The organism is Halalkalibacter sp. APA_J-10(15) (assembly GCF_023017105.1).
Taxonomy (GTDB): Bacteria; Bacillota; Bacilli; order Bacillales; family Bacillaceae_D; genus Halalkalibacter.
This window is the reverse complement of the sequence record NZ_JALKEV010000012.1, coordinates 1-57,671: the sequence shown is the minus strand read 5'-3', so window position 1 is coordinate 57,671 and position 57,671 is coordinate 1. Positions and strand designations below refer to the sequence as shown.

Here is a 57,671-nt window from a genome sequence, read left to right as displayed (position 1 = left end):
ATGGATGTAAGTCGCTTCGAGGGCCTCGTTTTCGTACGACACGTTAATTTGAAAGAAGGGGATTTTCAGATCAACGTAAGCCTTAGTAACGACTGCGCATGACGCAACTAAGAAAAGACTGCTTCGCAGTTTTTCTTAGTGTACTTGTTCTTTAAATAGCATTTGTAACTTCTTGGTGATTGAGCCAATAGGTAACGTTACGTTCATTTCTCCTTCTATTTCCGTAATAGGCATGACCTCTACCATTGTACTAGTAAGGAATGCTTCATCGGCATGTTCTAACACTTCATAAGGGAATGGCTCTTCTATAACGTCTAATCCATGTTCTTTTGCTAAGCGAATGATAATTTGACGGGTTATGCCATTTAGGATTAGGTTTGTAGCTGGGTGTGTATAAAGCACTTGATCTTTTACTAAGAAAACATTTGAAGAAGACCCCTCTGTTAAAACCGTGTCACGATGGAGAATCGCCTCATCACAACCGTGGTCAGCAGCTTTACGTTTTGCTAGTACATTTCCTAATAAATTAATTGATTTAATGTCACAACGTAACCAGCGAATGTCGGGCTCTAACCAAACGCTCGCCTCAGATTTAGTTTTAGATGGAAGAGGCTGAATGAAACCTAGAACAGTAGGTTTGGTTTCACGAGAATACAGGTGATTTCGCGGTTCACTTCCACGGGTTATTTGTATATAAATGCTGCCGTCAATCGGTTTGTTTTTTTCAATAAGTGTTAAAATGGTTTGTTTAATTGAGTCACGTTGCTGAATAGGTAAATCAAGCTTTTCGGCACTTTCTATTAGTCGTGTCAAGTGATCGTCAAGGGCAAATGGTTTTCCATTATACAATCGAATAACTTCATAAATACCATCTCCAAAGTAATAGCCCCGATCGTCAAAAGGGATACTCAGTTCTTCTTTTTTTATCATGGTCTGATTGAATGCTATATACTCCATTGGACACCTCCATAAAAATGATGAATTGGTTAGAAATAGATTACTAGTGATCTTCATTTAATGAGAACAAAAAAAATTTTTTTTGTCAATTTAAAAATGATGATGAATGAAGAGAGTGACAGGACTGGAGTTGCGCAAATTTGAAATCTTGCAACAAATAAATCGGGGCGAATTTCGTCAAATTTCTTTAGTAATTACTTGAATTCTTCCTTGTTCTCTTTCTAATTAGCAATTTTGAAGTTGACAAATAATTTTAAAAATGATCCTTGTAACTATATATGGTGTATAAGTTAGATTTATGAACACAATATATTGATAAAAGTAGGTAACATGTGGTAAGCTAACCGAAGAATAAAAATTGGAATCTATTTTTTAGAATGTGAAGGAGAGGAAAAGCGAATGGCTATGACAATGTCGAATGTAATGCGTCTTAATATTGAGCGCTTAAATGAGGATATTGAGTTGTTCCCGCAAGTACATCCGATTACGAAAGATATGACGATGACGAAGAAGGGTGTTTCTCGTCTCGTTATGCTCGATCGATATACATTTAAGGATACAGAAAAAAAGACATTAAAAGATGGGGACTTTGTTGTCTTAACGATAAAAGATGATCCGAAATTTCCTGCTAGAGGATATGGCTTTATCCTTGAGTTAGACCGTGTGAATAATCAAGCAAAGGTGTTAGTTGATGAAGAGTTTCGTGGTGTATTAGAAGGAGAAGAAGCGGAATCAGGTATCGTATATCGCTCACTTGATACAGTTGAAAAGCCACTTGAAATTTATTATGAGCAAATTGCTAAGCGTAATGCGACAGGCTTAGCTTCTGTTGAGGTGACAGAAGAGAAGCAGCAACAGTCATTTAATCGTTTCTACGAGCAGCTTGTTGATCTTAATTTTATCCCTGCTGGACGTGTGTTGTACGGTGCTGGTGCTGAAACAGATGTCACATATTTCAATTGTTATGTGATGCCGTATGTGAAGGATTCTCGTGAAGGGATTTCTGAGCATCGTAAGCAAGTGATGGAAATAATGAGTCGTGGTGGTGGAGTTGGAACAAATGGTTCAACATTACGCCCTCGTAACACGTTAGCTCGTGGTGTGAATGGGAAATCATCAGGATCTGTATCTTGGTTAGATGATATTGCGAAATTAACTCATTTAGTCGAGCAAGGTGGATCTCGTCGTGGAGCACAAATGATTATGCTATCTGACTGGCACCCAGACATTATGGAATTTATTATTTCTAAAATGCAAAACCCACGTATTCTACGTTTTTTACTTGAGAACTCAGAAGATCTGTTTATTCAAAAGCTAGTTAAGGATAAACTGAAGTTCACTCCTTTATCGGAAGTAGAAGAAGCGATGTATCAAGGTATTGTTAATTACAAAGCGATTGATGGACAAGGTGGCTTTGATCCAAAGGTGATTAAAGAAGCGGAAGAAAAACTCCATACAGGTGGGACATATAGTGTTAATAATTCTGAGTTTTTAACAGGGGCTAATATTTCGATTTGTTTAACGAAAGAATTTATGTCAGCTGTTGAGAACGATGAAGAATATGCTTTGAGGTTCCCTGATGTGGAAAATTATTCAGAAGCTGAAATGGCGGACTATAATGAGAAGTGGCATGATATTGGAGATGTAAGAGAGTGGGAAGCGCTTGGTTATGCTGTGCGTACATATCGTGTCATTCGCGCCAAGGAGCTTTGGAAGCTAATTAATATTTGTGCAACGTATAGTGCTGAACCTGGTATCTTCTTCATTGATAATGCCAACGATAAAACAAATGCGAAGGCATATGGCCAAAAGGTCGTAGCAACGAATCCGTGCGGTGAGCAGCCTTTAGCTCCGTTTTCTGTTTGTAATTTAGCTGCGATTAACTTAGCTGAAATGGCCAATAGAGAGACTAAAATAGTTGATTTTACAAAGCTGAAAGAAACGGTACAAGTTGGTGTTCGGATGCAGGATAACGTCATTGATGCGACACCTTATTTCTTAGAGGAGAATACGAAGCAAGCGAAAGGCGAACGTCGTGTTGGTCTTGGTGTAATGGGGCTTCATGATCTTCTTATTTATTGTGAAACTGTATATGGATCACAAGAAGGGAATGAGCTAGTTGATCAAATCTTTGAAACGATTGCGACGACGGCTTATCGTACAAGTATCGAGCTAGCAAAAGAAAAAGGAAGCTTCCCATTTTTAGTTGGAGAAACGGATGAGGAAACGAAGCAGCTTCGACAAGCATTTATTGAAACTGGATACATGAAGGAAATGCCTGAGGATATTCGCCAAGGTGTAGTAGAGCATGGCATTCGAAACTCACACTTATTAACAGTTGCCCCTACAGGAAGTACAGGTACGATGGTTGGAGTGTCAACAGGACTTGAACCGTATTTCTCTTTCTCCTATTTCCGTAGTGGACGACTTGGGAAATTTATCGAAGTGAAGGCTGAGATTGTTGAAGAATATTTACGCGCTAACCCTGAAGCGGATCCGAATAAGCTACCTGATTGGTTCGTCTCGACGATGGAATTATCACCTGAAGCACATGCAGATGTCCAATGTATCATTCAGCGTTGGGTCGATAGCTCCTTATCGAAAACCGTGAACGCACCTCGTGGTTATTCAGTCGAGCAAGTTCAAGGTGTTTATGAGCGCTTATATAGTGGAGGGGCAAAAGGTGGAACGGTTTATGTCGATGGTAGCCGTGATACACAAGTTCTTTCGTTAAAGGCTGAGGAAAATACATTTGATGATGTAACCGAAGAAGCAGAAGAAAAAAGAGAAAATAAAGTCGTACTAGTAAACACGATAAGTGAAGTTCGTTCAACGAATGTCACATATGGGTCTGAAGTAGGTAATACATGTCCTGTTTGTCGTGAAGGACAGGTTGAGGATATCGGTGGTTGTAATACGTGTACAAGCTGCGGTGCTCAATTGAAGTGTGGCTTGTAGGTTAAGAATAAGTCGTTAATTGTAGCTTTGAATTAAAGTTTGCTAATTCGAAACAAAGTCTGATAAAAACAACCACTTTCGTATTCTTTACGAAAGTGGTTGTTTTTTCAGAAAATGGAGGAAGAATGAACTGAGATAGCTAGCTTCTTCTTGGTATCAGAGTCTTTAGGTTTTTTTATTGGTCTTGGTTTACGTTTAAATTCAGTTTCCCCCAATCATTGCGCTTATCAATTAAACGAATAGCCAGAAAAATCAGCAACCCTTATTGATATAAAAGTATTTTAAAAATAAAGAAATGCTTATGGTTTAGCCCATATCAGATATAAATAACCTCCCAAGTGACGTTCTTCCCGAGTGATTTTTAAATTAGATTTTTTAACGATGTCAGTAATGTTTCTGTCCTGGTGACACCCTGTAAGCTTGAGCATTAGTGGATTCAAGAGTTTTTGTAACCATCCCACAGTTTTGTTTGTGCAAATTCCATGCTCTAACATAAGAATTTTCCCTTCTGGCTTACACCACTTTTGAAAATTATTTAGAACATGTATAGGGTCTTGATAAGCACATAAACTTGCAGATGATATGATAGTATCAAAGCTGTTTGTGCTTAGCTCAACAGATTCAACATCTTCTTGTATAAATGTTGTTTTAAAAGGATAATTTTTTGCAGCATTTCGTGCTGTTTTTAGCATTTCATGGCTAAAGTCGATTCCTGTCAATTGAATATTTCTATTATAGAAGGGGAAATTAAGTCCAGAACCAATTGAAACTTCTAATACTTTTCCTTCAGCTTCCTGAAAAATTTGTTGACGAAACTTATAACCATGATTATTTTTTCGTCTTTTATTATACTTCATTGCTTGCTTATCGAATTTTTGAATTAATGATTGACGAGCCATATCATCCCTCTATTCCGCCATTTAGATCAATTTTAAGACCTAGATGATCCATCATAATTCTCTATTCAGATGTACATTCTTCATGTGTATTAATTTAATTAAATGCCTGATCGCTTCGACCAGCTCATCTGGACAGTCAGTATGAATCGTGGTATGTCCAGCATTGTTAAGGATACGATGTTCTCCACGCGGAACAGAATTTGCTAATTTTGTGTAAACAGTATGTTTAATATTGTTGAATGGAGCAAGTGTATCACGCAGAAATGATTCACTCGTGATCGGAGTCATGAATGGGTCAATTCCCATCGCTGTAAATACAATCAATGGGATATCCGGCAAGTTTCCTCCTTTACGTATCTCTTCATAGAGTTCACTGTTTAAGTTTTTTCTTTCTGTCAACGTTTTTGAGAGCGTTTTGAGATGATAGTCAATTAGTGATTCACGGATTTCATCAGGCCAAGATGCAAACATTTGATTAAACAAAATACGAAAGGATTTCTTGTAAGTTAAAAGTGCCCGAAGGATAGTAAAACACTGCTGGAGAAGGTAACGCTTTTTAAATTTTGGTGTATTCGTGAGAAAGTCCTCGTGAGGCGGTTCTAACAAAATCATCCCCGCTACCTCATCTGGAAATCGTTGTGCATACTGCTGTGCGTAAATCCCACCTAACGAGTGACCAACGAACAGATAGGGGGCCGGAACACCAGCAGTGTTCAATACATTCCGCAATTCATCGGTAACCTCAAGGGCACTTCGAGGGAGCTTAACGTAATCGCTCCAACCTGTCCCTGACCGATCATAGATCACGGACGTCGCATACTGACTAATTTTCTGGTGAATATTTAGGTAATCAAGTCCGATCATCCCAGCAGCTGGCATGAATATGACTGTTGGACTTTCAGACCCCAAACGATCGAGTAACACACGACGTCCTTCAACATTGTAACAGCTTCCCATTGGTGGTTCACTGTCTAAAGAACCAGGCTTATCAACTTGTTGCTTTTTTGTATGAATGATCATTGGAAACCCCCTATTATTTCTAATTTTCATGTATCCGTAGATGCTAATTCAAAAGAGTCTGTTACCATTACTTAGCTAACATAGAGAAAGTTTAAGTTCTTATTTTATGGGAAGACATAGTCACTTCTTTCCCGATTAGTAGTTAAGTAGCAGGGATACATTCATTTATAAAAGATTTCCTTGAGTTCATTAAGATAACCATCTAGATCTGCAAGCACTTTGTCATAATCTAATTCAGTCATTTCTGAGTTGCGAATATCTTCTAGTATCTGATTTGTAAAACCAACATTCGTCCAAAAAATAAGCTGTTTGCACCTTTCAAGGTTCAGTCCTTCTCTGAATTTAGTTTCATCAACAATTTCAAACATTTCCTTATGGCATCGTGATAGCTTTTCATTCTCTCTTTCTTCTAGCTTTTTATTGATTTCATCGGAATTCGTCATGTTAGTAATTTTAATAAAGTCAAATATCCAAGGATACTGTTGTAGTAACTCAATCTGGAGTATATATGATTGTCGAAGCCTTTCAAAAATATCTTTTTCATTAAAGTTCATTACATCAATATATTTTTTATTAATCTTGTCAGTGCAGTAATCATAAAGGAATAGAAAAAGATCCTTTTTACTATTTATATAGTGGAACAGTAGCCCTTTTGAAATACTAGCCTCTTTTGCAATAACATTTGTCGAGGCATCATCAAATCCCTTCATAGAAAATTCCTTTAGCGCAGCATTTAAAATGTTGTCCCTCCTTTTAGGTTCTAGACTCAAGATTTTTAATTGCATGATAACCACCTCTGTGTTTTCACTTACCTAATAGGTCAATTTTATTATATCATCGTTTATCTAACAGGTAAACACGGGGATGATGCGGAAGAAGAATTGGATAATCTTTATCAAAAACTAAAAGAAGGCGACTTATGTCTTTAAACGATTATGGTTTCAGTTAAAAAGTCGGAGTTAAATGACCTTTAGGTGATACTTAAAGAGGGAATTGGCGTGCATATGTTGAAATAATAAGAGAGATCTCTAAATAAGAAAGGAAGATTAGAATGAAAATAAGATTCAATAAATTATAACTTCCATATAACAGATTAGGCTTACATCATTCACGAGCCCCTCCATTGTGAACCAACTTTCTATAAAAAAATTCATTATGACATACGGAGGGATATTGAATGAGAAATGAACAAGAAATGATGGACTTAATAATAAATACTGCTACGGAAGATGAACATATTCGGGCAGTATATATGAACGGTTCGAGAACCAATCCGAATGTTCCAAACGATATCTTTCAGGATTACGATATCGTTTATGTGGTAACAGAAACTTCTATCTTCATAGAGGATGAGAATTGGATAAATGTATTTGGAGATTTGCTGATGGTTCAAGAACCAGATAAGCTTGATCGAGGTATTGGATTAAATATGAATTTCGAACGTAGATATGCATATTTAATGTTATTTACGGATGGCAACCGGATTGACCTAACACTTCAAGCAAAAGAAACAATGCTTGAAGAGTATGGAAAAGATAAACTTACGATTCCGTTAGTAGATAAAGATAAAACGGGCTGATTGTTGAAACATAGGTAGAAAATGATCAAACTTAATTTCAAAAGCTACATTAATCATATGGTGAGTGAGAATCTCATCATATGATTTTTTTGTTTGTTGCACATTTATTCAATGCTGGACTTTGCTTTACCATTATTTAATACGGTTGAAAGATGAGTGAACGTCTACACTATGAATAAAAAGGAAAGGTGTAGGTTCCAACAATGAAACCATTTCAGCCACAGCTTGTTTATATTGAACCTCAAGCACTTGACTACCCACTCGGAAGACAACTCAAAGAAAAGTTTGAAAAGCAAGGTGTTGAAATACGTGAAACGACTTCACATAATCAAGTCCGGAACATTCCAGGTAATAATGAGCTTCAACAATACCGTAATGCTAAATCAACGTTAGTCATAGGAATTCGAAAAACGTTGAAGTTTGATACATCTAAGCCGTCAGCTGAATATGCGATTCCACTAGCCACCGGCTGTATGGGACATTGTCATTATTGCTATTTACAAACGACTCTAGGCAGTAAACCGTATATTCGTACGTATGTAAATGTTGATGAAATTTTTGAAGCAGCTGATCAATATATTAAAGAACGAGCACCAGAGATAACGCGTTTTGAAGCAGCGTGTACATCAGACATCGTAGGTATTGATCATTTAACTCATACGTTAAAGAAAACGATTGAACATATTGGTCAAACGGATCATGGCTTGCTTCGTTTTGTCACTAAGTATCACCATGTTGATCACTTATTAGATGCTAATCATAATGGGAAAACACGCTTTCGGTTTAGTGTGAATTCTGATCATGTGATTAAAAAATTTGAACCGGGTACGTCTTCCTTTTTAGAGCGTATTGAAGCAGCTGGAAAGGTCGCAAAAGCAGATTATCCGTTAGGTTTTATTGTGGCTCCTCTAATTTTGCATGAGCAGTGGAAGGAAGGCTATTTAGATTTGTTTGAACGACTTGAAGCGATTTTGCCACCTTATGCTACAAAGGATTTGACGTTTGAGCTCATACAGCATCGATTTACGAAAACGGCTAAAAATGTGATTAAAAAACGTTATCCTAAAACAAAATTGGAGATGAATGAAGAGGAACGTAAATATAAATGGGGTAGGTACGGACGAGGTAAGTATGTATACAAGAACGAAGATGCTAGTGCGTTAAAAGAAACACTTGAATCATTTGTCCAGCGATTTTTTCCGAAAGCGAAAGTAGAGTATTTTACTTAATTCCCTCCTTTGCATTGTCCTTGTTCACTTAATTGTGTAAAATAAGAGAGGTATACTTTTATGTAATAACGCAATGATGAGACACAATAAACAGTTCATTTGAGTTGCATGATAACGACTATGATGCACGTGCTAACGGTGTGAACATTGCATGAAGAAAATTGGAGGGGACACAATGCCAACACCTAGTATGGAAGATTATTTAGAGAGAATATATATTTTAATAGAAGATAAAGGATATGCACGAGTATCTGATATTGCAGAGGCATTAGAGGTTCACCCTTCATCAGTAACAAAAATGGTTCAGAAACTAGACAAAAATGACTATTTAATTTATGAACGTTATCGAGGGCTAGTTTTGACGAACAAAGGGAAAAAAGTCGGGAAGCGTCTCGTGTATCGTCATGAACTATTGGAAAATTTTTTAAGAATTATCGGTGTCGATGATGAGTTTATTTATCAAGATGTCGAAGGTATTGAGCACCATCTAAGTTGGGATGCGATTGATCGAATTGGTGATTTAGTGCAATTTTTTGAGGAAGATAAAAAGCGATTAGACCAACTAAAAGAAATTCAACGACAAAACCAATAAGAATATGAATTTTCTATACGAAAAGAGCACCATTTATCAGAAATCTGACATAGTCTTTAATAGGAGGCGATGTGAAGATGAAGGTAGATGGTGTTTTTGCTGGTGGAGGCGTTAAAGCCTTTTCGTTCATTGGAGCCGTGCAAGTAATGGAGGAAAAGGGGTTTGAGTTTGATCATGTTGCGGGTACAAGTGCCGGCTCATTAGTAGCAGCCCTAATTAAATCAGGATATACAAGTGAAGAATTATATTCTTTGCTAGATGAATTAGATGTAGAAACCTTCAAAGACGAAAGAATGTCTTTACTTCCGTTTCCAATAGCGAAATGGATTCATCTGTATTTTAAATTTGGCCTCTATCGTGGTGATGCATTAGAAAAGTGGTTAAAAGAGGCGTTAGCTAAAAAAGGTGTTAGGACGTTTGCAGACTTACCTAATGGATCATTGAAATTGATTGCATCTGATTTAACACGCGGTCGATTGGTAGTCTTGCCAGATGATCTAAAGCGATATGGTGTCATAGCAGAAAAATTTTCGGTTGCAAGAGCAGTTCGAATGAGTTGCAGCATTCCGTTTTTCTTTGAACCGGTGAAAATATATAGTCGTGGTAGTAGTAGGAAACCATCTTATGTTGTTGATGGTGGGATATTAAGTAACTTTCCAATGTTTTTATTTCGCAATGGCAAAATTAAAAAGTACCGTAAGCCAGTCATAGGTTTTCAGCTCACACCTGAAATTAATCTATTACCGAAAAATAAGATGAATAATGCAATTGATATGTATCGTGCATTGTTTGAAACGATGAGTAATGCGCATGACCTCCGTTATATTGATGATCAGCATGCTAAAAATGTTGTTTTTATTCCGGTTATAGATGTAAAAGCAACAGATTTTGAACTAACAGATGGGCAAAAAAAAGAATTAGTTCATTTAGGGAGAGATGAAACAGAGCAGTTTTTACGGAGTTGGGCTTACTAAGATGAGGGACACATAAATGAATGTGGGATAAAGGGAAGAGATTGAAATTTGACAAGCAATGGTTTTGTTCATTATAAGAATGTCTGAAAGTAGAACATTTTCAGACATTCTTAAATCGTTGTAGGTGTTCAACACGACATTAGCTAAAATTGGAGCTGCCGCGTTTTATTTATTTAAAATAAAGCGCGATTTTTTTTCTTGTTTTTCTTACCTTCTATGACTTTAAAATTATGATCCGGTCTTTTTTTGCGAATCAGTGGTTCCGGTTTCTTTTTTGACCGGATTGGTTGAACATTTGCTTGTCGTTTAGATGGATGTTGTTTGTTGTGATGCTGGCTTGTTTTCTTTGCCTTGCGAATTTGGGCTCTAGTTGGGCCGGAACGTGATGGGAATAGTGGTGTTCCATAACGTCTAGACATGACCAATCGATAGATGAAGAAGATAAGTCCAGCGATTACAATAACCCAAAGCAGCTGTCTTAATAAAGCAAGAGGGTTAAAAAGTGAGATGACCAGTCCAACAATAGAAAGTCCGATAATGATCGGCAAAATAAACTTCATTATGGAATTCATTTAATCCACCTCCAAACGTTAATAAACGTATCTACGATGTGTCCAAGCCTATTATTTTATAATCTGTATTCTACATCTTACATCGAATTCCCTCTATTTTTCAACTAGGACTTCCTTTCACACTATACCCGTTATGATGGAACTTTAATCATTTCGAATGGGACTACTCATTAATGGGACATACTATTTGTGGAGGTGTTGAATATGGAGAAACAAACAATGGAACAACAGATGTCATTTGCAGCAAAAGTCGCTGTAATTGGCTTTTTTGGTGGGTTGATTTGGTCATTAGTTGGTTATTTTGCTTTTTATTTTAAGTTTATTCGTGTAGGTCCAGCTTTAGCACTAATGCCTTTTGTTTTAGGTGAGTGGAAAGATACATATATCGGCCAATTAGTTGGAATTGGTTTGATATCAGTATTGTCGATTGGGATTGCTTTTTTATACAAGTTGCTCTTACAAAAGGTTAATAGTATGTGGGCAGGGGTTGTATACGGGCTAGTATTATGGGTGAGTGTTTTCTTTTTGTTAAATCCGATTTTTCCAGGATTGAAGTCTGTTCAAAACCTTGATTTTAATACGATTATTACATCTGTATGCCTATACGTCTTATATGGAACATTTATAGGCTATTCAATTTCTTTTCAGTATGCAGAAGAAAGGCAAAAATAACAAGCACTGAAAAAGTGGATTTGTATTTTTTCAGTGGCTTCTGTTTTTAAATTTTTTCAATGTCCATTATAAGGAAGGACCTCACTCAAATATGGTACAATGATAAGAAATGATTGTATGAGGGGAGAGAGACCTTTTGAAGCGTATTTATGTCATTAATGGCCCGAATTTAAATCGTTTAGGCTTACGAGAGCCAGATGTATACGGGCATAAAACGTTAGCAGACTTAGAAGAGTTTATTGAAAAGAAGGGGAAGCAGCATTCATGTGAGGTTCTTTGCTTTCAATCGAATAGTGAAGGGCAAATCATTGATAGGATTCATGAAGCTGGTGATAAGAACATAAGTATGATTATAAATCCAGGTGCCTATACACATTATAGTTATGCGATTCGTGATGCAATTGCGAGTGTGTCTGTTCCTGTGATGGAAGTGCACATTTCAAATGTTCATGCAAGAGAATCCTTTCGTCAGCACTCCGTAACAGCAGCTGTAGCGAAAGGGCAAATCGTTGGTCTAGGATTTAAAGGGTATGAGCTAGCGTTATTAGCATTGTTGGAAGGAGAGGTCGAATGAGTAGACTTGAAGCGTTACGTGAACAATTTAGCGAGCATGACATTGAGGCGCTCCTCATTACAAGCTCGTATAATCGGCGATATATGGCCAACTTCACAGGAACAGCAGGTGTTGCTCTTATTACAAATAAGGAAGCAATCTTTATAACTGATTTTCGTTATGTGGAACAGGCGAAGGAGCAGGCAAAAGGGTTTGAGATTGTTGAACATACTGGTCCAATATTTGCTGAAGTGGCAAAACAATGTCAGAAATATAAGGTGAAGAAGCTTGGATTTGAGCAATCACATATTACATATGAATACTACCAGCTATATCATCAAGCACTCGTTGATGCAACGCTTGTACCAGTTAGTGGACTTGTAGAAGAGCTTCGCTTAACGAAAGATGCAACTGAAATTCAAAGAGTACAAGTAGCAGCGAATATTGCTGATGCAGCCTTTGAACATATCATTTCTTACATTCGTCCAGGTTTAAAAGAAGTCGAGGTAGCGAATGAATTAGAGTTCTTTATGCGTAAAGAGGGGGCGACGAGCTCATCATTTGATATGATTGTTGCTTCAGGTTATCGTTCAGCATTGCCTCATGGGGTGGCAAGTGAGAAAGTAATAGAATTAGGAGAGCTCGTGACTCTCGATTTTGGGGCATTGTTAAATGGTTATTGCTCTGATATGACACGTACTGTTGCTGTAGGATCGATTAATGATCAATTAAAAGAAATTTATGATACGGTATTGCAAGCACAATTAAAAGGAATGGAAGGTATTAAGCCAGGATTGACTGGTAAAGAGGCTGATGCCCTAACACGTGATTACATTGAGGAAAAAGGGTATGGCGCTTACTTTGGACATTCAACAGGTCATGGTCTTGGGATGGAAGTACATGAAGGACCACGCTTATCAAAAATGTCGAAAACAGTTTTAAAGCCAGGAATGATTGTGACCGTTGAGCCTGGGATCTATATAGCTGGTGTAGGTGGAACGCGAATTGAGGATGATACGTTAATTACAGCAGACGGAAATCGTTCATTTACTCATTCAACGAAAGAACTCATTTATGTCGGTAAGTAAATAAAATGACAGAGAAAGTTTTTCCAAGCTGTGGTATAGTAGATAACGTGATGTCATGTCAAAGCTCGGAATATGGAGGAATAAAGAATGATTTCAGTTAATGATTTTAAAACAGGTTTAACGATTGAAGTGGATGGTGGAATTTGGCAAGTGATGGAATTCCAACATGTCAAACCGGGAAAAGGGGCGGCATTTGTTCGTTCAAAGCTACGTAATTTACGTACTGGATCGGTTCAAGAGAAGACTTTTCGTGCAGGAGAGAAAGTATCGAAGGCACATATTGAAAATCGTCGTATGCAATATTTATATGCGAATGGTGACATGCATGCGTTTATGGATAATGAAACGTATGATCAAATTGAGCTGGCAACAGCGCAGATTGAGCACGAGCTTCAATTCCTAAAGGAAAACATGGAAGTTCAAATTATAAGCTATGAAGGTGAGACGTTAGGCGTAGAGGTTCCTAATACGGTTGAATTAGAAGTGACAGAAACAGAACCAGGTATTAAAGGGGACACCGCGTCAGGAGGAACGAAGCCTGCAACTGTTGAAACGGGCTTAACCGTCCAAGTTCCTTTCTTTGTCAACCAAGGTGATGTTCTCATTATTGATACACGTAGCAGTGCATATGTTTCACGTGCGTAGTTGTGATAGAAGAGTTTCAAAAGGTGTTCTAAACCCTTTTAAAACTCTTTTTTTATAAGAATTGATGAAATTCGATATATTTAATCTTGGAAGAAAAGCGCTGTGCGTTTTTTTCTTATCGTTTTTAGGGGTTTATCAAAAGGTAAAAAAGACCTTTTGATAAATCCCTTTTTCTTAGGTTCTGAATTTATGATTTAGCTCATAGGTTGTACAAAGTGAGTGTGAGGGGTGAAGTGGTGAAAACGTGGTTCTTTTCAATTGAAGTTGCACTGTTAATAATGGTTGGATTACGTCTTGTCTCAGGGCTGATTGAATTAGCAGCTGCCGCTCTTATGTTGCGCTTGAACAGTGTAGAAAAGGCAATAGCGGTTAATGCAGCTCTTGCCATTATTGGACCAACCATTCTAATTGTTTCGATCAGTATCGGTTTAATTGGAATGAAAGATCAACTCTCATTTATAAAGATTGCTTTCATTGCTTCGGGAGTTACGCTCATTTTGATTGGTTTAGCAAAATAATAAAGGAGGAGAAGACGATGATCCAAGAAATTAGTTCAGTCCTACCCCATTCCGTTAGACAATTATTGAAGCAAATGGATCGAACGGTTTTCTCAACAATAGAAGAAATACGCTTACGCATGAACAAGCCTCTTGAAGTCATATCAGCAGGTCTTCCCTATTATCCACGCCAACAAGATAAAGTATATGTTGTCTCAGCAGATGATGCGAAATTCGTTATGAATCAGCTTAGCCAATACTCGATTTATGCTTTTGAAGAAGAACTACGTCGAGGGTTTATCACAATAGCAGGAGGTCATCGTGTTGGACTAGCTGGTAAAGTCATTTTAGAAAAAGGTTCAGTGAAAACATTGCGTGATATTAGTTCCTTTAATATTCGAGTTGCCCGGCAAGCAATTGGATCAGCTGAACCACTACTATCCAAGCTTTATCAAGGAAGCTGGTGTAATACGATACTAATTGGACCACCGCAAACAGGTAAAACAACCCTGCTACGTGATTTAGCAAGAATCATTAGTCAAGGAATAAAAAAACGACACATTCCGGCGCTGAAAGTTGGAATTGTGGATGAACGTTCAGAAATTGCAGCGAGTCTAAGGGGCGTCCCGCAGCTTGAGTTAGGTGCTCGCGTAGACGTTTTAGATGGATGTCCGAAAGCAGAAGGAATGATGATGCTCATTCGTTCGATGAGCCCCGACGTTTTAATCGTTGATGAAATTGGAAGAGAAGAGGATGTCACAGCCGTCCAAGAGGCACTTCATGCAGGAGTAAAAGTGATGACGACCGCCCATGGATACTCATTGGAGGATGTTGAGAAGCGTCCAACCTTAAGGCCTTTATTTGAAATGAGTGCGTTTGAACGTTGTGTTGAATTAACTCGTACTCAAAAACCTGGTGAAATTAAGCGAATTCGAAATCAATATAAGAAAGATTTGGTGAGTGTGACGTGAGATGGATCGGTTCTCTCATGATAATCCTTGTCACTACGTGGATTGGTTTTGAGTATGCTAAGCGTTTAAGTGATAGGCCTAAACAATTAAGACAACTAAAAGTAGCTGTTCAGTCATTGGAAGCAGAGATGATGTACGGGTTAACACCGTTAGCTCAAGCTGCTGATCATATTGCTAAGCAGCTGCCTAAGCCAGTTAGTACAGTGTTTCAATCGTTTTCAGAAAAGCTACTAGAGCAAGAGCATAGCGCCTTTGAGGCGTGGCAAGCAAGTATTGATGTTGTTTGGCCTACGACGGCTCTTTTAGATAGTGAACGTGAAGTGATGCTACAATTTGGAGCGACACTCGGACAGCATGATCGTGATCAGCAACAAAAGCAAATTCATTTAACGTTAGCTCATCTGGCAAGAGAGGAGCAAGAAGCACGCGAGAGGCAACATCGTTATGAAAAGATGGTAAAAAGCTTAGGCTTTTTAGCAGGCTTACTAGTTGTCATCCTATTGGTGTAAGAAGGAGGAGAGGTTGTGATGTATGATGTGAACACCATCTTTCAAATTGCTGGAATTGGCATCGTCGTCGCGATGATTCACACGGTATTGAAGCAGATGGGGAAAGAAGATTGGGCACATTGGGTCACCCTAATTGGGTTTGTCGTCGTTCTATATATGGTTGCAACAATTGTTGATGATTTATTTCAGAAAATCAGAGGTGTGTTTTTGTTTCAAGGGTGAGGTGAGTGGCGATTGATATTATTCAAATTGTTGGGTTAGGGTTAATCGCAACTTTCCTAGCCCTAGTTGTGAAGGAACAAAAGCCGATGTTTGCCTTTATGCTGACAGTCTTTGTTGGTGTATTAATCTTTCTATTTCTCATTGATGAGATTGTCAAAATCATCGAGATGCTTGAAGGAATAGCAGAACGAGCTGATCTTAATATGATGTATTTGCAAACAATCCTAAAAATTATCGGTATTGCCTATATCGCAGAGTTTGGTTCTCAAATAGCTAAAGACGCTGGACAAGCTGCTATTGCTTCAAAAATTGAATTAGCGGGGAAAATTTTAATACTTGTGCTTGCTATTCCGATTTTAACAGCTGTCATTGAGATGGTGTTGTCATTATTACCAACCTAAAAAGAAGGTTGAGGTGTTCTTTGTTGAAGCGAGTTGGTTTCTTTCTCATTGTCCTTCTATTCGTTGTAACATGTTTCCCAGTTATGACCTTCGCTGAAGCAGAACCTTTTAATGAAGAAGGTTTCATTGAGCGTCAAGTAGAGAACTTACAACTAGATGAAGTAATCGAATATTGGGAGGAAATTTCAACGGAATATGGGGGATTTCTCCCCGAAAGTCAAAAGGGTTCCTTTATGGATTTTATTAAAGGGGACAAGCAATTCTCCTTTAAGGACTGGGGCATTGGCTTTGTGAAATATTTACTACATGAATTAGTCGTAAATGGAAAATTGTTAGGATCTCTTATTTTATTGACAGTCTTTTGCATGATTCTCCAATCTCTTCAAAATGCATTTGAGAAACAGACCGTTAGTAAGGTCGCTTATGCCATTACGTATATGGTTTTAATGATTATTGCATTAAATAGTTTCCGAGTAGCTATTACGTATGCCACAGACGCTGTTAATTCAATGATTCATTTTATGATAGCTCTGCTTCCACTCATGCTTGCGATGATGGCGGCAATTGGTAATATAACGACAGCAGCACTATTTCACCCTTTAATTATTTTTTTAGTAAACATGAGTGGGTTTTTCATTCAAAAAATCGTTCTACCACTTTTATTTTTGTCGGCCGTATTAAGTATTGTTAGTACGTTAACAGACCATTACAAAGTGTCCAAGCTTGCTACGTTCTTACGAAATATAGCGGTTGGTTCATTAGGTATCTTTCTAACCATTTTTCTTGGTGTCATTTCAGTTCAAGGAGCAGCTACAGCCGTTTCAGATGGTGTGACGGTAAGAACGGCTAAGTTTTTAGCAGGGAATTTAGTTCCAGTCGTTGGTCGGATGTTTACAGATGCTGCGGATACAGTCATGAGCGCCTCGCTATTATTGAAAAATACAATTGGACTAGCAGGATTAGGGATTTTACTCATGCTTTGTGCATTTCCGGCGATGAAGGTGCTTTCACTCGCAATTATCTTCAACTTATCAGCCGCTGTTTTACAGCCACTTGGTGGTGGGCCTATTATTGAATGTTTATCGATTATAGGAAAAGCGGTTATGTTTGTCTTTGCTGCACTTGCCGTTGTTTGTCTGATGTTCTTTTTAGCTATTACGATTATGATTGCGGCTGGAAATGTGTCGCTGATGATGAGGTGAGGGAGGTAACTGAAAAAGTACAAATTAAGAGGTCACCATAAAAAGTGAGGAGGGAGTGAAATGGAAAGTTTAACAGGCTGGTTAACGACCATTATTCTTATTATTTTGTTGGCAACGATATTGGAGCTGATGCTACCGAACTCTCATATTCAGCGTTATGTGAAGCTTGTTGTTGGGCTATTATTATTAGTCGCTATGCTACAGCCACTATTATCTATTTTCACAGAAGATGTGGATGAATGGCTCGTTTCATTGTCTGTTCAGACAGATGAAACAGAAAAAGTAGTCCAAGAAGCAATAAATTTGCAAAAAAAAGAGATAGAGTTGGGACAACGTGCATATATTTCTGAACAGATGGCTGTCCAATTGGAGAATCAAGTTAAAGATGAATTGCGAGAGGGATACGATTTGGAAATAGCGAGTATAGAGGTTGAACTACTGTGGGAGGGTGAGCCAGAAACGATTCAAGATGCCATTGACTCATTAGAAGTCATCCATACATTCGTTTATACAGAGCTAGAAGAGGAACAGTCTGAATCTGACGCTAGTGTTGAGACTGTTCAACCGATTCGCATTGATATTACCGAATCGAATCAAATCGATGATGACGAGCAACAAGAATTCGAATCATTAGCAGATGTTCAACAATTTCTTGCTCACAATTGGGATGTGCCAAAAGAAAAGATTCAAGTCGCGTGGGAAGGGGGGAAACAAGCAAAGTGAAGCAGAATGAAGAAAAGGATCAGAAGTGGCTCCAATCATTAATGAAAAAATCCAATAATGGAAAAAACCGACGTCTCCCTCTCCATTATCTAGTCCTTCTTGGCTGCTTAGGTGTTGCCCTAATGATTATGGGAAACCTTATGTCTGATCAAAATGAAACGGATGAAGCTTTGCCTGTTTATAACGAAAGTGAGGATGTAGACGAGGTTGAAGAAGCTTTTAAACGGGACAGGTCAGCAGAACCTAATTCGATGGAAGGCTATGAAATGCGTTATGAAAATCAATTAAAAGAGTTACTGGAACAAATGATTGGATTGTCTGATGTTTCGGTCATGGTGAATTTAGCTGAAACAGAACGATCTGTCTATGAAAGGGACAGTGTCACAAAAGAACAACTGACAGATGAAACGGATCGAGAAGGTGGAAAGAGAACGGTTGATGATCGCACGAGAGAAGAACAAGTTGTTATTATTCGAGAAGGTGATAAGGAAGTTCCAATCCTTATTCATAAAGAAAAACCAGAAGTAAGAGGGGTGCTCGTTGTTGCACAAGGTGTTGAAAATGCAAATTCGAAGAGTCAAGTGATTGAAGCAGTGAGTCGTGTATTAGATGTACCATCACATCGCATTTCGGTTATGCCGAAAAAAACTAAGGAGGGCTCTTAATGGTCTTGAAAAAACAAACAGTTTGGTTATTAACAATGCTTAGCTTAATTATTGTCTTATCCGTGTATTATGTCATCCCAACTGATCCAGGACAAAATGATTTCGCCTATTCTGATGAGGATCTCGAAGGGGATGAACTGCAAGACGGCGATGAGAATGAAATAAGTGATCAAGAAGATTTAGAGCTAGAAAGTGATGACGTGAATGCCGTCTTAGGCAATATCGCTGATGAGATAGATGTAGCAATAGAAGAAGGAGAATATGGAGAGATTTCAACAATTTCAACGAATGAAGCATTTACGACGATTCGAATGGAAGTACAGGCAAATCGAGATCGCTTAAAAGAAGAATACACAAAAATTCGTGCTTCAGAAGAGGCTACAGCAGAAGAAAAAGCTGATGCACATCAATTGGAAGCAGATCTACATCAGCTTCAAAATGATGAAGTCATTTTAGAACAACTCATTATGGCAAAAGGGTTTGATGATGCACTTGTTTTGGCTGATCAGGAGCAGGTTAGAGTTCTTGTACAATCAGAGGAACTTTCTCGTGAGCAAGCAAATGAATTACTACAATTAACGATTTCACAATTGAACCTTAATTTAGATGAAACGAGTATTGCGGTGGGACATACAGGCATGAATAAGTAATGATGAAATGTATAAAATGAAGAAGAGTTCTATCTATTAAGTAGTGAGATAGGACTCTTTTTCTTTGACTTTAACGATTGCACATGACGTAATTAAGAATTTATAAATGTTGCAGAAGAAAATTAGGGAAGAACTGAGGAAGAAGTAGGCGAATTCGAAAAGACGCTACCGTATTTTTCTTATCAAAAGGTGACTGATGGTGCGTTCTTTGATATAATACGCAAAGATCATATAATGAGGAGCGATTATGAAATGGAATGGAATGATTTAACTGAAGGAGCGAAAGCCGTACTTGAGCAAACGCGTAATATGAAAAATGATCACATCCAAATTGTTGAATTTGAAATTGGTTTTGAACAGCAAATTGAAGATGCGGATGAAGGTATATATAAAGTGTCCATTCAAGAGGACGATTATCAAAGCCTAAAGAAATATACGCAAGAAAATGAGTACGGAGATAAATATCACATGGCTCGAAATAAAAATATAGTCAAAATCATTTTACTTGAAGATGGTAAGATTCCTGAGAACTTATCAGAATTCCCTGTTTTCCGTCAATATAAAAAAGACTATACACCTCGTACAACAGAAGTAGAGGTTCATGAGGAAGAATAAAATAACAATTGATTTGATAGGCAGGTTTTTCTAACATGCTTGTCGAATGAATTGAAATATATAATTAAGTTGCGTACTGCATGGGAAGAAGAAGGAGTGTTTACAATGTTAACAGTAAATGAACTAAAAGATTTAATTAAAGCATTAGATGATTCAAATATCGATGAATTGAAGTTTGAACAAGAAGGCTCCAAGCTTGTGTTAAAAAAGCAAAAAGAGCTACAAGTAGTCGAACAAGCTCCAGTTGCTGTTCAGCAAACTCAGGCACCAATTGCACAATCAACACCTACACAGGCAACTTCAACTTCGCAAAGTGCTCGAGGAGAAGAAGCGCCAGTTCAAGCAACAAATGCTAACTTACATACGATCACTTCACCAATGGTAGGGACCTTTTATTCATCTCCATCACCTGACTCAGATCCTTATGTACAAACGGGAGATCAAGTGCAAGCAAACTCAGTTGTCTGTATCGTTGAAGCAATGAAATTAATGAACGAAATTGAAGCAGAAGTAAGTGGGAAGGTTGTTGAAATTTTAGCTGAAAATGGTGAACTTGTTGAATACGGCCAACCACTATTCGTAGTCGAGCCTGCTTAGTATAGGAGAGAGAACAGATGATTAGAAAAGTTTTAATTGCCAATCGAGGGGAGATTGCGGTCAGAATCATCCGCGCTTGTCGGGAAATGAATATTGAAACAGTCGCTGTTTATTCGGAAGCGGACAAAGATTCGTTACACGTACGCTTAGCAGATGAGGCTTATTGTATTGGTCCGACCGCAGCAAATCAAAGCTATTTAAATGTAACGAATATTATGAGTGTGGCGACGTTAACGGAAACAGATGCGATTCATCCAGGGTATGGATTTTTAGCTGAAAATGCTGATTTTGCTGAAATTTGTGCAGCGTGTAATATAACATTTATAGGTCCAAGTCCTAATGCGATTAGTCAAATGGGAACAAAAGATGTTGCACGTAAGACAATGGAAAAAGCTGGTGTTCCAATTGTTCCTGGTTCAAATGGAATTGTTGAAACTGTTGAAGACGGCTTGAAGGTGGCAAATGAGATCGGCTTTCCTGTTATTATTAAAGCAACCGCTGGTGGTGGCGGTAAAGGAATTCGCGTTGCACGTACACCAGAAGAATTGAAAAAAGGAATGAACATTACTCAGCAGGAAGCAGCTACTAACTTTGGAAATCCAGGTATTTATATAGAAAAATACATCGAGGATTTCCGTCATGTTGAAATTCAAGTATTAGCTGATTTACATGGTAATACAATCCATTTAGGAGAGCGTGATTGTAGTATTCAACGTAGACTACAGAAGTTACTTGAAGAAACACCGTCGCCGGCTATTTCCGAAAGTAAAAGGAGAGAAATGGGAGAAGCTGCAGTGAACGCAGCTAAAGCTGTTCAATATGCGGGGGCAGGAACGGTTGAATTTATTTATGACCATAATAGTGGCGATTTTTATTTTATGGAAATGAATACACGTATTCAAGTTGAGCACCCGGTGACAGAGATGGTAACAGGAATTGATTTAATTAAGGAGCAAATCCGGGTTGCGAGTGGCGAACAATTAACGTATAAGCAAGAGGATGTTACATTCCAAGGCTGGTCGATTGAATGTCGGATTAATGCCGAAAACCCGGCAAAGAACTTCATGCCTGCACCTGGTCGAATTAACCAATATTTAGCTCCAGGTGGACTTGGGGTACGTGTTGATTCTGCCGCTTACCCTGATTACATGATTACTCCTTATTATGATTCAATGATTGCGAAAGTCATTACACATGGTGCGACGAGAGAAGAGGCTATTGCAAAAATGATTCGCGCTTTAGAAGAATTCGAAGTTGAAGGGCCTGGTGTCGAAACGACCATTCCTTTCCATTTACGATTACTTCAGCATGAGACGTTTGTTTCGGGGCACTTTAATACTAAATTTCTAGAAGAGCATGATGTCATGGCTATATCATTAAATAAATAGGAGGGAAGAATATGAATGAAAATCCTAGTTTGGAATTAGAAGAGCAAAAATCAGAGCTTGGTAAGGTTGAGATTTCTCCTGAAGTGATTGAGGTCATTGCTGGAATCGCTGCTTCTGAGGTAGATGGTGTAGCAACGATGCGAGGGAATTTTGCTACAGGTGTAGCTGAAAAGCTCGGACGAAAGAATCACGGTAAAGGGGTTAAGGTTGAACTCGAAGAAGAAGGAATTACAATCGATGTATCGGTCGTCATTACATATGGTGTATCCGTACCTGATGTGGCGAACTTGATTCAATCGAATGTGAAGCAAGCACTTCAAACGATGACAGCAATTGATGTTCAAGCTGTCAATGTACATGTTGTTGGTGTGCAGTTTGAAACGGTTGAAGCAAACCAAGATGAGCTATAATAGAAGTAGAAGTAAGACAGCCTTGAAGATTGATTAAGGCTGTCTTCTTTTCTTATTTAATTGGAACGAGGTATAAGGGAATAGTAGTATAATTGCTGCATGTTCATCAATGGATAAAATTCGCATATAAGCGTAAAAGACGTTGTTCTTCGAAAAGAAAACATGGTATGCTATCAACATAACAAACTGCAAGTTTACGGTAAAAGGAGTCAAACAAATGAATCGAAGAGTAGCAAGGTTACGAGCAGCACAAGCTTTGTACCAAATGGATCTAGCAAAAAGTGATACGGAACAAGCGATTGAAAGCGTTGTGGGTGAAGAAGAAAAACCAAGTGAATTTTTTCTTGAGCTTGTGAATGGGACAAGTACACAAATTGCTAAGATTGATGAGATTATTATGAACAGCTTACAAGGCTGGACCATTAGTCGAATGGGGCTCGTCGATCGTGCTATTGTACGGATGATGGTATATGAAATGAAATACATAGATGATATTCCTGTCAACGTGACTTTAAATGAAGGAATTGAGCTTGCGAAAGCATTCGGAGGGGACGAATCTGGGAAATTTGTGAATGGTGTCCTTTCAAAAGCGCTTGAAACGATTAAGGGGGAGTAAATGATGACTGCACAACTATTAAATGGTAAAGAGTTAGCTGCTAAAAAAAGGGAAAAAATGAAAGAAAAAGTTAAAGGTTTAGTTGAACAAAACGTAACTCCAGGACTAGCGGTTATTCTAATTGGTGAAAATCCAGCATCGCAAACATATGTAAGGGCAAAACAAAAAGCCTGTGCTGATGTCGGTATTTATTCTAGGCTCATTGAACGTCCTGAAAGTATTTCTGAGATAGAATTACTTCAAGAGATCGATCTACTAAACAATGACCCGGCTATTGATGGGATTCTGGTCCAACTACCATTACCTAAACATATTACAGAACAGGCTGTCATTGAAAGGATTGCTCCAGAAAAAGATGTAGACGGGTTTCATCCAATTAGTATTGGGAAAATGATGACAGGTGAGGATACGTTTTTGCCTTGTACCCCTTATGGTGTCGTAGAGATGATGAAAGAGGCTAAATTGCAACTTGAGGGTCAGCATGTTGTTGTTGTTGGGCGTAGCAATATTGTTGGAAAACCAGTCGGACAATTACTATTAAATGAGAATGCAACCGTTACATATTGCCATTCACGTACGAAGGATATGAGAGGGCTAACGACTCAAGCAGATATTCTAATTGTTGCTGTTGGTCGTCCAAAATTTATTAAAGCTGATGATGTTAAAGATGGGGCAGTTGTCGTAGATGTCGGTATAAATCGTGTAGATGGTAAATTATGTGGGGACGTTGATTTTGATGACGTGAAAGAAAAGGCTTCTTATCTTACACCTGTACCAGGTGGAGTTGGGCCGATGACGATAACAATGCTCTTAGAAAATACGATACAATCTGCACAACAGCGGAAATAGGTGAACGTATGTCCGTTGAATCCATTTATACGATTACGGAATTAACACGCTACATCAAAAATCAATTTGAATATGATCCTGTTTTACAAAGTGTGTGGCTCAGAGGAGAGCTCTCAAATGTGAAGCGTCATAGTCGTGGACATTTATACTTTACGGTCAAGGATGAAAATTCTCGTGTGCAAGCGGTCATGTTTGCTGGACATAACCGCTTTCTTACCTTTAAACCAGAAAGCGGAATGAAGGTATTAATCCGAGGAGAAATCAATGTATATGAGCCTTATGGACAATACCAGCTATATGCTAAGGAAATGCAACCTGATGGAATAGGGAGTCTATTCCTTGCATATGAGGAACTGAAGAAGCTGTTAGAACGTGAAGGGTTATTTGCTGAATCAAGAAAGAAGGAATTACCACGATTCCCGAATCGGATTGCCGTAATAACCTCACCAACAGGGGCTGCTATTCGTGATATTGTGACGACTTTAAAACGGCGCTATCCACTTGCGCAAGTAACGTTACTACCAGTGCTCGTTCAAGGTGATCAAGCTCCGACCTCTATTAAGAATGCGATTGAACGAGTAGATATCGCTAACTGCTTTGATGTGTTAATAGTAGGTCGTGGAGGAGGTTCGATAGAAGAGCTGTGGGCATTTAATGATGAAGGAGTGGCAAGGGCAATTGCTTCTGCCCAAGTGCCAATTATTTCAGCAGTCGGTCATGAAACGGATTATACGATTAGTGACTTTGTAGCTGATCTTCGTGCTCCTACCCCTACTGGAGCAGCTGAGCTTGCCGTACCGGATGTAAATGAGCTAAATCGCCATGTGAAAAGCTTATCAACTCGACTGTTCCAGCGAATGAACGACACCATTTTTCGGGAAAAATCTCGTCATGAGCGCTTAGTTCATTCGTATGCTTTTCGCTATCCTGAACAGTTATTGAAACAAAAGGAGCAGCAGCTTGATGTTGCTTTGGATAAGTTAAAAAGAGGAATGTCAGCACGGTTGTTAGAGCCAGGGCATTTATTAGACAAGCTCGATCAAAGGCTACTTTCTGCCCACCCAGAGCGAAAGTTAGATATGGCTATACAAGAGCAGAAAGGATTAAAAGATCGTTTGAAATCATCGCTCATTGAACTATTAAAGAGTAAACGAAACCCTTTTGAACAAAAAATAAATGAATTACATCTTTTAAGTCCGTTAAGATTAATGGAACGTGGGTATAACTTAGCCTATGATGACAAGAAAGCATTAATTAAAACGGTTAAAAGCGTTAAAAAAGGTTCGGCATTAAACGTCCGCTTGAAGGATGGATATGTTCATTGTCACGTTGTAAAGGTGAGCTCGTTATTAGAGGAGGAAGAGAGCAATGTCAGAGGAAAAGGATAAAACATTTGAAGAAGCGATGTCTGAACTAGAAGTAGTTGTTGAAAAGCTTGAGCAAGGTGACGTACCTTTGGAGGAAGCGATTGCGATGTTTCAAGAGGGCATGACCTTGTCTAAGCTTTGTCATGAGAAGCTCGAAAAGGTTGAAAAACAAATGGATCAGATTTTACATGAGGATGGTGAGGTCGAAGTACTCGCCTTTCAGGAGGACGAATCATCGTGACATCTCTACGTGCATTTTTACAGCAAAGTAAACAACTTGTAGAAAAACGGCTTCCTAAGCAGATTCAAGCTATGCAAGCACCTGAACAACTGAAGAAGGCCATGCTCTATTCTTTAAATGCCGGTGGAAAAAGAGTTCGACCAGCTTTTGTGTTTGCAACGTTAAAGAGCTTTGGTGCTCCGCTCGAACGAGGGATTGATGTTGCGTGTGCGCTTGAAATGATTCATACGTATTCGTTAGTCCACGATGATCTTCCAGCAATGGATGATGATGACTTAAGAAGAGGAAAGCCAACGAATCACAAAGTGTTTGGCGAAGCATTAGCCATTTTAGCTGGTGATGCATTATTAACATATAGCTTTCAGTTACTTTCTTCCTTAGATAAAGACTATGCAACTGACAAGCAAAAAGTGGAGCTAATTCATGAAATTTCACGTGCAGCTGGTCCGGCAGGGATGGTGGGTGGTCAAGTAGCTGATATGGCAGGTGAGGATCAATCATTAACCCTTGATGAACTCGTATATATTCATCATCATAAAACAGGCGATTTACTAACAGCCTCAGTTATGTCAGGTGCCATTTTAGCGGAAGCTAGTGAGGATGATTGTAAGCTGCTACGCCAATTTTCAAAAGAATTAGGCCTCATCTTCCAAATCAAGGATGATCTATTGGATGTTGAAGGTGATGCCTCCGTTATTGGCAAGCCAGTGGGAAGCGACGTTGATAATAACAAAAGTACATATCCTAATTTATTAGGACTAGATGGTGCGAAAGAGAAACTTTCGGAGCATATGTCGTTAGCGAAAGAATATATATACGGTATAAATATCGACCATTCTATATTGATTGGGTTAACAGATTATATTGCGAACCGTGATCATTAGGCCCATCCATTTCCATTGAGCTTTTACCTTGACACGTGATATAATAGTTTAATACGAGAGTGGTGCAGTATTCTAGTCAGTCCTCCAATCTTGAAGGCGGGCCTAAAAATCCGCCAAAGGGCACATCGATGAAGCTCCTTGTTTTGGCTTGAGGCGCCCAGCCTTGGGTCTAAGCTGGGAGAAAAGGTAAAAGGGCGATCCACAAAGGCATGTGGGCGATGACCCTTTTACTGTGGAGGCCCAAAAAGCCGTTCAATGTTTATTGAGTAAGGTTATTGGGTATGAACCTGTAAGGCGAGTTGGGACTCGTCTGCAGCGTAGCCTGCCTTGAGTGGAGAGTGAGGGGATTATAGAACAAGAGATTCGTTGTTGTCGGCCAACAATGGCGATCTTACCTATATGAAATCATCTCTGCAAAAGAGGATAAAAGATTGGCACGGGATTGCTGAGGAAATCTCCTAGACTGTTCGCTCGACATTTAAAGAGGATTGCAGTGTAGACTAAGTGGTAATCTAGTCTGACGACTGGTGACAGCGTCAATCTCGGTTTAAAGGGAAACCGCCAGTGCGGCGACGCATTGGAACTGAGGTGGGAAATCCTACTGGACCTAAGCTATAGAGTTTACTCTTTAAATGGCCACTCTCTTACATAATGGATGTAAAAGGTGACGATCAATTATAATGAAGCATTTTATGAAATCAATACATTGGAGTATATGGATTGCCGTTATCACTTTAGTGCTAGCGGCTATTTTTTCAGTCATCTCGACTTTTATTTTAAGCGGAGTGACATGGGCGATCGGTATGGTGATTGTCTTTATTATTGTGATTTTAGGTGTGTTCTTTGATACAATAGGTGTAGCTGCAACAGCGGCAGATGAGAAGCCGTTTCATGCTATGGCTTCTGAACGGTTAAAAGGGGCGAGGCAAGCGGTTCAAATAACAAGGAATGCCGACCGATTTGCGAACTTTTGCAATGATGTGATCGGTGATATTTCTGGTATTATTAGTGGAACGGCCTCGGCATATGTTGTCATACAATTTGCTTTACAATTAGGATATCATGATGCTTCAGTACAATACTTAGTAATTTCGGTATTATTTACGAGTGTAGTCGCAGCCTTAACTGTAGGTGGCAAAGCGATAGGTAAAACACTTGCGATTCATTATTCAACACCGATTATTTTCCAAGTAGGTAGATTATTATATGTTTTAGAGGTAAGATTAAAGATCAAAGTATTTTCGAACAATGGAAAAAAGAAAAAAGATAAACTGACTCGAAAGTGAGGGTTCCTTTATGAATCTAGAGGACTTCAAAGACCCAAGCGAATTAAAGCATTATTCGAACGGAGAGCTTGCGCAATTAGCAAACGATATTAGAAAGTTTTTGATTGAAAAACTATCCGTAACTGGCGGACATCTGGGGCCGAATTTAGGTGTTGTGGAACTAACGTTAATTCTCCATCAATTATTTGAAAGCCCTAAAGACAAGTTCATTTGGGATGTTGGACACCAAGCATATGTTCACAAAATACTAACTGGAAGAGCCGGTCAATTTGACCAACTTCGTCAATATAAAGGATTATGTGGTTTTCCGAAGCGTAATGAAAGTGACCATGACGTTTGGGAGACCGGTCATAGTTCAACTTCTTTGTCTGCTGCGATGGGAATGGCGACAGCGCGTGATATAAAAGGTACGGATGAATCTGTTGTTGCCATTATTGGTGATGGTGCACTAACAGGTGGGATGGCACTTGAGGCGCTGAATCATATTGGACATGAGCAAACAGATTTAATTGTCGTCTTAAATGATAATGAAATGTCAATTGCGCCGAACGTTGGCGCCCTTCATAATGTACTTGGAAGACTGCGTACGGCTGGAAAATATAAAAAAGCAAAAGAAGAGCTAGAGCAATTAATCAAGAAGATTCCGGCTTTTGGTGGAAAAATTGCTTCAACAGCTGAACGTGTAAAGGATAGCCTGAAATATTTATTAGTATCGGGTATTTTCTTTGAGGAATTAGGCTTCACTTACTTAGGACCAGTTGATGGCCATGACTTAGAGGACTTGGCTGAGAATATGAAATATGCGAAAAAGACTAAAGGACCTGTACTCATTCATGTTTTGACGAAAAAAGGGAAAGGCTACAAGCCAGCTGAGCTAGATGCAAAAGGTACATGGCACGGATTAGGCCCATATAAAATTGAATCTGGCGAAGTGGTAAAAAAGCCTGGACCACCAAGCTATAGTGGAGTGTTTGCAGAAACGTTAAAAACAATAGCTCGTGAAGATAAGCGAATTGTGGCATTAACTGCGGCAATGCCTGGAGGAACAAAGCTCGATGTATTTGCTAAGGAATTCCCTGAGCGTATGTTCGATGTTGGAATTGCTGAACAGCATGCTACGACAATGGCTGGAGGTTTAGCGACTCAGGGCATGAAGCCTGTATTTGCTGTTTACTCGACATTCCTACAACGAGGCTACGATCAACTTGTGCATGATGTATGTCGTCAAAATTTAAATGTTCTATTTGCGATTGATCGAGCTGGCTTAGTTGGTGCGGATGGTGAAACGCATCAAGGTGTATTTGATATTGCTTATTTGCGTCATCTTCCGAATATGAAAATCTTAATGCCTAAGGATGAAAATGAGCTTCAGCACATGATCTATACGGCAACTCAATATGACGGTGGTCCGATTGCAGTTCGTTACCCAAGAGGAAATGGTTATGGTGTGAAAATGGACAAGCAGCTTCAGCAGCTACCTATTGGAAAATGGGAGGTTCTTCGTGAAGGGACAGATGCCTGCATTTTGACGTTTGCAACGATGATACCAGTTGCTGATGAAGCGGTAAGTATATTGCAATCACAAGGTCTCTCGGTTAAGCTCATTAATGCTAATTCCGTTAAACCGTTAGATGAGAATATGCTCCGAGATATTGCAAAATTAAACATTCCAGTGCTTACTCTTGAAGAGGCAGCATTACAAGGTGGTTTTGGAAGTGCTGTACTTGAGTTTTTCCAAGAAAATCAATTTATGGTATCGATGAAACGGATGGGCATACCTGATGAATTTATTGAGCATGGAAGTGTGAATGAGCTACTTGAGGAGATTGGCTTAACCTCAGCGAATGTTGCTGACCAACTACAAACGTTATTGCCACAACGTAGACAAAGGGCGTAGGTGAATGGCTAAGAAGGAACGTATTGATGTTTTACTTGTTGAACGTGGACTGTTTGAAACAAGGGAAAAGGCGAAGCGTGCAATTATGGCTGGACTCGTCTTTTCTGGAACAGAGAGGCTTGATAAGCCAGGAGTAAAGATCGATAGCTCGATCGCATTGGAAATAAAGGGAAATCCAATTCCATATGTTAGTCGGGGAGGGCTTAAATTAGAAAAGGCTCTTCGCGTATTTCCGATTTCCCTTCAAGATAAGCTTGTCATCGATATTGGTGCTTCAACAGGAGGCTTTACCGATTGCGCCTTACAAAATGGGGCAAAAGCTGTTTATGCGATTGATGTCGGCTATAACCAATTATCATGGAAGCTTAGGCAGGATAAGCGTGTTGTCGTCATGGAACGCACGAATTTTCGTTATGTAGAACACGCGGATTTGCAAAAAGGGCTTCCGCAATTTGCTTGTATGGATGTTTCGTTTATCTCGATTAAGTTAATTTTACCTGTGTTAAAATCACTTCTCCTACCTGGGAGTGATGTTGTGGCGCTCATTAAACCTCAATTTGAGGCGGGACGTGAGCAAGTTGGAAAGAAAGGAATCATTCGTGATCCAAGTATTCACGAAGATGTCGTTAAACGAATGATTGACTTTTCTCTTAAGCAAGGCTACTCCGTTTTAGGGTTGGAATACTCTCCTATTAAAGGAGGAGAAGGAAATATTGAATTTCTCCTTCATCTACAATCTGTAGAGGAAATGAGCAACGTGCACCTTTGTGATCGAATTTCTGTTGAAGAAGTTGTGGAACACGCGCATGAACAATTGAAATCGCTGTGAAAGAGGTGCTATGGCACTTCTTTTTTATTAAGAAAAGACGCTACAAATTTTTTTGTATCAGATTTTAGAAGTGTTTTATATTAAAAGGTAAGTAGAGAAAATTCATCGAGGGCTAATCAAAGAGGATGTAGGCGGCTTTGTAGTGGGCGTCGACTTCTTCGTACGTTACACATTCTTCTGGAAGAACCCACTTTCAGAAAAGCTCAACTTCTTTATAACGGCTGCGCACCACTCCATTAAGAAAAGACACCACTGCGTTTTTCTTATTGTATTCTTGTTCGTTTATGTAGATAATGGTAGTAGTGAGAAATGAAAAGAGATAGGTGAAACGATATGAATAAAGGACAGCGTCATATTAAAATTCGAGAGATTATTACGAATGGTGAAGTTGAAACGCAGGATGATTTAGTCGAACAATTGAGACAAGCTGGTTATAACGTTACACAAGCTACGGTTTCTCGAGATATTAAAGAGCTACATCTCGTTAAGGTGCCGATGATGGACGGACGATATAAATATAGCTTGCCTGCAGACCAACGTTTTAATCCGTTACAAAAATTAAAGCGCTCGCTTATGGATAGCTTTGTTAGTATTGATCGATCAGATAATTTGATTGTCATGAAAACATTACCAGGGAATGCCAATGCGATCGGTGCCTTAATTGATAATTTAGATTGGTCTGAAATTATGGGAACAATTTGTGGAGATGATACTATTCTCATTATTTGCAAGACGAAGGAAAAAGGTTTGTCATTGACGGAAAGATTTTTAGAAATGCTTTAAGGGTGGTGAAGGTGTGTTAGTCGAACTATCGATCAAACATTTTGCCATAATTGATCAATTAACCGTTCCTTTTCAAAAAGGGCTAACGGTCATAACTGGTGAAACAGGTGCAGGTAAATCGATTATCATTGATGCTATTGGATTATTGCTAGGTGGACGTGGATCGGCTGATTATGTGCGATATGGTGAGAAACGTGCTGAAATTGAAGGGTTATTTCACGTTGATGAGGGCAATAGGGCAGTAGAAAAAGCAAAAGATCTTGGAATTGATGTCTCAGATCAGATGTTTATTTTACGTCGAGATATTACAGCACAAGGTAAAAGTATTTGTCGTATTAATGGGAAAATGGTGACGATAGCCATTTTACGTGAGATTGGCCAAACACTTGTTGACATTCATGGACAACATGAGCATCAAAGCTTAATGCAGCCAGAGCATCATTTGCATTTATTAGATGAATATGCAGGTATCTCATTGAAGAGAACGAAGATCGAATACCAAGAGTTATACAAAAAGGCGATGCAGCTCCAACAGCAAGTTGTTCGATTTAGTACGAATGAGCAAGAAATGGCACAAAAGGTGGATTTATATCAATTTCAGCTTAAAGAAATTGAGCAAGCTCAGTTAGAACCGTTAGAAGATGAACGTTTATTAGAAGAGCGACATAAGCTGCAGCATAGTGAGAAGCTTTTCTCTCTGTTACAGGACAGCTACCAAAGCTTATATGGTGAAAATCGCGGTTTGGATTTTCTTGCTAATGCAACGGCTCATTTGGAAGAAGCGGCGACAATTGATACGGAGCTCACTGCATTACATGAAAATGTTAGTAATAGCTTTTATTTACTTGAGGAAGCAGCTTTTACGTTGCGAAATCAGATGGAACTTATTGAATTTGACCCAGTAAGATTAGAAGTTGTGGAAAGTCGACTATATGAATTAACTCAGTTGAAGAGGAAGTATGGGTCAACTGTTGAAGAAATCATGGAGTATGCGGCAAAGATTGAAGAGGAGCTTGATTCACTTGTTCATAAAGACGATCGATTAAGTGAGTTGGTAGCCGATTTAGAAGCAACGTGGAAGGATTTATATGTTGAAGCTCACACGTTGACAAAGCTAAGGAAAGAAGCATCTCATAAATTAAAAGATGCGATACATTCTCAGCTTCGTTCCCTTTACATGGGAAAAACAGAATTTGATGTTTCGATTCAGTCTCGTGTAGGAACAAAAGAGTCTCCAATTATTGATGGACAAGCGGTATCGTTTAACGAAGGTGGAAAGGATGAAATTGAATTTTATTTATCAGCGAATCCCGGAGAGCCTTTGAAACCATTAGCTAAAGTTGCGTCAGGTGGAGAAATTTCTAGAATTATGTTGGCAATTAAATCAATTTTTTCTCATCAGGAAGGGATTACGTCTGTCATTTTCGATGAGGTAGATACGGGGGTAAGTGGACGGGTCGCTCAAGCGATCGCAGAAAAAATTCATCGTATTTCCGAGGGCTCACAAGTATTATGTATTACGCATTTACCACAAGTGGCGGCAATGGCTGATACTCACCTTTATATTTCTAAAAACGAAGAAAACCAACGTGTTAGAACGTCAGTGGATGCATTAACTAAGGAAGAAAAGGTAAATGAAATTGCCCGAATGATTTCTGGCGTTGAAGTGACAGATTTGACAAAACAGCATGCGAATGAGCTTTTACAGCTTGCTGAAACGCTAAAAGTGTAAGCATTACAAAAGCTAACCAATTTAGGTTAGCTTTTTTCTTTTTCTGTAGTTATAAATGTTGTGTCGCAAGGCAACATTAGTATTACAGCCATCTTTGGAGGTGTGGGCAAGGAGCTAGGAGAGTGAAGTGATGAGAGGCGATGCAATTAGAAAGGGAATCGGTGTTGTTTTTCTTATCGTTGTCGTGTGTATAGGTTTTTCTGATAACGTACAAGAATGGGTACATGTCCCGAATAGTATAACCGTATTTGAAGAAGATTTTGCACCAATTGATGAGGCGACCAAAGCATTACAGGCTGTCCCTACTTCAACGGTTGGAGCAGACACGGAGCAAGTGAAGTTTGAGGTTGGAAATTTTCCAGTAAAAAATATTGATGTGAACGTATTACCGAAAAAAGAAGTTATACCTGGTGGTCAATCCATTGGGGTTAAGTTAAATACAGAAGGGGTGCTCGTTGTTGGTCATCATTTAATTGAAACAGATGATGCGAGCCTTTCCCCAGGTGAAGAAGCAGGAATTGAAGTTGGAGATATGATTACGCACATTGATGGGGAAGAAATACAGCGAATGAGCCAAGTTGGTGACTATGTACAAACAGCAGGTGATGAGGAACGTGCATTGGAAATTCGCTTAAAGCGTGACCAGAAAGCATATGAAAAAACATTGCAGCCAGTAAAAGCTAAAGGGGAGCATTCTTATAGAATGGGCTTGTACATTCGCGATTCTGCGGCTGGTGTTGGTACATTAACGTTTTATGATCCAGAATCAAAAAATTATGGTGCGTTAGGTCATGTCATTTCTGATGTTGATACGAAAAGGCCGATTATTGTTCATGATGGACAAATTATTCGATCTTCTGTTACTTCAATTGAAAAAGGAAGCAATGGAGATCCGGGAGAAAAATTAGCTAGCTTATCGAAAAAAAGAGATGTTTTAGGTTCAATTGAGAAAAATAGCTCGTTTGGTATTTTTGGTAAGTTAGAAAAAGCTGATTTAAAAAACCACATACACGATGAAAGTATGCCTGTTTCTCTATCGACAAACGTAAAAGAAGGACCAGCAAAAATTTTAACAGTTTTAGAAGGGGAAGAAGTACAGGAGTTTGATATTGAAATTATTAGCTCTGTACCGCAAAAACAACCAGCTACAAAAGGTATGGTGATTAAAGTGACCGATCCTAAGTTGTTGGAAGCTACAGGAGGAATTGTTCAAGGCATGAGTGGAAGCCCGATCATTCAAGATGGAAAATTAGTTGGAGCTGTTACTCATGTTTTTGTAAATGATCCAACCTCTGGGTATGGTTGCCACATTGAATGGATGCTAGAAGAAGCTGGTGTGATTGAAGAAGAAGCAAAAGCTAGCTAAATGTAGAGGCCGCTGAAAAAGGAGAATGATTTCTTTTCGGTGGCCTTTTATTTGTAACAAATAAAGACGTTCATAAAAAAAGGATCATTTTTTTAAAAAAGTATAGACAAATGATAAATTTCCGTTTTATAATAAAGTTGCACTAAGGAAAAACATGTTGTCATGAGCAAATAAATAGACTTGGACAAATGTTTTAACACTAATCAAACTTTTAGCGCCTTATAATATTGATATACATATACCTTATAAGGAGAAAACCTTGTTTTTGTGCAAAGGTAGAAGTGGAAAGTGATATGTATATAATTAAAAAAGTAAGAAGGAGAGGAATTGGAGATGAAGAAAAAAGGGTGGATTTGGCTAAGTATGGTCGTAGCATTCAGCTTGCTATTGGCTGCATGCGGAAGTGAGGAGACCGTCCAGGAGGATGAGACGGGAACAAATGAGGACAATGGCTCGAGCGAAGAAGTTGTGCAAGATGAAAATGAAGAAGGACTAACGATTACAACAAGCTTTTCTATATTAGGGGATATCATTTCACAAGTCATTGGTGATCGTGGTACAGTTGAATATATTGTCCCAATTGGTGAAGAGCCTCATGAGTATGAGCCTGTACCAAGTGATTTTCAAAAAGTATCAGATGCAGATGTCTTCTATGTTAATGGACTTGACCTTGAGGAATGGCTTGAGTCTATTTTAACTAATGTGACAGAAACAGAAATCGTAGCCATTTCTGATGGAGTTACAGCCATTCCATTGGAAGGTGGAGAAGAGGATGATCCACATGCTTGGTTAAGTGCGAAAAACGCTATCCTGTATGTTGATAACATTGTGGAGGATTTAATTAAAAGAGATCCTGATGGCGAGTCTGTCTATCGTGAGAATGCTGATGCATATATAACACAATTAGAAGAGCTTGATGCTTGGATTGAAGAGGAAGTCGTTGAGATTCCAGAAGAGAAACGTGTTATTGTTGTAAGTGAGAATGCATTTAAATATTTTGGAGCTGATTATGGCTTTGAAACAGAAGGTGTATGGGATATTAACTCTCATGCAGAAGGAACACCACAACAGGTTTCTCGAATTATTGATTTAGTTAATGACTTAGAGCTTCCTGCTGTTTTCGTTGAAACAACCGTTAATCAAGATTTCATGAAGCAAGTTTCAAATGAAACGAATGTCCCAATTGCCGGCGAAGTGTATACAGATGCTGTTGGGCTTGAGGGAAGCGGAGCTGAGACTTATTTAGAAATGATGGAGCATAATGTTAATGTCTTTGTTGAAGGACTAACACAATAATAAGGAAAGGCACCCTCGTGAGGTGTCTTTCGTGACATCCGATGAAAGGTGATTGAGATGGAGATGAAGACGAGTATTGCGGTAAAGCAGCTATCGGTTCGTTATCATAATGAGAAAGCTCTGGATACGATTACGCTTCGTTTACCTAAAGAGGAGTTAGTAGGAATTATAGGACCGAACGGTGCTGGGAAGTCAACATTTATCAAAGTGGTAATGGGAATGATCCCAAAGCAAAGTGGTTCGATATCAATCTTGGATGAGTCCATCAACAAGGTTCGAAAAAAAATAGCCTACGTTCCACAGCGAAACCACATTGATATGGATTTTCCCGTTTTAGTTGAAGATGTTGTTTTAATGGGGCGTTATCCTCATATTTCTTGGTGGGGGAGACCAAAAAAGAGGGATCGGCAACTAGCTCTTCATTGCCTCGAAAAGGTCGGCATGATTGATTTTCGGAAAAGGCAAATAGGTGAATTGTCAGGTGGTCAGCAGCAGCGAGTATTTATTGCTCGAGCATTAGCTCAGGAAGCTCAATTGTTTTTCTTAGATGAACCGTTTGCTGGCATTGATATGACGTCAGAGCAAATCATTTTTCAATTACTAAAGGAATTGAAAAATGAAGGGAAAACAATATTTGTTGTTCATCATGATTTAAGTAAGGTAACCGATTATTTTGATCAGTTAATCATGTTGAATAAAAAGCTCATCGCTTACGGAAAAACAGAAGATGTCTTTTTATTAGAAAATTTAGAGCGTGCATATGAAGGAAAAGCGGCATTTGTGTCAAATGGTAGCTTTGGTTCAATGGTGGTGAGCAACTAATGGAAAACATAGCTTTTTTTCTTGATGCAGTTGGTAAGTATCAATACTTGCAAAATGCGCTAATAGCAGGAATTCTCGTTGGGATTATATGTGGGATGGTGGGTTGTTTTATCATTTTACGAGGTATGGCTTTAATGGGAGATGCGATTTCTCATGCGGTTTTGCCAGGTGTTGTTATTGCGTATTTACTTGGAGCAAGCTTCTTTATTGGAGCGATGGTTACAGGGGTTTTGACAGCTATTGCCATTGGGTATGTATCACAAAAAAGTCGGATTAAACATGATTCGTCGATTGGTATTATGTTTACAGCTGCGTTTGCATTAGGGATAGTCTTAATTACGTATAATCGTGGCTCAGGATTGGACTTATGGCATATTCTGTTTGGGAATGTGTTAGCTGTTGGAACTTCGGACTTATGGATGACGATTGGAATTGGTATTGCCGTTTTTGCATTAATTCTTTTATTCTACAAGCAATTATTAATTAGTACATTCGATCCGACGATGGCTCAAGCCATTGGATTGCCGACTCAATTAATACATTATTTGTTAATGATTATTTTAACATTAGTGACAGTTGCTTCCCTACAATCAGTTGGTATTGTCCTTGTCGTAGCCATGCTTATTACTCCAGGTGCAACGGCCTACTTATTAACAGATCGTCTGCCGGTGATGCTAGGTTTAGCGTCCTTATTTGGTGTAATTTCAGCGATTGTTGGTGTTTATGGCTCATTTATTTATGATGTAGCGACAGGGGCTTCGATTGTATTAGTCGCATCAGTGATTTTCATTATTGCTTTCTTATTTTCGCCAAAACAAGGTGTTGTCGTCCGTTCATTTAGAACAACAATGGCTAACCGAAAAGAGTCACGCGATCGTACGGCTGTATAAGCTATTCCTATCCCTAATTCTTAATCTCAACAAAAAATTCTGAATAAAAAAGCACTCCTTTAAAGAAAAAAACTCCCTTTTCAATTATTACTGTTTATTTAATGAAATCCGAATGATTCTTTTTGAATCTTCGGATTTTCCTTTTGACTGAAACTTATTTTTCTCGATCCTTTCTGTGACAAATACACATATAACTCTTTCCCTATCTCCTTCTACCTTAAAAGCAGAGGTGATTAGTCATTACGTAAACCGTTGTCGTATAGGTGGCTATATTGTGGTATGATGATTGTATAAATATTATTCGACAAAAACAAAGTTCATTTGATCTGTCAAATGACGAATGTTATCGAAAACATGAGTATTATGGAGTAAATGACAGTAATTATAAAAAAATCAAATAAAAATAAAAAAAATAGAGGAAATGCCGTAGGGGTGTCGAACTTAGTATAAGGATCAATATTTATTACTGTAATCAGAGGGGGATTTTGTGTGCAAAAGGTAAAGGTTTGTATTGCGGATGATAATCGAGAATTAGTTCATTTGTTGAATGAGTATATTTCTGCTCAAAGTGACATGGAAGTCATAGGAACGGCTTTCAATGGACAAGAGTGTTTAGGCTTAGTTGAGGATAAAGAGCCTGACGTCTTAATTTTAGATATAATTATGCCTCATTTGGACGGTTTAGCAGTGCTAAAGCGTTTGAATACATTAAAGCTTAAGAATAAACCGAATATTATTATGCTGACCGCATTCGGTCAGGAAGATGTCACGAAGAAGGCTGTCGAGTTAGGTGCATCCTATTATGTGTTGAAGCCTTTTGATATGGATGTACTTATTACGAATATCCGAGATATTGGCGGAATAAATCAATCATTTATTCAACCATCTGGTTCATCAAATTCATCATCATTTATTTCATCTAAATCAGATTCATCGTCTTCTAATGGAGGCTTGAACTTAGATGCAAGCATTACTAACATTATTCATGAAATAGGTGTTCCTGCACATATCAAAGGTTACATGTACTTAAGAGAGGCGATTACAATGGTGTATAATGACATTGAATTGCTTGGTTCAATTACTAAGGTTCTCTATCCCGATATTGCGAAGAAGTTCAATACGACGTCAAGTCGAGTGGAACGTGCGATCCGACACGCAATTGAGGTCGCATGGAGCCGTGGAAACATTGAGTCTATTTCAAGTTTGTTTGGCTACACGGTTAGCCATTCAAAAGCTAAACCAACAAATAGTGAATTTATTGCGATGGTGGCCGATAAGCTAAGGATTGAGCATAAGGTGTCTTAGTTGCTACGTCATACAAATATACGTCAAAAGTCAAACCCAATGAATCATGATGAATTGTTGGGTTTGATTTTTTTTTTTGCAAAAGTTTAAGCGAAGGAGCACGGTGGATGAAAAAGTGGAAAACGTTAGACTCTCACTATGTATATAAGACGCCATTTGGCCATTTAAGAAAGGATAAATGCCAGCATTCAAAAGGGATCATAGATGGCTACTATGTTCATGAATACTCTGACTGGGTGAATGCGTTTGTCATCACGAATATAAAAAAGTAGTGCTAGTAAAGCAATACCGTTATGCGGGAGAGGATTTCTTTTTAGAAGTTCCTGCAGGTAAAATTGAGGAAAATGAATCATATGAGGAAGGGATTTTAAGAGAATTAAAGGAAGAAACAGGTTATACATCAAAGACGAAGCCGATCAAATTAGGTGAATTTATGGTAAATCCTGCAACGCAAACGAATAAAATTATAACATGTCTTATTATCGATGCCTTTAGGAAATTCGATCAAGATCTAGATGAAACAGAAGAAATAGAAGTGGTCTTAGTTGATTTTGATGAGATGAAAGAATTAATAAGGGCAAATGAAATAAACACACAATTATTTACTGTAAGTGCCTATTATTTGGCAAAGGATTTTTTAGATCAGAAATGATTAAATCAATGACAGCTCTTACCTTGATTTGTTTGCTAGTCAAGGTTATTTTTACTATATCATTCCTCGCTCATAGAAATTGCTGTATTCGCTCATATTAAGGACAAACGATTTAAAGAGGGTATGGATATGGCTGAACCAATTTATGGTGTACTTTATGAGCATCAACAAACAAAGAAATTGCTCCAGTATGTACCGGAAGAGAGTATCGTTTTTTTATGGCATCAAGATTTAGATGGAGTTGCTGTTAATGGTATGATAGAAGCTAAAGTAAAAGCAGTTATTAATATGTATCGATCCTATAGTGGGACATTTCAACATCCCCATGTATCCTCGCTTTTAAAGGCTGGCATTGCTGTATATGATGTGAAGGAGCTACATCGCCGAAAGGATTACACCTTTGATGGTGAAGAAATGATGATTGATCAAAATGGACTTTATATGATAGAAGGGTTGAAATCGTATAAAGTTGCCTCGCTGGAAGTATACGATCAGCAGCTAGTATTAGAAAAAGATGAACTAGCTCGTACGCATTATTCATCAAGTTATGAGCAGTTCGTCCTTAATACATTAAATTTTGCCAAGAAAGAGCAGCTCTGGTTTCAAACGAAGCCACAACTGCCTCATTGCTTACATGTCATGAAAGGGAAGCACGTTTGTGTTGTAGCGCGAAATACGAACTATGAAAAAGATGTTCAGGTGCTACGTTCCCTTTTAAATCAAAAGAACCTTGTCATTATCGCAGTTGATGGCGCGGCCGATGGCTTGTTGAAAAAACGAATAAAGCCGCACTTTATTTTCGGTGATATGGATTCAATTAGTGAGAGAGCTATGTTTTGCGGTGCAACATTAATTTGTCATCAGCATGTAAACGGTGATTCTCCTGGAAAAAAACGAGTAGATCGTTTAGGGTTGGAGACCGAGCTTATTCAATTCGTTGGCACAAGTGAAGATGTCGCTATTATGGCTGCTTATTGGTCAGAGGTGAGTCGGATCTTTTTAGTAGGCTGTCGTTTAGGAATGGAGGAGTTTCTTGAGAAGGGTCGTCCTGGAATGGGTGCAACATGGTTAGCTCGAATACAAGCAGGAGCAAAAATAACTGATTTAAAAGGGATTCATCATATTGCCTCAAGCTCAGTAGCTTTTAATTCAATGATACCGAAAGTTGAACGACCATCGATGCTAGAATTCGTCCGTTCCTTTATTCAAGAACGTTTCTACGCTTGGAAGAAGAAGGAGGTGCTTTAACTATGTCGGTATCGCTTGTCATTCCAGCCTATAATGAAGCAGAATACATCGTTCAGACCTTGTCATATATAAAGAAACTCGGTGAAAGCGATACAGAATTAATCGTCGTTGATGATGGAAGTACAGATGCAACGGCTTCGTTAGCGAAAGAACTGGCGGATCAACTCATTTGCTTACGTGAAAACCATGGAAAGGGCTACGCTTTGCAAGCTGGGTGGGAATGTGCTCAAGGCGACTATATTGTTTGTTTAGATGCTGATTTAGAAAAGAGCGCATTAGAATATGTAGAGCTTTTGAAGCCCGTTGAATCACAACAAACAGATATTTGTTTGTCCATTATTCAACCAGGAAAAAAAGCGGGAAATGGTTTTGTGAAGAGAAGAGTACAAAAGCTTATCCATCAACAAACAGGAATGTGGCTAGAGTCTCCGCTGTCCGGACAGAGGGCTTTTCATCGGAAGTGGCTTCCTATTTTATTAAAGCAGCGCTATATGGGATTTTCTGTGGAAGCACAAATGACGATTGATCTACTGAATGCGGGAGCGTCCATTTTTGAATTGCCGACAACGATGACGCATCGAGAAATGGGGAAATCCTTGAAAGGTTATACACATCGATTAAAGCAGTGGTGGCAAATCGAAAAGCAATTAAGGAGCGTCCGTGTATGATCAGTCTCATCTCCTTCATTGGCGCAGCTGCGTTCAGCTTTTTCCTTTTCAAGCAAGTAAGATGGGTTGTATACAATTATCAGGGAAAAAAGATTCCATATAGCATCGGATGTTTTCTGATGATTAGTTATGTCATAAGTTTGGTACTTTTACAAGGAAATGTGAGAGCTGGTATGGGCATAAGTCTTATTTACCTGTTCGTGATATGGGGAATGGGGCTGTTAGATGATATTTATGGAGAAGGATACCCTAAAGGATTAAAGGGGCATTTTCGATATTTTCGCGAAGAACACCGTCTGACGACTGGTTTAATGAAAGGAATGATGACAGTTGTTGTGGCGGCACTCGTTGTTTGGCAATGGCAGCAGCTATGGTATGAAGCATTTATCGCCTTTTGGCTATTAGTGAGCTTTCCTCATGTTATGAATTTGTTTGATACACGACCATTAAGAGTGTTAAAGGTGACGACGATCATAGCAGGTATCTTACTATTGGGCCTTCCATTTGATTTCTCACTCATGAGAATGGTAGGAATTGTTACACTCATTTGGCTTTTGATGGAAGGAAGCAAATGGGCGATGCTCGGTGATAATGGCTCAACACTTGTCGGTGCAATGATTGCACTTGTGGTGATACACTTTAGTTCATTGAGCGCTCAATTCATTATGAGTATGACGACGGCTTTTTTTATATGGTATGCAGAGCGAGTATCTTTTTCAGCTGTTATAGAGAAGGTACGAGTATTAAAGGCTTTAGACCAATTGGGGATAAAAAAAGGGTAACGAAACAGGCTTAGTCTGGTTCGTTACCTTTTTTGATTGCAAATCGTGATGAAATCTTCCCGTTTTTCTTATCTCGGTAAAAAATAAAGCCACCTATGAAGCTAAGCCCAGCTAAAAATAATACAATTCCAACAAAAAACTGTATAATTAATGTAGGAAAAGGTGTTAATAAAATTTGAAATATACTATCACGCATTAGCTTAATGCCGTAGCCAGCGATAATGCCTGGAATGACTAGAATCATTAGTGCGATAAAGCGTCCCATTGTTAATCCCTCTTTTATACGCATCATGTTTAATCCTTTTTTATTTTAACGCAAATAAGGTTCGAAGTATAGGAACAGGCATATTGAAATTGTGTCTATTTAATAAAAACGTACTAGCGATTTTATTAGAAAGTAATAGCAACCTTTAAGACCAAGTCATAAAAATAGTGGCATCGTCTTTCGGTTTTGAGTACAATATAAGGAGACCGTTTTGAACAATAGCTTAAAGAAAAGCCATCTCGCGTATTTCTTTACATATTCGATATAAAATGAAATGATACATGTAATGGTTATAAAATTGATTTTTTTGAAATAGAATGTGGACGAGCAGGTTGTTTGATAGAAGGAGGAAGGTATGGCAGAGGAATTTGATGTTGTCATTTTAGGTGGAGGAACAGGCGGTTACGTTGCAGCGATTCGAGCGGTGCAAAATGGGCTGTCTGTTGCGATTGTTGAAAAGGAAAAACTTGGTGGAACGTGTTTACATAAAGGGTGTATCCCTACAAAGGCCTTGCTTCGAAGTGCAGAGGTTCTGCAAACAGCAAAGAAGGCAGAGGTATTTGGTGTACAAACTGGGGAAGTCTCGTTTGACTTTGAGCAAGTGCAAAAGAGAAAGGACGATATCGTTGCCCAACTGTACAAAGGCGTACGTCATTTAATGAAAAAAGGGAAAATCACTGTATATGAAGGAATAGGCAGACTGTTAGGTCCATCGATTTTTTCACCATTGCCTGGCACTATTTCGGTGGAACGAAATGATGGTTCTGATAATACGATGCTGATCGGTCAAAATGTATTAATTGCAACAGGGTCTTCACCACGTACGTTACCAGGTCTTGATGTTGATGGGACGTCTGTGTTGACCTCTGATGAAATGTTGACATTGCAAAAGCTCCCATCCTCAATCGTTATTATCGGTGGTGGTGTGATTGGAATTGAGTGGGCATCGATGCTTGCTGATTTCGGAGTAGACGTAACCGTCGTTGAGGCAAGTGAGCGAATCTTACCTAGTGAGGATGCAGACGTTTCGAAAGAAGCTGCTCGATTACTTGAGAAAAAGGGGATTCAATTTATCGTTGGAGCCGAAGTTGATGTAACTGAGATTAAAAGGCTGACAGAAGGTGCTCGTGTTCCGATTAAACATGAAGGTGAGAATAGATTAATCGAGGCTGAGAAGCTCTTGCTTTCTGTAGGGAGAAGTGCCAATGTACAAGGGATTGGTTTAGAAAATACGGATATTGAAGTCATAGATGGTGTCATTTCTGTAAATGATGTATACCAAACGAAAAATCCGCACATTTACGCAATTGGTGATGTCATAGGTGGGCTGCAGCTTGCTCACGTTGCATCACATGAAGGCATCATTGCGGTTGACCATATCGCTCGGAAGAAAGTGGAACCATTGCCATATGATCAAGTACCAACATGCATTTATAGTTCTCCAGAAATGGCACGTGTCGGTCTAACAGAGGAAGAAGCGCGACAGCGTGGTGAGGATGTACGTACGGCTATTTTTCCATTTAAGGCAATTGGAAAGGCACTTGTACTAGGAGAGGATGAGGGATTTGTGAAATTAGTCGTCAATGCAGACCAAGACGTTTTAGGTGTCCATATGATTGGTCCCCACGTAACGGACATGATTTCTGAATCTGCATTAGCAAAAGTACTAGATGCATCGCATATTGAACTAGCCGAAACGATCCGACCGCATCCCTCGTTATCAGAGATTGTCGGCGAAGTGGCACTTGCTGTTGATGGAAAAGCGATTCATTTGTAATGGAAGGAGAGATTATTTACATGAGTAAATACAATCATAAAGAGCTAGGCCTATCAGATCAAGCTGTCATTGAAATGTATAAAAAAATGCTATTAGCTCGTTTAATTGATGAAAGAATGTGGCTATTAAATCGTTCAGGGAAAATCCCTTTCACCGTCTCTTGTCAAGGACAGGAAGCGTCTCAGGTTGGTGCCGCTTTTGCTCTAGATGAAGGGCTTGATTATATTCTTCCTTATTATCGTGATATGGGAGTCGTATTGTCGTTTGGCATGACAGCGCGTGACCTTATGCTTTCTGCGTTTGCCAAGGCAGAGGATCCAAGCTCTGGTGGTCGACAAATGCCTGGTCACTTTGGCCAACGGAAAAACCGCATCGTCACAGGATCATCTCCTGTAACGACACAAGTTCCTCATGCGGTTGGGATCGCTCTTGCTGGTAGACTCGAGAAGAAAGAGTTTGTCACGTTTACAACGTTTGGTGAAGGTTCATCAAATCAAGGAGATTTTCATGAGGGGGCGAACTTTGCGGGTGTTCATAAATTACCTGTTATTTTCTTATGTGAAAACAACCAATACGCGATTTCGATCCCAGTCGAGAAACAGCTCGGGTGTGCGCGTGTTTCAGATCGAGCAATTGGCTACGGAATGCACGGTGAAACGGTAGATGGGAATGATCCACTTGCTGTTTATAAGGCGGTGAAAGAAGCTCGTGAACGCGGCTTGCGTGGCGACGGCCCAACACTGCTTGAGGCGATTTGTTATCGTTTTGCACCACATTCGAGTGATGATGATGATCGCTCGTATCGAACGGCTGAAGAGGTTGCAGCAGCAAAGGAAAAGGACCCTATTAAGACGTTTGCTAGCTATCTAATCGAGACTGGTGTTCTAGATGAAGCGGGCTTAAACGTTATGAAGGATAGCTTAGCGAAGGAAGTCGATGAGGCAACAGAATACGCTGAAAAGGCACCTTTTGCTGATCCAGAAAGTGCGCTATTACATGTCTATGATGAGCAGGTGTAGAGGGGGGAGAGAAAGATGGCTGTACGATCTTATATTGAAGCAGTAACGTTAGCTTTACGTGAAGAAATGGAACGAGACGAGAAAGTATTTGTACTTGGGGAAGATGTTGGAGCCCGTGGAGGGGTATTCCGAGCAACGAATGGTTTGTATGAACAGTTTGGTGAAGAGCGAGTCATTGATACTCCCCTTGCGGAGTCAGCGATCGCTGGTGTTGGTATTGGTGCTGCAATGTATGGAATGCGCCCGGTCGCTGAAATACAATTTGCTGACTTTATTATGCCAGCAGTGAACCAAATTGTTTCCGAAGCTGCGAAAATACGCTACCGTTCAAACAACGATTGGAGTTGTCCGATCACGATTCGTGCCCCGTATGGTGGAGGTATTCACGGTGCACTGTATCACTCACAGTCAGTTGAGGCCATGTTCGCGAATACACCTGGTTTGAAAATTGTTATGCCTTCAACACCTTATGATGTAAAGGGGCTTTTAAAGGCCGCAATTCGTGACAATGACCCTGTTTTGTTTTTCGAGCATAAACGAGCCTATCGCTTAATAAAAGGTGAAGTACCAGATGACGATTATACGCTACCGATTGGCAAGGCTGATGTGAAAAAGGAAGGCTCAGATATAACCGTCATTACATACGGCCTTGCTGTGCATTTTGTGTTGCAAGCGGCCTCGCGCCTTGAACAGGATGGTATTTCTGTTCATGTCCTTGATTTACGTACGGTGTATCCACTTGATCAAGAGGCGATAAAAGAAGCAGCAAATAAAACAGGGAAAGTATTACTCGTAACAGAAGCAAATAAAGAAGGCAGTATTATGTCAGAGGTTGCGGCGATTATTTCAGAGCACTGTCTATTCGATTTAGATGCACCTGTTCAGCGCATCGCAGGGCCTGATGTACCAGCAATGCCGTACGCTCCGACAATGGAAAAATATTTTCTCATTAATCCAGATAAAATCGAAAAAGCGATGCGCGAGCTAGCTGAATTTTAAGGAGGGATCGAAATGGCAACCGAAATGACCATGCCACAGCTTGGAGAAAGTGTGACCGAGGGAACGATTAGTAAATGGTTAGTCGAGCCAGGCCAATCGGTTAAAAAGTATGACCCCATTGCGGAAGTACTAACAGACAAAGTGAATGCTGAAATCCCATCTTCTTATTCAGGTACGATTCAAGAATTGCTCGTTTCAGAAGATGAGACTGTAGAGGTTGGTCGAGTGATTTGTGTAATTGAAGTGGATGAGGGTGATGCTGAACGTGAATCAAGCGAATTAGAGTCGAGTGAAGCGCCAAAGGCTATTGACAGTATAGATCGCATTGAAGATACAAAATCACAAAAACGTCGCTATTCGCCGGCTGTACTAAGGCTAGCATCTGAGCATCATATTGATTTGGAATCAGTGATGGGAAGCGGAAAAGGTGGACGGATTACCCGTAAGGATATTCAGGCAGTGATTGATAACGGTGGCGTACCAAAAAGCATTCCTGTAACTGAACAGCCAACAGTGAAGCCCCGTTCTGGAACAAATCAACGGCAAGTCGTTACGGAATCTGGAGATGTTGAAGTTCCATTATCTAGCACGCGAAAAGCGATTGCAGCCAATTTGGTCCAAAGTAAGCAGGATGCTCCTCACGCTTGGATGATGGTTGAAGCTGATGTCACGAATTTAGTAAGCTATCGTAATCAAATTAAAGGTGAGTTCAAACAAAAGGAAGGCTTTAATTTAACCTTTTTACCATTTTTCATTAAAGCCGTAGTAGAATCATTAAAGGAGTTCCCAGAAGTGAATGCGGTCTGGGGTGGCGACAAGATTATCCAGAAAAAAGATATTAACATCTCTATTGCTGTAGCAACAGATGATGCCCTGTACGTTCCTGTCATAAAGAATGCTGATGAAAAATCAATCAAGGCGATTGGTCGGGAAGTAAATGAGCTTGCTAATAAGGTTCGCACGGGTAGCATCTCTGGTGACAATATGCAAGGTGGGACATTTACGGTTAATAACACCGGTTCATTTGGTTCAATATTATCAACACCGATTTTGAATCATTCACAAGCGGCAATCTTATCTGTGGAATCGATTGTCAAGCGTCCTGTTGTCATTGAAAGTGATGCTGGTGATATGATTGCGATTCGCAGTATGGTCAACCTCTGCTTATCGCTTGATCATCGCGTATTAGACGGCTTAATTTGCGGTCGCTTCCTTGCGCGAGTGAAGGAGATTTTGGAGAATACGTCAAAGGAAAATACATCGGTTTATTAATAAAATTCTCTTAAGAAGGGCACTGAAAAAGTTTGGTTTCTAACTTTTTTGGTGCCCTTTAATCTATGAACGAAACCGTTTCCTGTTTTGAAAAGCTTAGTACGAGTCGTTTCTCGTATCTAGCTAGCAAAGAGTGAAGTCATTGCTAGTCTAATCAAAGCTACTGAAAAAGTTGAGTAGTCCTTTTTTCAGATGTCTCCTTTTAAGACTTTGCTTAGTCTTGAGAGGATTTTTTGTCCTTTAGTGCGCCATAGTGCATGATTACTCTGAATTTGGTTACGCTATTGGTTGAATACATAAAGGAAAGGATGACGAATTGATGAAGTCATTTTACCGATTATTTTTTGTAGGGCAAGGCTTGTTCATCATTTTATTAGCTTTTACTGCTTTATCCTTTGTTCAGGCTGAGGAGAATACAGCAGAGCAAAGTGATTGTCATCACGAGTGTGCGATGAAATTTCATAAGGAGTTTCACGTTCATCTTGATTACTACTATGATCTCTTGGCAGAAAAGTTTGCTCCCGAGCATCTTGATCAGTGGAAGGAGATCAAGAAGGAAAGAGATTTATTGAAAAAGAAGTGGAAGGAAGCCAAAAAGCGTGGTGATGTAGAAAAAGGTGACCTATTTAATCAAAAATGGTTGGAGGAGCACGAAAAGATTCAAGAACAATTTTCAAATGCTGTTGAAAAACGTGATATAGAAGCTATTCAAGACGTCTTACCGAAGCTATTTTCTCATTATCAAAAAATGAATGAGACGTGGAAAAAAGCACTAGAAGCGTCATCATAATAGTAAAGCTGTTCCAATAAATCGGGGACAGCTTTTTGATTGAGGTAAAACGACTCTTTTAAAAAAATAAGTTTAAGAGTTTACAAATAAGAATAATTACGATATAATTCACTACTGTAATAAAACGTAATGGTTACGAAAGGGGTAGAAGAATGAAGCCTACATATTATATACTAGCTCTTATCCTAGTACTTTCAGCATTTTTAGCTGCGTGTGGTGGCACAGAAGAAGAACTAGAGGAAGTTGATTCTGGTGAGGATGATAATGCGGTTGAAGAAACGATTGAACCGTTAGAAGTGTTTACGACGATTTTTCCATTAGAGGACTTTGCTAATAAAATTGGTGGAGAGTTTGTTGAAGTGACAAACATGGTACCTGTTGGAGCAGATGCACATACATTTGATCCAACTCCACGTGAAATGATTGATGTCGCTGAAGGGGACGCATTCATTTATAACGGGGCTGGTCTTGAAGGATTTGCTGATGCTTTAATTGATACGTTAGAAGGAGAAGATATTCTCATTGTTCAAGCATCAGAAGGAATTGATTTAATAGATTATGATGACCATAGTCATGATCACGATCATGGACACGAAGAAGATCACGACCATGATCATGAGCACGAAGAACATGGACACGAAGAAGATCACGACCATGATCATGAGCACGATCATGGACATGAAGAAGATCACGACCATGATCATGATCACGATCATGGACATGAAGAAGATCACGACCACGATCATGAGCACGAAGAGCATGGGCACGAAGAAGATCACGGTCACCATCACCATGATGAAGATCCTCATGTGTGGCTTGATCCGATTTTGGCGATTACGCTAGCTGAAAATGTAAAAGACGCATTTATTGAATTAATGCCGGAGCAAGAAGAGTTATTTACAGATAATTTCGAAGCGTTAAAGGAAGAGCTTGAGCAGCTTGATGAGGAGTTTCAAGAGATGGTCGATGCAGCGAGCAAGGATACATTTATCGTTTCGCATGCGGGTTACGGTTATTGGCATGAACGTTATGGCTTAGAGCAAATTGGTATTTCTGGTATGTCACCAACCGAAGAGCCTTCTCAACGTCAAATTGAAGAAATTATTGAGCATGCCGAAGAAAATGATCTTCACCATGTGATGTTTGAGCAAAACATTCCAACACAAGTTTCTGAAGTCGTGAAAGATGAAGTTGGGGCAGAGGCTGTCTATTTACACAATTTAGAAGCTTTGATCGACGAAGATGTAGAAAATAATGAAGATTATTTCTCATTAATGAGACGCAATATTGAAGCATTGCGCACGGCGTTGCAATAAAGGAGAACAGCTGGCCTTTTAGGTCAGCTGTTTTTTAAACATCTAAGAATTTATAATGTTTTTTGACGTTTCATCAGGGAGGAGGTAGTCGGATTCGTGCGAGGCGTGGGCTACGCTCTTTACTATGATTGAGAGGATCAAGGCAAAACGATTGGTTTAATTCAAAAAAGAGGGTACAATAAGGAAAGAATATGTAATGCGAATGAGAGGTGGCTTTTTAATGGAATTTAATTTCTTTATGAACGATGTCGTACAAGTGGCACGTCAAGAGATGGACCAAGCAGGCTATGACCAATTATCAACGGCTGAAGAAGTCGATGAAACGTTGAAGCAAGAAGGAACAACACTTGTGATGATCAACTCGGTGTGTGGCTGTGCGGGGGGGATTGCTCGTCCGGCGGCTGCTTATGTGAAAAATTATGATACAAAGCCAGATCGATTTGTTACGGTTTTTGCAGGGCAAGATAAAGAAGCAACAGCTCGTGCTAGAGAGTATTTCGAAGGCTATGCTCCTTCATCACCTTCGTTTGCCTTGCTTAAGGACGGTAAGATTCAAATGATGGTTGAGCGTTATGAGATCGAAGGCCATGAGCCCATTCAAGTCGTTCAAAAGCTTGAGAAGGCTTTTGATGAGCACTGTTCATAAGAACGGATGATATGATATAAGCCTTGCTCAGAACGGAATCAATCTGGGTGAGGCTTTTTTCATTTAGATGAGAGGCTTTTGTTGTTTGCACAAATGAAATCTATTTGTTTGTGAACGAAATATGGTATAATGCCGTTACGAGATAAAAGGAGAGTGTCAAGATGCAAGCATTATATGATCAAATTCAAGTGTATTTAAACATGGATGAGGAGATTTCATTTAAAGAATTTCAATCTTACTACCAAAACGTATTGAAGGAGCTTGGAGAACAAGGAGATTCTTTAAATGAGGAAATGGTTTGGAAAAGTCTGTTTATTGTCGAAAATGTGATGACAAACGCAGAGGGCCGTGCGAACGCGAAAGGACCTGAAGCGAAAAAATATAAAAAAATGGCACAGCGCTTACAGTTATGGGCGAAAAACTTAGCACAACGACTAGGTGAGCTTGGCTATAGCGAGGAAGATATTAGCGAGCGCTTTAATCAAATGTTAGAGGAAGGCGCATCGGAGGAAGCATAGTGTTGTAAGAGAGATGTGAAGGATGCTGCAACTTTTGTGGCATCTTTTGGATGAGGTTTTAGTGAATATAGCTTTTACTTATACAGATGATAGAGGATCCTTTGGTTGACTTCTCTATTATATCAAGTTAGACTATAACGTGTCGTGCGCCTATGGTGAAAGGGATATCATTCAAGATTCCGGTTCTTGCGTTGTAGGTTCGAGTCCTACTAGGCGCGTTTAAAGAGGGAAAAGACGTCATTAGCTTTTTGAAGGCTGGTGACGTCTTTTTTAATTAAAGGAAGAGCACTGGCTTCGTTTGTTACACTCATGATTGAAAGGAGTGCACAGCCATCCATGCTGAAACCAATGTAACGGGTTCGTGCGGCAAAGTAAAGGACGGTTTTCTTTACTTGTAATGTCCACCTATTTTCTTAGCGCGTTCCTTTGCTTGACCAGCAGCTTTCATGGAAACAGCACGAATAATCGAGGCTTTGCCGAATTTATTGTTAATGGCGTCCATCGTTCTCCCGATTTGTTCCTTTCGACCTGTATCAACTTCAAACAAGCTTAATTGCCGCGCGCGATCAGAGCTGAGCTTTGTTAAGGTGACACCGATTTGCCGAATCGGCTGTCCTGACCAAAATTGCTGAAACAAAGGGACTGCAACTTCGTAAAGGTCTAAGCTATAATGACTAGGCTGTGGTAGTGGACGTTGACGTAAAAAAGAGAACGGCTGCTCATAATTGGCCCCTTTGGCAAAGACTTTGATCGTTTCCCCGAGCTGCTTTGATTGACGCGCGCGTGAAGCAACCTCTTCACAGAGCTCAAGCAGGATCACCTTAATTTCTGCTAAGCTGTCATAATCACGCGGCAATGTCATCGCATGTCCAATTCCCTTCGCTTCACCGTCAGCGGATGACTCTGCAAGGGGGGAATCGTCATGGCCATTGGCACTAAGCCATAAAACATGACCAGGAATGCCCCACTTTTTCTTCATTCGCTCAAGGGGTGATTGTGCTAGATGGCCAATTGTGCGAATCGCCATGTTATGAAAGTGACGCTCCATTCGCGTGCTTACACCGAACAAAGAACGTATCGGCAAGGGCCACATGTGAACGGGTACCCCCACTTTTCGTAGCGTAAATCGACCGTCTTTTCGTTTTTTTGCAAAACGGTCACAAGCCATTTTTGCTAAAAGCTTATTATCACCAATTCCAATTCGGGCAAACACACCGGTTTCCGCTAAAATCGTTTCCTGTATCATCTCTGCAAGAGCGTCGACGGATTCATAAGCGTGAAGGCAGCCAGTCACATCAACAAATTGCTCATCAATGGAGTAAGGCTCTACTAAATCAGTAAAACGATACAAAATGTCTGTAATATGTACAGATACTTTCATATATGTCTCCATTTTTGGTTTGATAATGACCAAATCAGAGCATTTTTGTTGCGCCTCCCACAGTCGCTCCGCTGTCTGAATACCATATTTCTTCGCGATTGGACAAGCGGCTAAAATCACTCCACTACGCCGTTTCGGATCGCCGGAAACGACCGTAGGTTTCCCCCGTGATTCTGGATAAAAGCTCTTTTCAATCGAAACATAAAACGATTCCATATCAATTAAAAAAACGGTTCGCTCCATCTTCATCCCTCAGTTCAGTGATGTTTTTGAGTCATAGATGTTTGAGTCACTTTCTAATGCGTGTAGTGAAGACACTTTTTATTCAGTATATACGAACGTCAGTTCTTATTCAAAACGAAATATTTGGAAATGAGAAGGAGAGGATGCTGAAAAAAGATTGACTTTAGTCATCAATTCCGTTAAAATTAAACTTGTCGTTAAAATAATATAACATGATCCGTTAGCTCAGCTGGGAGAGCGCCACCTTGACAGGGTGGAGGTCATTGGTTCGAGCCCAATACGGGTCATTGGGTGCCAAACCCGCGAAATCCTTCTGGAACAAGGATTTCTACGAAGAACATCACTTCAAAAGTGATGTTCTTTTTGTTGAAATCAATTGCTTGCCGACATTTTGCCGACGAAAATCAAAAATTAATGATTTTATGGCAAATTAATCTTATTTTTATGCATAAGTAATGAATCTAATTTATCAGCAGCTGCTTGATCAGCTTTCTTGAGTACATGGCCATATATGTTCATTGTCGTTTTAATATCTGCATGACCCAAACGATCAGCAATTTGCATGGACTCCTTCATTAATTAATAAAGAAGCAGACGTGTGGCGTAAAGCATGAAAATTAATATAAGGCAAGTCATTCTTATTTAAAAAGCGTTCCCAAAAACGATTAATTGATCTAGGGTGATAAGGTTTGCCATTTTCATTAGCAAAGATAAAAAAGCGATCTTTGTCCCATAACTCGTCAACAGCAAGTCTTTCTTTTCCTCTTATGGCTCGAAGTTTCTCAAGAGGTTTTATCAGCGATTTAGGAAGAGATAGGTTTCTTTTTTTTTCTTTTGAACTTAACTCTACATCTATGAAATAACCTTTTTCTTTAGTATAGGTGACCTTTTGTCGAATCATTATTAATCCTTCATTTGTATCTATGTGTTTCCACTCTAGCCCAAGAAGTTCAGATCTCCTTAAACCAGTTGAAATGGCAATTTTAATAGCGATCTGCCAATGTAGTAACTCATTTTCTAAACATCTCATCAACTCAATTACTTGTTCATCGTCATAAACATTTATTTCTTTCCCAGTAACCTTTGGTTTTTCTACTCCTTCAAGTGGAGATTCTTTGATTAGTTTGCACTTAACAGCAAATTTGAAAATACTTTTTAAAATTCGATAGTGATAGAAAATAGTTGCAGAAGACAGTGAACCTTGCTTTCCATCTTGTCTCATTCCTTCCTCAGATAGATTGTGTAGAAAATCAATAATATGAATAGGTTTAATTTGATATAGTTGAAATAATTGAAAAGCGGGTAAAATTCGCTTCTCTAAATGTAGTATATAAGTATCACTTGTAGTGCCTGCTAATTTCTTCCTCGCAAATTTAGGTAACCATTGTTTTTTTACAAAATTCTCGAAACTAATTTTTTCAGGTTCGATATAACCTTCGTCTGTCACTTCAGCAACAAACGTAATTAATTCTTTTTCTACTTCTCTGGAACCTTTAGCGGTAATAGTTTTATATTTCTTCTTACGTTTTTTCTTTTTTGTATGTGGATCGATTACATAACCTAAATCAACTTCTAGCTGCCATTTATTCTGACCTCGATGACGATAAGAACCAGTAGCCAATATGATCACTCCTTAAATAGAATAAAATCTCCTAACGCTTATTAACTGATCATCAATTTCATCGTAATAAACGCTTAACGTCATAACTTAATTGCTCCTCTCCAACTTGCAACCAGCTGTCAAGTTGATACAACGATACTCGAGGCAGAATGTATTGATATATGCAGACCCACCTTATATCCTTTCAACTCGGACGACAACTAGTTACAAACATGAGATGTCTATCGAACAACATATTGAGTTATTAGAGGTACATCCTGGACCTGTTATTTTATCAGGTTATGCTCATCCGCTTTATGATGAAACCTTGAGTAACTGGCGTCGTGAAAGAAAAAAAGCGAAAGCGGAAGGGGGAGCAAAAAGAGAAGAAGTCCTTTGGATAAATCCTGTTGCTGTTGAAAATGGGATTTTTCAAGAGTGTTTATTTTAATGATAGATGCTTTGAGGTGCGGTTTCAAAATGGGGAGATGTTTAAGTATTTCCGTGATAGGACTTGGGGGTGAGACCAGATATGAATCAAAAGGAAGCAAGAGCGTTAAAAGCAGACAAAGACTACTGGAAAAATCTCTGTAAGGAATTATCTAATAAGGACAGTGACCAGGTAATTGAAATTGAACGCTATAAGAAAACGTTACTTTATATCCAACAGCAACTTAAAACACAAAACACCGGCGCTCGATCGAAAATTAGTCAAGCGATTGAGGATGCGTTGGGGTGATGCAAATGAAATGCAATAAGGGAGGAGATGGAATGACTGTAATTAAATTTGAAGTATCACCAACAAGTAGAAAAAGACTTGACGATCTATCTGAAATATTAATGCTTTCAGATTTAACAACCGATGGGCAACGTTGGTCTGATGAACAAATTATTCATTTCACACTTATGAAATTACATGATGATTTTACAAAGAATAAGAAACCAAACACTGGTGAATAGTTCGACCAAACCATGATGAAGGAGTGAAAAATTGAACAAATATTATGCTGTATAATAAGCGCCAGAATAGATGCGCTTTTCATGTGAAGTCTCTCAAATGATTTTTATTTTTTGTTCTCAAAGAAATACTGTGTGAAATATAGTAAAACGGCTTTAATACAAAGAATTATGTAAAAATGCATTTTACTCATATTTTTGAATGTTATAAGACCAAGCCTACTAATTATATTTGTGAATACAAAGTTGAAAATAGCATTGGAAAACATTGTTAATATCATAAAAGCAGGGAATTTTCCGTAAGTAAATTTTAATGTCCAAAGAGTACTTACTATATATAGGCCTAAATTATATGGGCCGCCTCCAATTAGCTTTGGATGAAATTTCACATTGAATTTCCACCAGCCAAACTTATCAGCTAAATAATCTTCCAAAAAGCCGACTCCACTCATTACCAAAGATGCGGGGAGATAACGCTTGAAGGATTTCCATCCAATAAAAGGAGTTGTAAGCCATGGAGTGATTAATATTACCAATAACAAAAGTTTCTTCATATTCACTAATAACCATCACCTTTTTAAATTTAATCTTATTATTTGTCAAAAAATATATTTATATTTAAAAAGAGTGAAATTCTTTAATGCACAGTCCGACCAAATCAAGGAGTGAAAAAGATGAAGCGGAAATGTTCGCGGATTGGGTGACAGAGCAGGTATTACCTACGATTAGGGAGAGTGGTCGTTTTGAAGTACAGCCCTCTTATATGATTGAAGATCCTATCAAAATTTCCCAACCTCATTTCTTTACATTTTTAGACAAATTAATTATATCATTATGAACACATTGAAGTAATTAACTTTTTTTCTACTCCCAAAACAAACACAAACCGATGGAGGTGGCAGGTGATGTAGCATGGCTGAGAAATATGTACAAGCCGAGAAAGATTATGTCAAAGGCATGAAGTATAAAGACATTGCCGAGAAGTATGGAGTATCACTCAACACAGTCAAGTCGTAGAAAAAGCGCTATGGTTGGAATCGTGATATGGGTGCACCAAAAACAAAAAGTGTGCACACAAAAAAACGAGGTGCGCCTGGTTTCCCGGTATTTACCGAATATCGCACCTGCATTATTAATAAGCACATCTAATCGTTCATACCTCACCTTGAATTCCTCGGACATACGTTTGACATCGGCAAATGAGAATAAGTCTGCAATGATTGTATCGACATTGTTATTGCCTGTTTCGGACTTAATTTCTTTACATACTGCCTGTGCGTTGTCTTTATTGCGTCCGTGAATGATTACGGTATGTCCCTGCTTTGCCAAAGCCTTAGCGGCAACCTTTCCAATTCCGGCAGTAGCGCCTGTAATGAGTATAATTTTTTTCATGAGTATTTCTACTGTTTTTGATCGTGAGCTTATGTTTTTCGAATGTTCGTTTATTAATAAAGACAGCTACTTACTTGGCAGCAGCCGAAGCATGTTGATCTCGTTGGATGTACCCAAGCGAATACGCAGCATATAAGTGCCTGCCCCTGATGATACGAGTATCCTTGTTTTGCCATGCTGATGTAGCCCTTTGTTGTAATTGAACACCAGCTCGTTGAGCAGATTAAAGGGGAATACCTGTCCTGCATGTGTGTGCCCTGACAGCATTAAGTTGGCGCCAGCAGCTTCGGCGTATTGCAAGCCAACTGGACTGTGATGCATGAGGACAGTAGGCGTATTCTTCTTTAACCTAAGGTCCGACAAAGTCGATTTGATGGTTTGCGAGTGATCGGACGCATGCATATCGAAAGTGTTTTCATCGGCATTCATATAATCTAGCCCTACTAGCTGAAGTCCATGCGTCTCTACAACTTCATTGTGGAGAATGCGAACTCCTTGCTGCCTGATTAATTTAAGCACACGCTCGTTATCAATATACTTTTCATGGTTGCCTCCAACGTAATAAATAGGTGCTTTAAAGTCAGATAGCGGATCGAGAACGCCAGGTAGAAGAGCTGCGTTTGAGTCAACCAGATCGCCATTGATAAGAACAAAATCCGGTTTTCTGTGATTGGTTTCTTTAGCGATTTTCGAAAGATAATCCCGACTGTTGTGGTGACCTAAGTGCACATCATCGGAGGTGTGCATGACGTTGACCTCTTTTTTTAGCCATGGTATCCGGATTATTCTTTCATCAACTCTGAATGTAGATGCTCTAATGGCGCCCGTTACCGTTACGATAAACGCAAGAACTAAAACCACCGATGCACTGAGAGTTGCGGGCAAATCCCAGATGAGCTGGACAGCATGCTGGATAATAAGTAAGAAAAGCGTGTACACATAGAACATAATGAAATACCCGCTTAGGACATTTAAATGTCCAACCAGTTTGCTTGCCGATTTAACTCCTGCAACAATCGCTGTCGCTGTGCCGGCAATGGCTAATGTAACAACGATAAAAATTAACCAAAGGGAATACAAATCAAAAAGGATTGTAATCGAGAACTAACATACCATAAGGACAAAGCAACAAGTGCGAGCATTGTAATTGGGATTACAACTCCCAATAACTTTTTCATTTATGAAACCTCCTGAACATAATAGAACGATCGTCTATTTATAGAATAAAAATATTTAGGATGCTTTAGGCTTTAATGGCATCCCAAATGATTATATGGGTTTAAAACCACGTGTTCTACACGTGTGAAAATAAAACTTCTAGAGTGGTAAAGTGACAGAAAAAATCTCCAATCGTTATAATAGAAAATGGCCGTCAAACCAACTTCTATAAAACGA

The 57,671-nt window shown here is 39.1% G+C and carries 63 protein-coding genes, 2 tRNA genes and 3 pseudogenes; 56 read left to right on the top strand and 12 right to left on the bottom strand.

Annotated features, from left to right (window positions below):
- Positions 1-135: 135 nt before the first annotated feature.
- Positions 136-957 (bottom strand): D-amino-acid transaminase, encoded by an 822-nt coding sequence (dat, locus tag MW695_RS14530; RefSeq protein WP_247106071.1) that lies wholly within the window; start codon positions 955-957, stop codon positions 136-138.
- A gap of 399 nt (positions 958-1,356) precedes the next feature.
- On the opposite strand from dat, the gene MW695_RS14525 reads away from it, so the two are divergent.
- Positions 1,357-3,915, top strand: coding sequence for a vitamin B12-dependent ribonucleotide reductase (locus MW695_RS14525; RefSeq protein ID WP_247106070.1), 2,559 nt, complete (start codon positions 1,357-1,359; stop codon positions 3,913-3,915).
- A 299-nt stretch (positions 3,916-4,214) separates the two neighbouring features.
- Here MW695_RS14525 and MW695_RS14520 read toward each other — a convergent pair whose 3' ends face one another.
- The 3 genes from MW695_RS14520 to MW695_RS14510 all read right to left on the bottom strand — a co-directional run bounded on the left by MW695_RS14520 (position 4,215) and on the right by MW695_RS14510 (position 6,619).
- Entirely contained in the window at positions 4,215-4,814 is a 600-nt protein-coding gene (locus MW695_RS14520; RefSeq protein WP_247106069.1) for a class I SAM-dependent methyltransferase, read from the bottom strand.
- 51 nt (positions 4,815-4,865) lie between these two features.
- On the bottom strand, positions 4,866-5,834 hold the full coding sequence (locus MW695_RS14515) for an alpha/beta fold hydrolase (protein ID WP_247106068.1): 969 nt from the start codon (positions 5,832-5,834) through the stop codon (positions 4,866-4,868).
- A 161-nt stretch (positions 5,835-5,995) separates the two neighbouring features.
- A complete protein-coding gene (locus tag MW695_RS14510; protein WP_247106067.1) occupies positions 5,996-6,619 on the bottom strand; it encodes a TetR/AcrR family transcriptional regulator in 624 nt (207 codons plus the stop codon).
- A gap of 392 nt (positions 6,620-7,011) precedes the next feature.
- On the opposite strand from MW695_RS14510, the pseudogene MW695_RS14505 reads away from it, so the two are divergent.
- From MW695_RS14505 to MW695_RS14490, 4 genes and pseudogenes are all read left to right on the top strand, one after another.
- A pseudogene (locus MW695_RS14505) lies at positions 7,012-7,401 on the top strand (aminoglycoside 6-adenylyltransferase); the annotation flags it as partial.
- A 215-nt stretch (positions 7,402-7,616) separates the two neighbouring features.
- Positions 7,617-8,642 carry a spore photoproduct lyase gene (gene splB, locus MW695_RS14500; protein ID WP_247106066.1) on the top strand — a complete coding sequence of 342 codons (1,026 nt, stop codon included), beginning with the start codon at positions 7,617-7,619 and terminating at the stop codon, positions 8,640-8,642.
- Positions 8,643-8,817: 175 nt separating this feature from the next.
- Positions 8,818-9,234, top strand: coding sequence for a transcriptional regulator MntR (gene mntR, locus MW695_RS14495; RefSeq protein ID WP_247106065.1), 417 nt, complete (start codon positions 8,818-8,820; stop codon positions 9,232-9,234).
- A 77-nt stretch (positions 9,235-9,311) separates the two neighbouring features.
- A complete protein-coding gene (locus MW695_RS14490; RefSeq protein WP_247106064.1) occupies positions 9,312-10,208 on the top strand; it encodes a patatin-like phospholipase family protein in 897 nt (298 codons plus the stop codon).
- A 173-nt stretch (positions 10,209-10,381) separates the two neighbouring features.
- On the opposite strand, the gene MW695_RS14485 is transcribed toward MW695_RS14490, so the two are convergent.
- Entirely contained in the window at positions 10,382-10,780 is a 399-nt protein-coding gene (locus MW695_RS14485; protein ID WP_247106063.1) for an SA1362 family protein, read from the bottom strand.
- 204 nt (positions 10,781-10,984) lie between these two features.
- Here MW695_RS14485 and MW695_RS14480 point away from each other — a divergent pair, with 204 nt between their 5' ends.
- From MW695_RS14480 to MW695_RS14300, 37 genes are all read left to right on the top strand, one after another.
- Positions 10,985-11,452 carry a YqhR family membrane protein gene (locus tag MW695_RS14480; RefSeq protein ID WP_247106062.1) on the top strand — a complete coding sequence of 156 codons (468 nt, stop codon included), beginning with the start codon at positions 10,985-10,987 and terminating at the stop codon, positions 11,450-11,452.
- 136 nt (positions 11,453-11,588) lie between these two features.
- Positions 11,589-12,026: a type II 3-dehydroquinate dehydratase gene (gene aroQ / locus MW695_RS14475; protein WP_247106061.1), complete on the top strand. Its 438-nt coding sequence runs from the start codon at positions 11,589-11,591 to the stop codon at positions 12,024-12,026.
- Entirely contained in the window at positions 12,023-13,093 is a 1,071-nt protein-coding gene (locus tag MW695_RS14470) for a M24 family metallopeptidase (RefSeq protein ID WP_247106060.1), read from the top strand. The genes aroQ and MW695_RS14470 overlap by 4 nt, the downstream gene beginning before the upstream one ends.
- A gap of 87 nt (positions 13,094-13,180) precedes the next feature.
- On the top strand, positions 13,181-13,738 hold the full coding sequence (gene efp, locus MW695_RS14465) for an elongation factor P (protein ID WP_247106059.1): 558 nt from the start codon (positions 13,181-13,183) through the stop codon (positions 13,736-13,738).
- A gap of 236 nt (positions 13,739-13,974) precedes the next feature.
- Positions 13,975-14,256, top strand: a complete 282-nt coding sequence (locus MW695_RS14460) for a DUF2619 domain-containing protein (protein ID WP_247106058.1) — start codon at positions 13,975-13,977, stop codon at positions 14,254-14,256.
- Positions 14,257-14,276: 20 nt separating this feature from the next.
- Positions 14,277-15,206 (top strand): stage III sporulation protein AA, encoded by a 930-nt coding sequence (gene spoIIIAA / locus MW695_RS14455; RefSeq protein WP_247106175.1) that lies wholly within the window; start codon positions 14,277-14,279, stop codon positions 15,204-15,206.
- Positions 15,203-15,715, top strand: coding sequence for a stage III sporulation protein SpoIIIAB (gene spoIIIAB / locus MW695_RS14450; protein WP_247106057.1), 513 nt, complete (start codon positions 15,203-15,205; stop codon positions 15,713-15,715). The genes spoIIIAA and spoIIIAB overlap by 4 nt, the downstream gene beginning before the upstream one ends.
- A gap of 15 nt (positions 15,716-15,730) precedes the next feature.
- Positions 15,731-15,937, top strand: coding sequence for a stage III sporulation protein AC (gene spoIIIAC / locus MW695_RS14445; RefSeq protein WP_148296518.1), 207 nt, complete (start codon positions 15,731-15,733; stop codon positions 15,935-15,937).
- Positions 15,938-15,942: 5 nt separating this feature from the next.
- A complete protein-coding gene (gene spoIIIAD, locus MW695_RS14440) occupies positions 15,943-16,338 on the top strand; it encodes a stage III sporulation protein AD (protein WP_247106056.1) in 396 nt (131 codons plus the stop codon).
- 20 nt (positions 16,339-16,358) lie between these two features.
- On the top strand, positions 16,359-17,540 hold the full coding sequence (gene spoIIIAE / locus MW695_RS14435; protein WP_373647452.1) for a stage III sporulation protein AE: 1,182 nt from the start codon (positions 16,359-16,361) through the stop codon (positions 17,538-17,540).
- Positions 17,541-17,600: 60 nt separating this feature from the next.
- Positions 17,601-18,263 carry a stage III sporulation protein AF gene (gene spoIIIAF, locus MW695_RS14430; protein WP_247106055.1) on the top strand — a complete coding sequence of 221 codons (663 nt, stop codon included), beginning with the start codon at positions 17,601-17,603 and terminating at the stop codon, positions 18,261-18,263.
- The gene (spoIIIAG, locus tag MW695_RS14425) at positions 18,260-18,928 is read left to right on the top strand and encodes a stage III sporulation protein AG (RefSeq protein WP_247106054.1); all 669 of its coding nucleotides are present in this window, start codon (positions 18,260-18,262) and stop codon (positions 18,926-18,928) included. Before spoIIIAF ends, spoIIIAG begins: the two co-directional genes overlap by 4 nt.
- Positions 18,928-19,578: a SpoIIIAH-like family protein gene (locus tag MW695_RS14420; RefSeq protein ID WP_247106053.1), complete on the top strand. Its 651-nt coding sequence runs from the start codon at positions 18,928-18,930 to the stop codon at positions 19,576-19,578. The genes spoIIIAG and MW695_RS14420 overlap by 1 nt, the downstream gene beginning before the upstream one ends.
- A 252-nt stretch (positions 19,579-19,830) precedes the next feature.
- The gene (locus tag MW695_RS14415) at positions 19,831-20,193 is read left to right on the top strand and encodes a hypothetical protein (RefSeq protein WP_247106052.1); all 363 of its coding nucleotides are present in this window, start codon (positions 19,831-19,833) and stop codon (positions 20,191-20,193) included.
- Between the two features lie 105 nt (positions 20,194-20,298).
- On the top strand, positions 20,299-20,790 hold the full coding sequence (accB, locus tag MW695_RS14410; RefSeq protein ID WP_247106051.1) for an acetyl-CoA carboxylase biotin carboxyl carrier protein: 492 nt from the start codon (positions 20,299-20,301) through the stop codon (positions 20,788-20,790).
- A 17-nt stretch (positions 20,791-20,807) separates the two neighbouring features.
- Positions 20,808-22,178: an acetyl-CoA carboxylase biotin carboxylase subunit gene (accC, locus tag MW695_RS14405; protein ID WP_247106050.1), complete on the top strand. Its 1,371-nt coding sequence runs from the start codon at positions 20,808-20,810 to the stop codon at positions 22,176-22,178.
- Positions 22,179-22,189: 11 nt separating this feature from the next.
- Positions 22,190-22,588 (top strand): Asp23/Gls24 family envelope stress response protein, encoded by a 399-nt coding sequence (locus MW695_RS14400; RefSeq protein WP_247106049.1) that lies wholly within the window; start codon positions 22,190-22,192, stop codon positions 22,586-22,588.
- A gap of 217 nt (positions 22,589-22,805) precedes the next feature.
- A complete protein-coding gene (gene nusB, locus MW695_RS14395) occupies positions 22,806-23,204 on the top strand; it encodes a transcription antitermination factor NusB (protein WP_247106048.1) in 399 nt (132 codons plus the stop codon).
- A gap of 3 nt (positions 23,205-23,207) precedes the next feature.
- The gene (folD, locus tag MW695_RS14390; RefSeq protein WP_247106047.1) at positions 23,208-24,053 is read left to right on the top strand and encodes a bifunctional methylenetetrahydrofolate dehydrogenase/methenyltetrahydrofolate cyclohydrolase FolD; all 846 of its coding nucleotides are present in this window, start codon (positions 23,208-23,210) and stop codon (positions 24,051-24,053) included.
- An 8-nt stretch (positions 24,054-24,061) separates the two neighbouring features.
- Positions 24,062-25,441, top strand: a complete 1,380-nt coding sequence (gene xseA / locus MW695_RS14385) for an exodeoxyribonuclease VII large subunit (RefSeq protein ID WP_247106046.1) — start codon at positions 24,062-24,064, stop codon at positions 25,439-25,441.
- Positions 25,422-25,661, top strand: a complete 240-nt coding sequence (locus MW695_RS14380; RefSeq protein ID WP_247106045.1) for an exodeoxyribonuclease VII small subunit — start codon at positions 25,422-25,424, stop codon at positions 25,659-25,661. Before xseA ends, MW695_RS14380 begins: the two co-directional genes overlap by 20 nt.
- Positions 25,655-26,545 carry a polyprenyl synthetase family protein gene (locus tag MW695_RS14375; RefSeq protein ID WP_308446094.1) on the top strand — a complete coding sequence of 297 codons (891 nt, stop codon included), beginning with the start codon at positions 25,655-25,657 and terminating at the stop codon, positions 26,543-26,545. Before MW695_RS14380 ends, MW695_RS14375 begins: the two co-directional genes overlap by 7 nt.
- A gap of 680 nt (positions 26,546-27,225) precedes the next feature.
- The gene (locus tag MW695_RS14370; RefSeq protein ID WP_247106044.1) at positions 27,226-27,831 is read left to right on the top strand and encodes a CNNM metal transporter family protein; all 606 of its coding nucleotides are present in this window, start codon (positions 27,226-27,228) and stop codon (positions 27,829-27,831) included.
- 10 nt (positions 27,832-27,841) lie between these two features.
- Positions 27,842-29,728 carry a 1-deoxy-D-xylulose-5-phosphate synthase gene (dxs, locus tag MW695_RS14365; RefSeq protein WP_247106043.1) on the top strand — a complete coding sequence of 629 codons (1,887 nt, stop codon included), beginning with the start codon at positions 27,842-27,844 and terminating at the stop codon, positions 29,726-29,728.
- Positions 29,729-29,732: 4 nt separating this feature from the next.
- A complete protein-coding gene (locus tag MW695_RS14360) occupies positions 29,733-30,557 on the top strand; it encodes a TlyA family RNA methyltransferase (RefSeq protein WP_247106042.1) in 825 nt (274 codons plus the stop codon).
- Positions 30,558-30,890: 333 nt separating this feature from the next.
- Entirely contained in the window at positions 30,891-31,340 is a 450-nt protein-coding gene (gene ahrC, locus MW695_RS14355) for a transcriptional regulator AhrC/ArgR (RefSeq protein ID WP_247106041.1), read from the top strand.
- 13 nt (positions 31,341-31,353) lie between these two features.
- Positions 31,354-33,072, top strand: coding sequence for a DNA repair protein RecN (gene recN, locus MW695_RS14350; protein ID WP_247106040.1), 1,719 nt, complete (start codon positions 31,354-31,356; stop codon positions 33,070-33,072).
- 130 nt (positions 33,073-33,202) lie between these two features.
- Positions 33,203-34,438 (top strand): SpoIVB peptidase, encoded by a 1,236-nt coding sequence (spoIVB, locus tag MW695_RS14345; protein WP_247106039.1) that lies wholly within the window; start codon positions 33,203-33,205, stop codon positions 34,436-34,438.
- A gap of 333 nt (positions 34,439-34,771) precedes the next feature.
- Entirely contained in the window at positions 34,772-35,734 is a 963-nt protein-coding gene (locus MW695_RS14340; RefSeq protein ID WP_247106038.1) for a metal ABC transporter solute-binding protein, Zn/Mn family, read from the top strand.
- A gap of 57 nt (positions 35,735-35,791) precedes the next feature.
- Positions 35,792-36,556 carry a metal ABC transporter ATP-binding protein gene (locus MW695_RS14335; protein ID WP_483299859.1) on the top strand — a complete coding sequence of 255 codons (765 nt, stop codon included), beginning with the start codon at positions 35,792-35,794 and terminating at the stop codon, positions 36,554-36,556.
- Positions 36,556-37,446, top strand: coding sequence for a metal ABC transporter permease (locus tag MW695_RS14330; RefSeq protein ID WP_247106037.1), 891 nt, complete (start codon positions 36,556-36,558; stop codon positions 37,444-37,446). The genes MW695_RS14335 and MW695_RS14330 overlap by 1 nt, the downstream gene beginning before the upstream one ends.
- 489 nt (positions 37,447-37,935) lie before the next feature.
- Complete coding sequence (gene spo0A, locus MW695_RS14325) at positions 37,936-38,751, top strand: sporulation transcription factor Spo0A (protein ID WP_247106036.1); 816 nt, start codon at positions 37,936-37,938, stop codon at positions 38,749-38,751.
- A gap of 107 nt (positions 38,752-38,858) precedes the next feature.
- Positions 38,859-39,023, top strand: coding sequence for a hypothetical protein (locus MW695_RS14320; protein ID WP_247106035.1), 165 nt, complete (start codon positions 38,859-38,861; stop codon positions 39,021-39,023).
- Positions 39,023-39,403 carry an NUDIX hydrolase gene (locus tag MW695_RS14315; protein WP_247106034.1) on the top strand — a complete coding sequence of 127 codons (381 nt, stop codon included), beginning with the start codon at positions 39,023-39,025 and terminating at the stop codon, positions 39,401-39,403. Before MW695_RS14320 ends, MW695_RS14315 begins: the two co-directional genes overlap by 1 nt.
- Positions 39,404-39,532: 129 nt before the next feature.
- Positions 39,533-40,651, top strand: a complete 1,119-nt coding sequence (steA, locus tag MW695_RS14310) for a putative cytokinetic ring protein SteA (protein WP_247106033.1) — start codon at positions 39,533-39,535, stop codon at positions 40,649-40,651.
- A 2-nt stretch (positions 40,652-40,653) separates the two neighbouring features.
- Positions 40,654-41,319, top strand: coding sequence for a glycosyltransferase family 2 protein (locus tag MW695_RS14305; RefSeq protein ID WP_247106032.1), 666 nt, complete (start codon positions 40,654-40,656; stop codon positions 41,317-41,319).
- Complete coding sequence (locus tag MW695_RS14300) at positions 41,316-42,101, top strand: hypothetical protein (RefSeq protein WP_247106031.1); 786 nt, start codon at positions 41,316-41,318, stop codon at positions 42,099-42,101. The genes MW695_RS14305 and MW695_RS14300 overlap by 4 nt, the downstream gene beginning before the upstream one ends.
- A gap of 10 nt (positions 42,102-42,111) precedes the next feature.
- On the opposite strand, the gene MW695_RS14295 is transcribed toward MW695_RS14300, so the two are convergent.
- Entirely contained in the window at positions 42,112-42,366 is a 255-nt protein-coding gene (locus tag MW695_RS14295) for a DUF2627 domain-containing protein (RefSeq protein WP_247106171.1), read from the bottom strand.
- Between the two features lie 355 nt (positions 42,367-42,721).
- Here MW695_RS14295 and lpdA point away from each other — a divergent pair, with 355 nt between their 5' ends.
- From lpdA to MW695_RS14250, 9 genes are all read left to right on the top strand, one after another.
- Positions 42,722-44,143, top strand: coding sequence for a dihydrolipoyl dehydrogenase (gene lpdA / locus MW695_RS14290; protein WP_247106030.1), 1,422 nt, complete (start codon positions 42,722-42,724; stop codon positions 44,141-44,143).
- A gap of 20 nt (positions 44,144-44,163) precedes the next feature.
- Positions 44,164-45,162 carry a thiamine pyrophosphate-dependent dehydrogenase E1 component subunit alpha gene (locus MW695_RS14285; protein ID WP_247106029.1) on the top strand — a complete coding sequence of 333 codons (999 nt, stop codon included), beginning with the start codon at positions 44,164-44,166 and terminating at the stop codon, positions 45,160-45,162.
- A gap of 15 nt (positions 45,163-45,177) precedes the next feature.
- Entirely contained in the window at positions 45,178-46,161 is a 984-nt protein-coding gene (locus tag MW695_RS14280) for an alpha-ketoacid dehydrogenase subunit beta (protein ID WP_247106028.1), read from the top strand.
- A 12-nt stretch (positions 46,162-46,173) separates the two neighbouring features.
- The gene (locus MW695_RS14275) at positions 46,174-47,433 is read left to right on the top strand and encodes a dihydrolipoamide acetyltransferase family protein (protein ID WP_247106027.1); all 1,260 of its coding nucleotides are present in this window, start codon (positions 46,174-46,176) and stop codon (positions 47,431-47,433) included.
- A 319-nt stretch (positions 47,434-47,752) separates the two neighbouring features.
- Complete coding sequence (locus MW695_RS14270; protein WP_247106026.1) at positions 47,753-48,223, top strand: hypothetical protein; 471 nt, start codon at positions 47,753-47,755, stop codon at positions 48,221-48,223.
- A gap of 152 nt (positions 48,224-48,375) precedes the next feature.
- Complete coding sequence (locus tag MW695_RS14265) at positions 48,376-49,539, top strand: metal ABC transporter solute-binding protein, Zn/Mn family (RefSeq protein WP_247106025.1); 1,164 nt, start codon at positions 48,376-48,378, stop codon at positions 49,537-49,539.
- Between the two features lie 220 nt (positions 49,540-49,759).
- Positions 49,760-50,185, top strand: coding sequence for a BrxA/BrxB family bacilliredoxin (locus tag MW695_RS14260; RefSeq protein WP_247106024.1), 426 nt, complete (start codon positions 49,760-49,762; stop codon positions 50,183-50,185).
- Positions 50,186-50,346: 161 nt separating this feature from the next.
- Positions 50,347-50,703, top strand: coding sequence for a hypothetical protein (locus MW695_RS14255; protein ID WP_247106023.1), 357 nt, complete (start codon positions 50,347-50,349; stop codon positions 50,701-50,703).
- Between the two features lie 146 nt (positions 50,704-50,849).
- Positions 50,850-50,921, top strand: a tRNA-Arg gene (locus MW695_RS14250).
- Between the two features lie 170 nt (positions 50,922-51,091).
- Here the strand turns inward: MW695_RS14250 and MW695_RS14245 are convergent.
- On the bottom strand, positions 51,092-52,333 hold the full coding sequence (locus tag MW695_RS14245; RefSeq protein ID WP_247106022.1) for a DNA polymerase IV: 1,242 nt from the start codon (positions 52,331-52,333) through the stop codon (positions 51,092-51,094).
- A 208-nt stretch (positions 52,334-52,541) separates the two neighbouring features.
- On the opposite strand from MW695_RS14245, the gene MW695_RS14240 reads away from it, so the two are divergent.
- Positions 52,542-52,614, top strand: a tRNA-Val gene (locus MW695_RS14240).
- 133 nt (positions 52,615-52,747) lie between these two features.
- Here MW695_RS14240 and MW695_RS14235 read toward each other — a convergent pair.
- Positions 52,748-52,903 carry a hypothetical protein gene (locus MW695_RS14235; protein WP_247106021.1) on the bottom strand — a complete coding sequence of 52 codons (156 nt, stop codon included), beginning with the start codon at positions 52,901-52,903 and terminating at the stop codon, positions 52,748-52,750.
- Positions 52,878-53,948, bottom strand: a complete 1,071-nt coding sequence (locus MW695_RS14230) for a site-specific integrase (RefSeq protein WP_247106020.1) — start codon at positions 53,946-53,948, stop codon at positions 52,878-52,880. The genes MW695_RS14235 and MW695_RS14230 overlap by 26 nt, the downstream gene beginning before the upstream one ends.
- A gap of 217 nt (positions 53,949-54,165) precedes the next feature.
- On the opposite strand from MW695_RS14230, the gene MW695_RS14225 reads away from it, so the two are divergent.
- From MW695_RS14225 to MW695_RS14215, 3 genes are all read left to right on the top strand, one after another.
- A complete protein-coding gene (locus MW695_RS14225) occupies positions 54,166-54,378 on the top strand; it encodes a hypothetical protein (protein ID WP_306421184.1) in 213 nt (70 codons plus the stop codon).
- Positions 54,379-54,459: 81 nt separating this feature from the next.
- Positions 54,460-54,666, top strand: coding sequence for a hypothetical protein (locus MW695_RS14220; RefSeq protein ID WP_247106019.1), 207 nt, complete (start codon positions 54,460-54,462; stop codon positions 54,664-54,666).
- A 32-nt stretch (positions 54,667-54,698) separates the two neighbouring features.
- On the top strand, positions 54,699-54,887 hold the full coding sequence (locus MW695_RS14215) for a hypothetical protein (RefSeq protein ID WP_247106018.1): 189 nt from the start codon (positions 54,699-54,701) through the stop codon (positions 54,885-54,887).
- 104 nt (positions 54,888-54,991) lie between these two features.
- On the opposite strand, the gene MW695_RS14210 is transcribed toward MW695_RS14215, so the two are convergent.
- Complete coding sequence (locus tag MW695_RS14210; RefSeq protein WP_247106017.1) at positions 54,992-55,444, bottom strand: hypothetical protein; 453 nt, start codon at positions 55,442-55,444, stop codon at positions 54,992-54,994.
- Positions 55,445-55,796: 352 nt separating this feature from the next.
- On the opposite strand from MW695_RS14210, the pseudogene MW695_RS14205 reads away from it, so the two are divergent.
- A pseudogene (locus tag MW695_RS14205) lies at positions 55,797-55,979 on the top strand (sigma factor-like helix-turn-helix DNA-binding protein); the annotation flags it as partial.
- A gap of 18 nt (positions 55,980-55,997) precedes the next feature.
- Here MW695_RS14205 and MW695_RS14200 read toward each other — a convergent pair.
- Both MW695_RS14200 and MW695_RS14195 read right to left on the bottom strand, forming a co-directional pair.
- Positions 55,998-56,276 (bottom strand): annotated as a pseudogene (locus tag MW695_RS14200) (SDR family NAD(P)-dependent oxidoreductase); the annotation flags it as partial.
- A gap of 66 nt (positions 56,277-56,342) precedes the next feature.
- Positions 56,343-57,356: a metallophosphoesterase gene (locus tag MW695_RS14195; protein WP_247106016.1), complete on the bottom strand. Its 1,014-nt coding sequence runs from the start codon at positions 57,354-57,356 to the stop codon at positions 56,343-56,345.
- Positions 57,357-57,671: the final 315 nt, after the last annotated feature.

Excerpts from the sequence above, each read along its gene's own strand:
- dat (WP_247106071.1), bottom strand. The coding sequence starts at position 957 with ATGGAGTATATAGCATTCAATCAGACCATGATAAAAAAAGAAGAACTG.
- MW695_RS14525 (WP_247106070.1), top strand. The coding sequence starts at position 1,357 with ATGGCTATGACAATGTCGAATGTAATGCGTCTTAATATTGAGCGCTTA.
- MW695_RS14520 (WP_247106069.1), bottom strand. The coding sequence starts at position 4,814 with ATGGCTCGTCAATCATTAATTCAAAAATTCGATAAGCAAGCAATGAAG.
- MW695_RS14515 (WP_247106068.1), bottom strand. The coding sequence starts at position 5,834 with ATGATCATTCATACAAAAAAGCAACAAGTTGATAAGCCTGGTTCTTTA.
- MW695_RS14510 (WP_247106067.1), bottom strand. The coding sequence starts at position 6,619 with ATGCAATTAAAAATCTTGAGTCTAGAACCTAAAAGGAGGGACAACATT.
- splB (WP_247106066.1), top strand. The coding sequence starts at position 7,617 with ATGAAACCATTTCAGCCACAGCTTGTTTATATTGAACCTCAAGCACTT.
- mntR (WP_247106065.1), top strand. The coding sequence starts at position 8,818 with ATGCCAACACCTAGTATGGAAGATTATTTAGAGAGAATATATATTTTA.
- MW695_RS14490 (WP_247106064.1), top strand. The coding sequence starts at position 9,312 with ATGAAGGTAGATGGTGTTTTTGCTGGTGGAGGCGTTAAAGCCTTTTCG.
- MW695_RS14485 (WP_247106063.1), bottom strand. The coding sequence starts at position 10,780 with ATGAATTCCATAATGAAGTTTATTTTGCCGATCATTATCGGACTTTCT.
- MW695_RS14480 (WP_247106062.1), top strand. The coding sequence starts at position 10,985 with ATGGAGAAACAAACAATGGAACAACAGATGTCATTTGCAGCAAAAGTC.
- MW695_RS14470 (WP_247106060.1), top strand. The coding sequence starts at position 12,023 with ATGAGTAGACTTGAAGCGTTACGTGAACAATTTAGCGAGCATGACATT.
- efp (WP_247106059.1), top strand. The coding sequence starts at position 13,181 with ATGATTTCAGTTAATGATTTTAAAACAGGTTTAACGATTGAAGTGGAT.
- spoIIIAF (WP_247106055.1), top strand. The coding sequence starts at position 17,601 with ATGGAAAGTTTAACAGGCTGGTTAACGACCATTATTCTTATTATTTTG.
- MW695_RS14420 (WP_247106053.1), top strand. The coding sequence starts at position 18,928 with ATGGTCTTGAAAAAACAAACAGTTTGGTTATTAACAATGCTTAGCTTA.
- MW695_RS14415 (WP_247106052.1), top strand. The coding sequence starts at position 19,831 with ATGGAATGGAATGATTTAACTGAAGGAGCGAAAGCCGTACTTGAGCAA.
- accB (WP_247106051.1), top strand. The coding sequence starts at position 20,299 with ATGTTAACAGTAAATGAACTAAAAGATTTAATTAAAGCATTAGATGAT.
- accC (WP_247106050.1), top strand. The coding sequence starts at position 20,808 with ATGATTAGAAAAGTTTTAATTGCCAATCGAGGGGAGATTGCGGTCAGA.
- MW695_RS14400 (WP_247106049.1), top strand. The coding sequence starts at position 22,190 with ATGAATGAAAATCCTAGTTTGGAATTAGAAGAGCAAAAATCAGAGCTT.
- nusB (WP_247106048.1), top strand. The coding sequence starts at position 22,806 with ATGAATCGAAGAGTAGCAAGGTTACGAGCAGCACAAGCTTTGTACCAA.
- folD (WP_247106047.1), top strand. The coding sequence starts at position 23,208 with ATGACTGCACAACTATTAAATGGTAAAGAGTTAGCTGCTAAAAAAAGG.
- xseA (WP_247106046.1), top strand. The coding sequence starts at position 24,062 with ATGTCCGTTGAATCCATTTATACGATTACGGAATTAACACGCTACATC.
- MW695_RS14380 (WP_247106045.1), top strand. The coding sequence starts at position 25,422 with ATGTCAGAGGAAAAGGATAAAACATTTGAAGAAGCGATGTCTGAACTA.
- MW695_RS14370 (WP_247106044.1), top strand. The coding sequence starts at position 27,226 with ATGAAGCATTTTATGAAATCAATACATTGGAGTATATGGATTGCCGTT.
- dxs (WP_247106043.1), top strand. The coding sequence starts at position 27,842 with ATGAATCTAGAGGACTTCAAAGACCCAAGCGAATTAAAGCATTATTCG.
- MW695_RS14360 (WP_247106042.1), top strand. The coding sequence starts at position 29,733 with ATGGCTAAGAAGGAACGTATTGATGTTTTACTTGTTGAACGTGGACTG.
- ahrC (WP_247106041.1), top strand. The coding sequence starts at position 30,891 with ATGAATAAAGGACAGCGTCATATTAAAATTCGAGAGATTATTACGAAT.
- spoIVB (WP_247106039.1), top strand. The coding sequence starts at position 33,203 with ATGAGAGGCGATGCAATTAGAAAGGGAATCGGTGTTGTTTTTCTTATC.
- MW695_RS14340 (WP_247106038.1), top strand. The coding sequence starts at position 34,772 with ATGAAGAAAAAAGGGTGGATTTGGCTAAGTATGGTCGTAGCATTCAGC.
- MW695_RS14335 (WP_483299859.1), top strand. The coding sequence starts at position 35,792 with ATGGAGATGAAGACGAGTATTGCGGTAAAGCAGCTATCGGTTCGTTAT.
- MW695_RS14330 (WP_247106037.1), top strand. The coding sequence starts at position 36,556 with ATGGAAAACATAGCTTTTTTTCTTGATGCAGTTGGTAAGTATCAATAC.
- MW695_RS14320 (WP_247106035.1), top strand. The coding sequence starts at position 38,859 with ATGAAAAAGTGGAAAACGTTAGACTCTCACTATGTATATAAGACGCCA.
- steA (WP_247106033.1), top strand. The coding sequence starts at position 39,533 with ATGGCTGAACCAATTTATGGTGTACTTTATGAGCATCAACAAACAAAG.
- MW695_RS14305 (WP_247106032.1), top strand. The coding sequence starts at position 40,654 with ATGTCGGTATCGCTTGTCATTCCAGCCTATAATGAAGCAGAATACATC.
- MW695_RS14300 (WP_247106031.1), top strand. The coding sequence starts at position 41,316 with ATGATCAGTCTCATCTCCTTCATTGGCGCAGCTGCGTTCAGCTTTTTC.
- MW695_RS14295 (WP_247106171.1), bottom strand. The coding sequence starts at position 42,366 with ATGGGACGCTTTATCGCACTAATGATTCTAGTCATTCCAGGCATTATC.
- lpdA (WP_247106030.1), top strand. The coding sequence starts at position 42,722 with ATGGCAGAGGAATTTGATGTTGTCATTTTAGGTGGAGGAACAGGCGGT.
- MW695_RS14285 (WP_247106029.1), top strand. The coding sequence starts at position 44,164 with ATGAGTAAATACAATCATAAAGAGCTAGGCCTATCAGATCAAGCTGTC.
- MW695_RS14280 (WP_247106028.1), top strand. The coding sequence starts at position 45,178 with ATGGCTGTACGATCTTATATTGAAGCAGTAACGTTAGCTTTACGTGAA.
- MW695_RS14275 (WP_247106027.1), top strand. The coding sequence starts at position 46,174 with ATGGCAACCGAAATGACCATGCCACAGCTTGGAGAAAGTGTGACCGAG.
- MW695_RS14270 (WP_247106026.1), top strand. The coding sequence starts at position 47,753 with ATGAAGTCATTTTACCGATTATTTTTTGTAGGGCAAGGCTTGTTCATC.
- MW695_RS14265 (WP_247106025.1), top strand. The coding sequence starts at position 48,376 with ATGAAGCCTACATATTATATACTAGCTCTTATCCTAGTACTTTCAGCA.
- MW695_RS14260 (WP_247106024.1), top strand. The coding sequence starts at position 49,760 with ATGGAATTTAATTTCTTTATGAACGATGTCGTACAAGTGGCACGTCAA.
- MW695_RS14255 (WP_247106023.1), top strand. The coding sequence starts at position 50,347 with ATGCAAGCATTATATGATCAAATTCAAGTGTATTTAAACATGGATGAG.
- MW695_RS14245 (WP_247106022.1), bottom strand. The coding sequence starts at position 52,333 with ATGAAGATGGAGCGAACCGTTTTTTTAATTGATATGGAATCGTTTTAT.
- MW695_RS14235 (WP_247106021.1), bottom strand. The coding sequence starts at position 52,903 with ATGAAGGAGTCCATGCAAATTGCTGATCGTTTGGGTCATGCAGATATT.
- MW695_RS14225 (WP_306421184.1), top strand. The coding sequence starts at position 54,166 with ATGTCTATCGAACAACATATTGAGTTATTAGAGGTACATCCTGGACCT.
- MW695_RS14220 (WP_247106019.1), top strand. The coding sequence starts at position 54,460 with ATGAATCAAAAGGAAGCAAGAGCGTTAAAAGCAGACAAAGACTACTGG.
- MW695_RS14215 (WP_247106018.1), top strand. The coding sequence starts at position 54,699 with ATGACTGTAATTAAATTTGAAGTATCACCAACAAGTAGAAAAAGACTT.